Source organism: Kamptonema sp. PCC 6506, from assembly GCF_000180455.1.
In the GTDB taxonomy this organism is placed as follows: Bacteria; Cyanobacteriota; Cyanobacteriia; order Cyanobacteriales; family Microcoleaceae; genus Kamptonema; species Kamptonema formosum.
The window spans coordinates 1-43,601 of sequence record NZ_CACA01000128.1 but is presented as its reverse complement, the minus strand read 5'-3'; the positions used below and the strand labels follow the sequence as shown (position 1 = coordinate 43,601).

Here is a 43,601-nt window from a genome sequence, read left to right as displayed (position 1 = left end):
GGGGAGATGGATAGTTAGCTTGTAGGGTGGGCGATCGCTGAAACCATATTAGCGAATTGTGACAAGATTTTTGCGGCGATCGCCCACCTTACGTTTAGCCATTAGCGATTAGCAATTAGCCATTACCAATTACCAATTACCAATTCCCAATTGAATCGATATACTTATTGTAGTCCCAACTTCTCCAATAACATTTTTCTGGCTTCGATCGCAGGTTGAAAATCTGGCTTAATTTCAATTGCTTTATTATAGGCCGCGATCGCATCCTCAGAGCGTCCCCACTGTTCCAAGGCCCAAGCGCGATTGGCCCAAGCTAGGGGGTCATTTGAATTAATCGCGATCGCCTTATCAAAAGCTGCTAAGGCTTCATCATAACGCTGTAGCTTAGTCAAAGCAATCCCTCTACTACCCCAAGATGGATAGTCATTGGGATTGATTTTCAGCGCCTTGTCAAAAGCTGCGATCGCGTCTTCATATTTCTGCAACTGCATCAGCGCCTTACCTTGATCTCGCAAAGCAGGGAAAAAATTGGGGTTAAGATCGATCGCCTTTTGATAAGAAGCTAAAGCATTTTCATAACGCTGTAACCCATCCGACAATACGGAACCCCGATTATGCCAAGGTAAATAGTATTTCGGGCGAATTTCCACCGCCTTATCGTAAGCATTCAACGCATCTTGAAAGCGCTGCATGAAAAATAGGGTACTACCTTTACCAATCCACGCCGGATAAAAATCTGATTTAATTTGAATGGCATTATCATAGGCGGCTAACGCCTCTGTATGACGCTGCAATTTACCCAATACGCGGCCTTTATCTACCCATGCCTTGACATTCTCTGGCTTTTGTTTAAGCTGATTATCAAGTAAAGCGATCGCTTCTTTGTATGCGCCTCCTGCATCTTGAGTTCGCTGCAAATACTCCAATGCTAAGCCCTTATTTTCCCACGCTTGGGAGTCATCTGGGTTAGTCGCGATCGCCTTATCAAAAGCTACCAAAGCATCATCATACTTACCCAAACCAATCATCGCCACGCCTCTACCATTCAAACCCTTAGCATCTGTTGGCGCGATCGCGATCGCCTTTTCGTGGGCCTCCAGGGCCTCATTATAACGTTGTAATTTGTATAAAACTTGGCCCTTCGTGTTCCAAGCTTGATAAAAATCTGGCTTATATTGTAGCGCCTTATCATAAGTTACCAGCGCCGCCTCATAGCGTTCTAAACTAGATAGTGCGTCGCCTTGATCCTTCAAAGCTTCGGGATCGTTTGGTTTAATAGCTATGGCGCGATCGCACGCCTGTACTGCTTCTTCTCCTTGTTCCGCCTCAATCAACCCATTACATTGATTCAACAAATAAATAAATTGTACAGACGGCCAGATAAATATGCCGCCTACAGTCAGCAAAACGGCTAATATTGCCAGAGAAATAGGCAAAATTTTTCGATGCGATGTAGGGAGAGTAACGATCGCTGTCGTTAGAGGTAATTTAGTAGCAGTCGCTTCTTCCTCGATCGCGGGAGGAACTGCCACTAAATCCTCTGTTTTAGCTTGATTGCTATCAGCTACCCGCTGTTGCATTGCCCCATTTCTTGTCTCGGAATCCGAGTGAATTTCTGACTTGTCCCTAGCAGGTAGCAAGGCACTCTCCCTACTAGCTTCTAACTCAAAAAAATCGCCATCTTCTAACTCAAAATATGGATGAATTTCTAACTCGCCTGCCACCTTGGGAGTGCTGTGAACCTTCCGCAAATCATTAAGGACTTCATCTACAGATTCATAACGCGAGCGAAAATAGCTGAGCACCATCTTATCTAAAATTGCCCCTAAATTCTCACTAACTTGAGCTTGCGTTGGCGAAGCCTGCCGTAGGCTTCGCCAATTCACCTCCCCCGTATTTGGTTCTTGACCTAATTCTGCTGGAAATACCCCTGTTAAAGCATGAATCGCCGTCATCCCCAAAGCATAAATATCACTATTAGGGCGCGGATTTCCAGCTTGCTGTTCCTTCGGCATATATCCAGGTGTACCGATAACATTAGTAATGCTCAATTGCCCTTGATAATTCACTACTAAAGTGCTAATTTGCTTAACTGAACCGAAATCAGTTAACATCACCCTGCCATCCAAGGAACGCCGGATTAAATTATCAGGTTTAATATCGCAGTGAATAGTTTGTTCGTGAGCAAAAGCCAGAGTTAAAAGAACATCTTGTAAAAGGTCAACTACCTGCTCTTCATTAAATCGATTGTGGGCAATTTCTTTACTAACTTCTTCACCTTCTATAAATTCCCAAACTAAATAAAATTCTTGATTTTCTTCAAACTCCCCCAACAGTTCTGGAATCAATTCGTTTTTACCCAAACTGTACATAACTTGGGCTTCAGTTTCAAATATTCTTCTTGCTTCCCGTACAATCAAAGGATGATTTGCTTGCAGCTTAAGTTGCTTAATAACACAGCGAGCATTATCAGTTCGGCGCTGATCTAGAGCCAAATAAGTTTGTCCAAATCTCCCTTCTCCCAACAAACTAATAATTTTATAACGCTTATCTAATATTTGTCCTATTCTGTGCAGTCCCCGGATTTCATTAACTACAACCCGCAGATCGTCTAAAACTTCCGTTGCTGACTGATAGCGATCGCGAGATTGCGACCTGACCATTTTATCTAAAATATCTGCTAGCTGTTCGTTCACTTCTACCACATTCCGCCAGACCACTTCATCTGTTTGGGAATCTCGCGGCAATCTCAGAGGAACTACCCCAGTTATCGCTTGAATAGCAGTCATTCCCAAGGCATAAATATCGCTATTAAAACGCGGTCTTCCCCCCAAATGTTCAATCGGCATATACCCCGGCGTACCGATCACAGAACCACTCGTTTGCCCTGACGTATTAATTACTAAAGTTTCTATTTCTTTTACCGCGCCAAAGTCAATCAGCACAATTTTGTGGTCGGACTTACGCCTAATTAAATTAGATGGTTTAATATCGCGGTGAATCACATTTTGCTGATGGATGTACTCTAAAACTTCCAGAACATCCACCAACATCGTCACCACATCGCTTTCATTCCACCGCTTACCTTCAGTAATTTCTCGGCTCAAATCTTGACCGTCAACAAAATCCTGAACTAAATAAAATTCTTGATTTTCCTCAAAATGAGCTAAAAGTTTAGGGATTTGATCGTGATCGCCCAACTTTTCCAAAGTTGAAGCTTCTAGTTCAAATCTCCGTCGCGCTTCGTCTAAAATTGCCGGATTAGTTGTATTTGGCTGAAGTTGTTTGACAACGTACAAGCTTCCTTGAGAATCCTGCTCATCTTCGGCGCAGTAAGTTCTGCCAAAAGCTCCTCTCTTGAGGTCTTGAATGATTTTATAGCGTCCTTTTAGCGTTTGTCCTTCTTTCATGGGTTCTTTACGAGCAGGGTTAAGTGAACGATTTGTAAAATCTGAAATTTATAATAGCTAGCCTGAAAACCCGTTGCCTAATTCCCGGGGAATGTCAATTACAATACAAGTTGCATCCCTAAATCCTGATATCAGGTTTTTTTTGAGAAAAAACCTAACTCGATCTGGAACATATCTAACCTAACAGCGATCGCAAATTAGATCGTAGTCCTTAAGGAGATGCGATCGCCACACAAGCACATAATTTTTGCCAGTAAATAAATAGTGCTCATACCTAGTCTTAAGCCAAATGGCCCAGCCATAGAGAAAGCACCCAGTTGGAGAAAATATTTTGCTCTGCCTTACCCTGAGCCTGTTACACTTTGGAAATCCACAAGTTCTCAGGCTGTAAAAATATTACTTTAGAATCAACAAGGAATTAACATCAGTACAATGGCCTATTTAGAATTTGAGGATGCCGAAGGGTATCTGGCTTTCCTCAGAGCAAAAGAGATTGGTGAAACGCACGTAGATATACATTGGGTCATAGGCCCACGTGACGAAAGGGGAGCCGCCCTGATTACAGCTTACATTGTACTTAGCCAGCAGGTACTAGGTCACGTAGTTCACTTTAAGGAACTCGTCTCAGAGATTACCACTAGCTGCCCCCTAGAGGAAAGACAAGTGGCGATGGAGAACGTGCAGCATAATCTCAAGGACTCTAAGTATCGACTTCAAGAGATGGGGTTCAAAGTTCACGCTGGCATCTGGAAAGTATAGCAACCGCCAGGGCGGTTAGGGGCTAGGGGCTAGGGGCTAGGGGCTAGGGGCTAGGGAAAGAAGGGAAATAAGGGAAATAAGGGAAATAAGGGAAATAAGGGAAATAAGGGAAAGAGAGTCAATAGTTTGGGCCATGAGCGAGTGTCTTAACCATTGTGGCGATTGCTATATAGCAAATAAGTAGGTAGACAAAAATCAACAAGTATGTAAACACATATTAAGCAGCTAGAACCTTATTCCCTTCTAGATAACTGAATCTTTATGCCCTCTGCCTTCTACCCTCTAGTTTCTCCCCTAGTTTGGTTTATGTAAAGGAAAAATTTGTTGGTGCGGTTGCATTTTCCAGACTATAGGTTAAGTTAAGAGGCGTTCCCCTTCCAACTCTGGTTGCTAGGATAAAGCTTCTTTGCTGGCAAACTGCTGAGAAAATTTTTCATTTGAGAATCAGTTCTCAGGTTAGTCAAAAGTCCATTGCTTTCTAGCCGGATCTCTTAAAGCACAAGAATTTCAAACATTTTTAAGTTTGAATTTTGAATTAATTATTCCATGATGCCGCTAAAATATCTGATCGCCCAGATTATAAAAGTATCAGGAAAAGTGCCTCTTGGCACTGTCCTAGTAGTACCCTTCACACTCCAGACTTTTGCGGCCGTAGCACTGACAGGGTGGCTCTCGCTGCGGAATGGGCAAAAGGCTGTCAATAACGTGGCAACGCAACTTCGCAGCGAAGTAACTGCCCGCATCCAGCAACACCTTTACAGTTACGTAGAAACACCTCATACTATCAATCAAATTAACATCAATGCCTTCCGCCTTGGTCTTTTAGATTTACACGACTCCGAAGGCCTTAAGCGCTATCTCTTTAAACAAATTCAAAGTTTTGATACTATCGGCTACATTCAGTTCTCCTCAGAAGAAAAAGAGTTTATTGGCGTGGAACGCCTTGATAATGGTCAATTGCGAATTGGAGTTTGCGACCAATCCACTAACTACGACTTTCATAGCTATGGTCTCGATAACTTAGGTAATATTTCCAAGCTGTTAAAAGTCACCCCTAACTACGATCCCCGGCCTCGCCCCTGGTATACAGCCGCAGTTAAAGCTGGCAAAGCGAAATGGAGCAAAATTTACACATATATTGGCTTTCCCAAACTGGGTATTACTGCTGCTAGACCAGTTTATGGCAATCAAGGGGAACTCTTAGGTGTAATTGGTGCTGACCTGGTACTCTCCCAGATTAATCAATTCCTGCGAAGTCTGGAAATTGGTCGATCGGGAGAGACTTTTATCATCGAACGCTCTGGAGAACTGGTGGCAAATTCAACTCCTGAATCGCCTTTTTTTGGTCGTAATAATGACCCTAAACGAATGTCGGCAATAGGTAGTCCAAATCCACTGATTCGCTCGACGGCGCAGCATTTAGTTGAAAGCTTTGGGGATTTTAATAAAATTAAAAGCAGCCAACAATCGGATTTCATCCTCGATGGAAATCGCCAATTCGTTCAGGTGACACCGCTTTCTGATGGTAGAGGCCTTGATTGGTTGATTGTGGTTGTTGTGCCAGAAGCAGATTTCATGGATGAAATTAACGCCAATACTCGTACTACTATCTTGCTCTGTTTGGGTGCGCTGATAGTAGCGACGCTACTAGGAATTCTGACTTCTAAATGGATTGTGGGGCCGATTGAGCGTTTGAGCAAAGCTGCGGAGGCTTTTTCACGGGGAGAATGGGAAGGGGAACTACAAGTAAATCGCTCGCAGGAATTGGGGGTTTTGGCTCGGTCTTTTAACAGCATGGCTGGTCAGTTGCAAGAGTCTTTCGCTACTTTGGAAGAGCGAGTGGAAACTGCTACTGAGGAACTTCAGGAAGCTCTAGTTTATTTGAGTGCCATCGTCGATAATTTGGCTGATGGTTTGTTAGTAATTGACCAAAATGGAAAGATTGCCCGCTTTAATCCAGCTCTTTTAATTCTATTTGATTTGAGCGAAATTAACCTTGAGGGCAAAGAGTACCAAGAGGTGTTTGGGAGTGAGATAACTCAATTAATGGAACACAGTAAGAGCTGTCCCAGAGATGTTTTTACATTGGAAATCCCTTTGGCTGGGGGTCGCACGGGTAAGGCGGCTGTAACGGCTATTTTGAAAGACGATAATAATCTGCGTGGCTCCCTAATTCGAGATCAGCAAAGTCTGGATACTACCGCTAATGGTAAGTCACAATTTCCAATTACTCAGGAGAAATATTCAGTTGCTAACCATCGGTGTTCGATTCCCATTTCCCAATCTAGTAAAATAGCTTATTTAGGAACAGTGATTCTAATTCGAGATATTACTGCTGAGAAAGAGGCCGAAGCGGAAAAGATGGGGTTGATAGCTTCTCTGCAAAAATCTCAGAAAAAATTAGCTCTACATTTTCAGCAAACGCCGGTGGGCGTGATTGAATGGAAGGTGAATTTTGAGGTCTCTGAATGGAATCCAGGGGCGGAACAAATTTTTGGATATAGCCGCGAAGAAGCTTTAGGGCGCAATGGGATCGAGCTTTTAATTCCTAACACAGATTTAAGTTACATCCATCAGCTTTGGGCAGAGTTATCGACAAATCGGGGAGGGAGGCGCAGCACTAATGAGAATGTAAGGAAAGACGGTAAGATTATTTTATGTGAGTGGTACAACACGACTTTAATTGATGATGATGGTAATGTGGTAGGAGTAGCTTCTTTAGTTCAGGATGTAACGGAACTACAACGCATAGTCGGCGAGCTACGAGCTTCTGAGGAGCGTTTTCGCCAAATGGCAGAAAATATCCATGAGGTTTTTTGGATGATTGACCCCAATCAAAAGCAGATACTCTATGTAAGTCCTGCTTGCGAGCAAATTTGGGGTTGCAGTCGTCAAAGTTTATACGAAAATCCGCAATGTTTGGCAAGTGCAATTCATCCCGATGACCGCGAGCGGGTGATGTCTTTTATTGAGAAAAATACGCAAGCAGAGTACGATCGAGAATACCGGATTTTGCGTCCTGACGGTTCTATTTGCTGGATTCGCGATCGCGCTTTTCCGATATATAATGACGTGGGGGAAATTTACCGCATTGTGGGCATTGCGGAGGATATTACTCAACGTAAACTCGCAGAAGAATTTCAAAAAGTTGCCCAATCTGCGGTTGCAGCTAATCAAGCCAAAAGTGCTTTTTTAGCAAATATGAGTCACGAATTACGTACTCCTCTTAATGCAATTATTGGTTACAGCGATCTGTTGAAAGAAGATGCTGAAGATTTGGGAGCTGAAGAATTTATCTCGGATTTAGATAGGATTCAGAGGGCGGGAAAACATCTGTTAGGCTTGATTAGTGATATTCTTGATATTTCTAAGATTGAAGCGGGAAGGATGGAACTTTACCTGGAAAATTTCAATCCTGTAGATTTGATTGAGGAAGTAATTGCTACTGTAGAACCGCTAGTTATGAAAAATTCTAATAAGTTGGAGGTTTCTTTTGGAAGCAATCTGGATGAAATGTATGCCGATCCTACTAAGACTCGCCAAATATTACTTAATTTGCTGAGTAATGCAGCTAAGTTTACTAAGGATGGTACTATTACTATTACTCTTACTAAGGATGAAAAGGTAGGAAATGAAGAAATATTTAATGGTGATATAGAAAGTGAAGGAGATTATTTATGTTTCTTGTTGTTCCAAGTGGCTGATACTGGAATTGGGATGTCCGCCACGCAATTAGAGCATTTATTTCAACCTTTTATGCAAGGGGATACGTCTACTACGAGGCAATATGGTGGTACGGGGTTGGGATTGGCGATTAGCCGCCACTTTTGCTTAATGATGGGTGGTGATATTGAAGTTGAGAGTAAGTTGGGTTCTGGGTCTGTTTTTACTGTTAGGCTACCAGTTAAGTGTTAAGAAGAAGGGGCTAGGGGCTAGGGGCTAGGGGCTAGGGGAAAGAGGAGGAGATGGGGGAGATGGGGAGGATGGGGAGGAGGGGGGATTACCAATTACCAATTACCAATTACCAATTACCAATTATCCTTTTAATTTAGCCGAATAAAAGCACTCCCTCGCCGTACACCAGCTTCTTCACCAGTGCTAGTTAAAGTAAGCGATCGCAAATGGTCGAAAAACGGCCTCGCAGATAACTCAATCAACCTCAAAAGCGGTATTTGCCGCTCCCACACAGGCTTACTTGACGGCCAATCTAAGTATAGATAACCATAATTTAACTGGGGTAAAGGCGCAATGCTAGTTTGAAAGTCACTATTTCTAGCCAGACTTCCAGTTTGTGAAGCTTTCAGCGCTTCATCCATTGCCTCTACAGAAGTGGTAAAAACTTCGTATTCCCCAACAGTAGCATGAACGCCCTTAGCTTCAGCTTTAATAGCTGTATTTTTATTATCAAAATTAGAGCTAGTAGTCAAGCGCGTCCATGCCGAAATCTTTTGATTATCCAGGTTAAAACTGCCAATGCTATAATCTTGACTGAGCGCGATCGCATCCAAACGAGCGATGGCCTTTTCAGACTCCGGTGATTTTTCAGCCGCAAAAATCCAATCAGGGCCATTGCGATCTGGACGGGGTAACAAAGCTAAAACATACTCGCCGCGCACCCAACTAAATATATCCTCTGCTAAATCAATACCCCAAGTTACTTTCAGATCCGCTAGGGGTTGATTTACCAATTTTGAGAGTAGATCGTTACCAGTAACTCCAGCAGCAATTTCGTTCCAAAGATGGTTGAGATCGGTACTCGCTGCTACAAAAGGGCTCGCCTCCGGGACATAATCTAAAGCCTTAACTAGCCCAGATTTGGGGGTTGGAGATTGAAAATTTTTACCTTCAGGGGAGACTAAAACAGCTTCTGCAAGTAATCCTTGCCGATTTATTCCCATAGCGATCGCCAGTGTTGAGGGAGATGCCATCGGATTTGCCTTTTGTGCATCACCAATTGCCTTTTGAGTACCAATCCAATCATTTACTTCCGCTATATTTGCAAAGGCTACAGCAATTCTGCCACCTTTTAACTCTTCTAAAGTCTTTTGATATTCAGCATTATTATTCAGATTTAGATTGGCAGCTTGAACGTTATTAATGGCTTCTCGCAATACCTTGGGATGGTTAGCCAAGAGGACAAAACTATGATGATTTGTGGAACTGCTACCAACTACAGCAGTAGCTAAATTTGGCGATCCTGCTGAAGACAGAGATGAAAGAGTGTTACCCATACTCCCTGTCCTATAAATTAATTTCACGCCTTTATATTGTTCAGAAACTATATTTTCACCACTAACGGTAGGTTTCTGCCAGAAGCGTTCTAGAAATTCTCGACTCAGGTCAGGATCGTTGCTTGCCAGAGCTAATAATAGCCCAATTTGTTTGCCATTGCTGCGATCGCGATCGAAATCCGTCGCCGTTACCGCCAGAGTAATTTCATCCCCCAACCAGGGCTTAATATCTCGACTGTAATCCAAACCCGTATTTGCCAACAAGCTTTTTTTAATTTGGTTAACTTCAGAGTGCGTAGGCGTAGCCAGCCGAAGGCATCGCCCTTTCTCTTGGAAAGGAGAAAAAACCTGCTGCAAAGCTTCCAACCGATCGGGATTTACTAGCATTGATAACATAGCAGGCGCACTCTTCGGCACAAACATCGCAGCCACAGGGGCACCAGTCGGGCCGCCTTGCAGCAAATTCAGCGGGGTGTTAGCCTTTAGCCAGTAAAAACCACCTGCACTTAACGCGAATAAGGCAAGAATGCCAGGAATAAGGAAAGATAAAAAGGAGCGTAACTTCATAAGTTGGTGGAAAGCTAGTCAACTATTATAACTATTATTGAGCTCTGAGTTTATAGTAATTTTAACTGATTTGTAAAGCCAAGGTTTTTTTGCCTAAACGCAGAGAACGCACAGGAATACAAAAAAATGTTTGCGAGCGATTATAAGATGAGTATAGCGTAATTATAGGCTAAGATTTTGATGTTATTACAAAATCGTTCACAGTTTGATGTTTCTCCTAAGTCCTTTGAACAGTAAACTCTAGTCAGGATTCGCAACTACCATGCAAACTGCTTCAGTCCTATCTGCTTGGCAACAACTGAGAAATCGTGCCATTACCTGCGAGCAAGCGCTGCAAAGCTTAGTAGACGATCAGGGAATCGTAAATTTGCAGTTACTTGACCGAGAAGTTAGCTTTCGCTTTTTTCGGGAATTTCCCGATAGAAATATATTACCACCTCTAATTCCTCTATTGTTGTGGCGAAACTGCTATTATTTGGGTTCTCCCGTAGAGGTATCTGTAGAATCGCTCAAAATAATGAGCGATCGCACTTTCAGCGATATCAAAATTATTCCTATTGATGACAAGAGTTACCGCGCCTGGTTTCACAGCCAAAATCTCGACCCCAACCGCATTAGTTCTGCGCCTTTAATTAATCCGATTACTGGAGAATTAGAACCAGAAGATGTTAGTGAAACTACAGAACTTTACCTCACAAAAGCAGCCGATCAAATTGGTAGAATTAAAACTTTGATTTCGGGGGCGCTGCGAAACCGCGCCAGCGATATTCACCTTGAACCTGGGACAGATGGTTTAAGAGTTCGCTACCGGATTGATGGAATTTTACGGAAAATTACTACTTTTCCTACGGAGATTGGTCGTAAAGTAGTTGTGGCTTTAAAAGTTATGTCTAACATGGACATTGCTGAAAGCCGCCGTCCCCAAGATGGACGCATTGGGGAGAATTATGCCGCCGGTCAAGGTTCAGAAATGGGGTTAGATATGCGGGTGAGTATTTTGCCTTGCGTAGGTGGAGAAAAAGCCGTAATTAGGTTATTACCACAAGAAAATCCTTTTAGCGATTTAGATAGTTTGGGGTTTGCTCCCCAGGCACTGAATATATATAAAAATTGGTTGCAACAACCCCAAGGGATGATTATTTTTACCGGGCCTACTGGTTCGGGAAAAACTAGCACGCTGTACACGAGTTTACTGTCAGTAGCGACGGAACACATGAACGTTGTAACGGTGGAAGATCCGGTGGAATACGTTTTACCGGGGATTACGCAAACGCAGGTACATGAAAGGGCGGGGATGACTTTGGCTGCGGGTTTGCGGGCGATCTTGCGTCAAGATCCTGATATTATTATGGTGGGGGAAATTCGCGATCGCGACACCGCAGATACAGCAGTTAGGGCAGCATTAACTGGTCATTTAGTCTTGACAACTTTGCACACTAATGATGCCATTGGTGCTATTCCCAGATTAAAAGATATCGGGCCAGATCCAGGTTTAATTAGTGATGCTCTCTTAGGAATTGTTGCTCAGCGTTTAGTGAGGCGAGTTTGCCCTCATTGTGCAGAACCTTATAAACCAACTCAGGAGGATATGGAGGTATTAGCTTTAGATTGGGAAGATGCCAATCCTTTTGGCTGGCGCAAGGGTAGAGGTTGCGCTAATTGTTTTAATTCTGGTTATTTAGGAAGAGAAGCAATTGTTGAGTTGCTAGATTTAGATAATAATATTCGCCATTTAATTTATGAGGGGACAATGCCTCAGTTGCACCGCTATTTAGTTGAAAAAGGTTTTATTTCTTTTCGGTTAGCAGCAATTGAAAAGGTGGCAAGCGGTATAACTACAGTAGAAGAAGTGCAGCGAGTTTTGCCTCATAGCGCTTTACACCGTAAAGTTTAATTTGGTTGGGAATAAAGATCCAGGGTCAGGCCGCGATCGCACTCCTTAGTATTGCGGCGAACGCAGCAATATCTCTATTGTCCCCAAACCTGCCGTTGATAAGTCTTTTTACATATATTTAGTAACCGCCGATCGTTCTCACTGATATTCGATAGGCGATGATACTGTGGGAGATTGACAGAATAGGGAGACGTACTCCCGTCGAAACTATCTACAACCTTTACATCTAGCTGAGTTGATTGTAGAGAGCCATAAAAACAGTAAAAAGCAGACCGAGGAAGGTAAAAAGCTCCTATTACCTTCCCCTTGCGAAGTTCAAACACGAAATACTCCTTTTCAACTTGGTCGCGTTGAGGAGACTGACCATAGAAATAAATGCCATCAGTTATTAAACCATTTGTTGGCTCCGGCTCGGAGTCAATGGTAAATGGTTTTGGACAGAATTTGACTGGCGGACGCAAAAGTGCAGTGACTTTCGGAGACGCAACAGCCAACAACCCTAATCCGCTTACAGATGTGGTTGTCAAGTAAGTAGCGATCGCTCCTAACCCCAAAGTTAAGAATAATCCTGCTAGTACGCCACGTAATCGATTTAGTTTGAATAAACCGGGTTTCTGAGAGAAAAGGCTTGCCATAATCAACCAGTTGCTTGCAACCAACCCGGTTTTTGTACCCCTTGTTAAAGGCTAAGACTGCTATAAATACAAAAAAAGATTTTAGCTTTAATCTAAAATCTTTTCTCTCCAATATCTAGCTAGCTAGGTATTCTCGTACTTGAGCCTGCCGACGGCGCAAATGAGCGAGGGCTTGATGTTCTAGCTGGCGCACCCGTTCGCGGCTGAGTTTCAGCCTTTCTCCGACTTTGGCCAAAGACATTTCATGACCATCCTCCAAACCGAACCGCAAACTCAAGACATCTCGCTGTTGAGGAGTCAGTTCCGCCATCAGGTTGTTGAGGTCTTGTCGGAGCAACTCCCCTGTGATGTAATCATCAGGAGACGCGCTTTCATCCTCTAAAAGCTCTTGTAGCTCTGTATCCTGGTTATCTCCCACCCGCAGATCCAAAGAAACTGGATGGCGTGCCATCAGCAAGTATTCCCGAATTTGGGAGGGGTGTAATTCTAGTGCAGAGCCGATTTCCGCTGGCGTGGGACTGCGCCCTAACTGCTGGGCTAGTTCCCTCTGGACTTTTTTGATTTTATTGAGTTTTTCAGTGATGTGAATCGGCAAGCGGATGGTACGAGCGTGTTGGGCGATCGCGCGCGTGATCGCTTGGCGAATCCACCAATAGGCGTAGGTGGAAAATTTGTATCCCCGCATCGGGTCAAATTTCTCTACACCGCGCTCCAAGCCGAGAGTACCTTCTTGAATTAAATCCAAGAATTCCATATTGCGTTTCTGGTACTTTTTCGCGATCGCCACGACTAAACGCAAATTCGCTTCAATCATCTTCTGCTTGGCCCGCCGACCTTGGTGCATCAAGCGCTTGAGTTCAGCTTCACTTAGCTGCACTTGCAAAGCCCATTCTACCTCCGTTGGTTCGCGCCGCAGTTCTTTAGCTAGTTCTTCTTTTGCTTCTAGCAATTGCATCATTTGCTGCACCTGCTTGCCGTAAATAATCTCTTGCTCGCGGGTGAGCAGCGCCACACGGCCGATCTCGTGCAGATAGGTACGAACCGTATCTGTTGAGGAGTCTGGCCTTGTGCCCATATAGGGGGCTTTACCAGTTTTGTTTTTAGGGGTGGCGTTAGACATGGGTGAATATTACACTCCTTAAACAGATAGAAAGTTGACCATAGCCTGCCCCAGTTTTCGGAGCGGGAGAGAAACTTATATTAGAGATAGGTTTCCCTATCCCTTCAAGCATGAGTGACGATTGGTAGAAGCTTTTTGTTTGGTGCGTACTTTTAGGTCGTTATCTCTGGCAATCCAATTAACTTGATTAAAAGCTGACTGGCTTTGACGGTTCCTACAAGTAGAAGTTATTTTCAGTTTACTTTTCTCAATACTATTACAATTTTTGAGGGCCGTAAAGGGTAAAAGCATCTATCTTAAGGTGAAAATTCTACATTTTTCCTTAAGGTTGCCGGCACTCTTCTAGGTTTAAGCACAACTGACTCTCACTGACTGTGAAACTATGGGTTTTGCTTGCTTCTTATTCCATAATGACCTGAATTTTTTTTAGTGCCCATACGTAGTGAATAGGAGATAACCGAACTCGATCCTGGTACGGGCCGGATATCTCTATGGAGGCAGGAGGCAGGAGGTAGGAGGAAGAAGGTAGAGGCGAGCTCGTAGGTGGTAGTGATGGTAGAACTAGCGGGACTGCACCGCAGCTAAATTGATGGTATTGAGCAGGGTGAGAGAAATACAGCACTTTCCAGGTAAGTTAAGTACAGAGAAACCGGGTTTCTTGAATAAAACCGATTTCTGGCGAGAAATCCAGAAGAAACCCGGTTTCTAGGCTGTACTTTATAAACCTGGAATCCGCTGTATAGCCCTCTTAAACATTGAAGAGTTAAGAAAAATACAAGCTGTACTAGAGGAATAAGGATATGGAAACCGCACCCAAGCTGACGTTTAAATATGGCTGGGATGAAAGAGACGAGGTAGAAACGCCAATGAAAGGATGTAGAAGTGATGGAATTGTCAGCTTATCGAATGGTGAAGCCTATTCTATCTATTTTATCGATCCTATCCGCTTACAACAAGATCTAGACGCAGAGGTGGAATGTGGTTCTCCTTTTTTGGCTCCACCAGGGTTAATAGTTTTACCGGAGTTAACGCGAAGTGCGATGGAAAATGCGATCGCGCAATTGTGGAAACAGGGATATTTTGATTCGTTTAAGCCGATAGGTGAAGTGAAAAAGTCAGTTTAAACAGCAGAGTTTATTTCTCATAAAATGTCGCCAGTGATTTGATTTTCTGTAGAGTTGATAATACTAAAAATAGTTAACCGTTAACCGTTAACATAAAAAACAAAACCCGCACTAGGCGGGTTTCATTAAAATCATTGCAATCTAACTCACGCCTACAGCGGAATCGCACTAATTAAAGTCTGCATATTATCAGCAACAGCAGCCGTAAAATGATGAGTAGCTGGCAAACTATCAACCACAATTCCCGCACACAGCAACATCATGTAAAAGATGGAATACTTAAAGAGCGATCGCGCTACTCCTCGATCCTCTGGAGACTGCAACAGTAGCCAAGCTTTCTGCATAAAAATCGCCCCCAGTAAAGTCGCTACCACTCCATAAACTGCACCGGCTGCATTCAGTGGATAAACTAGCAGCAAAGTTGCAGGAATCAAAATCAGAGTATAAATCCAAATCTGCACCGCAGTTGCTTTATCTCCTTCAATTACTGGTAACATCGGCACGCCTACCTCAGCGTATTCGTCGCGAATCATCATTGCCAAAGCCCAAAAATGCGGCGGTGTCCATAAAAACACAATCGCAAATAATAGCCACGCCGCCCAACTTAAATCTCCTGTAACAGCGGCCCAACCTACTAGGGGTGGAATTGCACCGGCTGCACCGCCAATGACGATATTTTGCACGCTATGACGCTTCAACCAATGGGTGTAAATTAAGACGTAGAAGACAATGCCCGACATTGCTAATAAAGCAGCCAGCAAATTGGCAACAACGGTGAGCAAGGTGAAGGATAAACTAGCAAGGATGACTGCGAAAATTAAAGCATCTCGACGCTTTACCCGCCCAGAAGGAATTGGTCGCCAGCGGGTGCGCTCCATGATATAGTCAATATCGCTGTCGTAGATGCAATTAATAGTATTAGCAGCACCAGAAGCTAAAGTACCTCCAGTCATAGTTGCTAATAGCAATAGGGGATCGACTTCTCCTTTGGCTGCCATCCACATTCCCGCCGCTGTGGTAATTAGCAGCAACAGGATAATTCTTGGCTTTGTTAGTTGGTAGTAACTTTGAACTACCTGTAAAGCGTTTTGATGGATTCGGGATTGGTTGTTAGTAAGAATTTCCTGCATTATTTCCTTTCCTAAATTGCATAGCCCGTAGCAGGCTTTTTGGGTAACGCGATCGTTTTTAACTGGGCGGTTAACACCGCTACTACAGTCACTTCGCTCTTTCTATACCTCTTAACTGGGCGGTTAAAACCGCTACTACACAGACTAAACCCGCCTGCGCGGGTTTCAAAACCGTCGCCTTTCTCTTTCTATAGTTCCCGTAGGCGGACTTTGTTTGTTTAGCCGCGAGTTATAGCAACCACCAAGGCGTTTAAGACATTCTGAATTGCTAAACCTCACTGATTCTATTCCCCTATTCCCTTATTCTCTTATTTCCTTATTTCCCTAGCCCCTAACCCCTAGCCCCTAACCCCTAGCCCCTAACCCCTTCTTCCCCTAGCCCCTAGCTAGGCAGACATAGCCCGATCTCGCCATGCTAAAACGCTGAATGCTACAAGCGTCGCTAGTAAGGCTGCACCGACTGCTTGGTGGGCTACTGTTAAGGGTTCTACTTGCAGGTGCAACCGGAAAGTTGCGACTCCCAAAAGTAACTGTGCAATTAGGCATAAGCCAGCCCAGTTTGCTAATTTTCGTAATGTGGCATTTAGTGCTGGTGTTCGCCAGGCGATCGCGATTACTGCTAAAGTGCCGACGGTGGCGGGTACGATCCCCATAATGTGGCTATTCATCACACCGCAGAGCTCAGATGCGCCAAAGCATTGATGTAGCGCCCATTGAGAGCCGACTAATGCTCCTAATAGGCTTTGGAGGTAAATTAGCAAGGCGGCGATTGACGCTAACCAGGGTAATTTGCCGACTGTTCCGGTTGCTTGATAGGGTGTCAGCATTAAGCCGATCGCTACTAGGGTGATGAAAAATATTAAAGCCATGCCTAAGTGAGCGGTGACTATATCAAACCGTAGGAGTTGCGTTACCGTCAGTGCTCCTAAAATGCCTTGGGAAACGATCAAAAATAAGGTGAGTGGGGAGGCGATCGCCAGCCAACCGGGAAGACGATTCCTGTACCACCAAGATAGTGCGGTGAGTGCGATCGCGCTTAATCCAATCAAGGCTGCATCCAGCCGATGAAACCATTCTAGAAATACTTGTAGGTTCATCTGGGCGGCGGGTACTAACTCACCGTAACATAGCGGCCAGTCAGGGCAAGCCAGACCAGCATTCATTACCCGCGTCGCGCTACCTACGGCCATCAATAGCCAAGTGGCGATCGCCATCTTCCAGACGAGGCTACGAATGATATCCCTTGGCTGCCACTCCGCTTGCGGCTGCGCGGCAGGCTGATTCAAAACAGAGTTAGCCATGAGTTTTACATTAACCTTAATCGCCAATCAAACTTAATTAAATAATGAGCCTTTGCTCAGGTGAGCTTAACAGTCTATTTTTATCGCAAACAGTCGTATTTACTACATTAGCGGGCGGAAAATCGGATTAACCGCTCTTTACAAAGATTTCAGCTTTGCTGCTGTGATATAGCAACCGCCAGGGCGGTTAGGGGCTAGGGGCTAGGGGCTAGGGACTAGGGGAAGAAGGGGAAGAAGGGAAAAGCAGGGGAAGGAGACAGGCGGAAAATGCAATAGGATTATATTGCGCTGATTTTTATAACTTTAAACAAATCTTGATTTATTTGACTGATTTTCTGTGCTTAGCCGATTCAGCCATCAAAATTGAGCGATAATTTATAAAGAAAACCTTAAGTTTCAATATTTTTTTGACTTTTTCCTGTACCTAAAAATATAAAGTTTTATTACGAAATGTTAAAAGCATAAAAAAATCCTAAAAATTAGCACCAGTTACAAACTCTAAATGGATACCTGCTCTAACCTAATAAGTATGTATGACTGCCTGTCAGATGGCAGCCGACAAAAAAGCAAGCTTCAAGTAAGCGACTCCTCAACCAAGGTGTCGCACCCCTGAGCAAGGAGTCAAGGCATGGCAGAAGAAAAAGAAAAACAAACAGTACCAAGTTCAATATTGGCTCTGGTTGCTGGCATCGTCATCACAGTGGTGAGCGTGTGGTACGGTCAAAACAACCACCTACTCCCAGAGCAGGCATCAGCCCAGGCCCCACTGGTGGATGATTTTTTTAACGTGATGATCACGATCGGCACAGCCCTGTTTATCGTAGTAGAGGGAGCGATCGTACTGTTTGCGATCCAATTCCGCCACCGCCCTGGAGACGACGGCGACGGAGTGCCAATTAGCGAAAACTTTGGCTTAGAAGTCTTCTGGACAGCAATTCCTGCGATCTTGGTAATCGGCTTGGGAGTCTACAGCGTCGAAGTTTATAGAGATATGGGAGGCTTTGACCCTGGAGCTTCTCAGGTAATGGCTCACGTCCATTCACCATCCCACATGGCACATAAAATGCCCAGAGGAAGCGCGATCGCAGCTCCTCTAATCGCGCAATCAGAAGAAGTGGCAGCCGATGAAATGCCACCAGCCCCCGATGCAAAATATGGTTTCGGAGGAACACCGGCCGAGGAAGGAAAACAACCAGACGTGACAGTAAACGTCACTGGTATGCAATACGCCTGGATATTTAACTATCCCGAAAGCAATGTCACCTCTGGCGAATTGCACGTACCTATTGGCAAAGATGTACAGCTTAACCTCTCCGCCGTCGATGTAATCCACTCATTTTGGATGCCACAGTTCCGCCTCAAACAAGATGCCATTCCCGGTATCCCCACTGAACTCCGGTTCGTAGCTATCAAGACGGGAGATTACCCCGTATTTTGCGCCGAACTCTGCGGCAGCTATCATGGCGCGATGCGGACAAGAGTAATCGTACACACTCAGGAAGAGTACGATAGCTGGCTACAAGAAAACCAAGTTGCTCAGCAGCAAGATTTGAATCAAGCTGTTGCAATTAAACCCGCTGATTTGTCAGCATCGGAGTTTCTGGCTCCCTACGCAAGCGAAATGGGAATTAAAGCCGAAACCTTAAGTCAACTGCACAAATAAGTCAGTTAACAGTTAACAGTTAACGGTTAACAAATTCGCTATTTTTCCCCAACATACTTTATGGCACAAGCACAAATTCCAGTAAACGCACCGCCGGAAAATAAGGGCGATCCTCATGGTGGACATCAACATCCAGAAGCCTGGAAATGGTACGACTACTTTACGTTTAACGTTGACCACAAGCTAATTGGTATCCAATATCTGGTCACGGCGTTTATTTTCTACCTGATTGGCGGTTTGATGGCGATGGCGATGCGGGCAGAACTTTTTACTCCCGATTCCGACTTTTTGCCTCCCGAACTGTATAACGCCTTCTTGACTAATCACGGGACGATTATGATTTTCCTGTGGATTGTGCCGGCTGCGATCGGGGGATTTGGTAACTTTCTGGTGCCCCTGATGATCGGTGCTAGAGATATGGCCTTTCCCAAACTGAATGCGATCGCCTTTTGGGTAAACCCACCCGCTGGATTGCTGATTTTAGGCAGTTTCTTCTTCGGAGGAGCTCAATCAGGCTGGACATCTTATCCGCCTTTAAGCGTGATTACGGCAAATACGGCTCAATCCATGTGGATTTTGGCGATCGTCTTGGTCGGAACTTCTTCAATTTTGGGCTCGTTGAATTTTATCGTCACCATCCTGAAGATGAAAATTCCTAGCATGAGGTGGGATCAAGTTCCCCTGTTTTGCTGGGCAATTATGGCGACTTCAATTTTGGCACTTGTGTCAACTCCAGTGCTAGCTGCGGGATTAGTTCTGCTATTGTTTGACATCAATTTTGGTACGTCATTCTTCAAGCCTGATGCAGGCGGTAATGTCGTCATTTACCAGCATTTATTCTGGTTCTATTCTCACCCGGCAGTTTATCTAATGATTCTGCCAATTTTCGGGATCATGTCGGAAGTGATTCCAGTTCATGCTCGGAAACCGATTTTTGGGTATAAAGCGATCGCCTACTCTAGCATCGCTATCTGCTTTGTGGGATTGTTCGTCTGGGTACACCATATGTTTACCAGCGGTACACCTCCCTGGATGCGGATGTTCTTCACCATCTCCACCCTGATTGTTGCGGTTCCTACTGGGGTGAAAATATTCGGCTGGGTAGCGACTCTTTGGGGCGGTAAAATCCGCTTTACCAGTGCCATGCTATTCGCGATGGGTTTACTGGCGATGTTCGTTTTCGGCGGACTTTCCGGTGTAACACTGGGAACTGCACCTTTTGACGTTCACGTTCACGATAGTTACTATGTCGTGGGGCATTTCCACTACGTCTTATTTGGCGGTTCAGTCTTCGGCCTTTATGCCGGAATTTATCACTGGTTCCCCAAAATGACTGGCCGGATGCTGAATGAAACTTGGGGTAGAGTTCACTTTGTTCTCACCTTCATCGGCACTAATCTTACCTTCCTACCGATGCACTCCTTGGGATTGCAAGGAATGCCTCGCCGGATTGCCATGTACGACCCTCAATTTACTCAGCTTAACCAGCTTTGTACCTACGGATCGATTTTGCTAGGGTTCTCTGTACTTCCATTCTTTATCAATATTATTTGGAGTTGGATGTACGGGCCCAAAGCATCTGGTAATCCTTGGAATGCTCTAACTTTGGAATGGACGACTGCATCGCCACCCGCGATCGAAAACTGGGAAGTGTTGCCAGTGTTGACCTATGGCCCCTACGACTATGGAGTAGATGGTCATGGTAAGCCAAGTGTTCCTATATCTGTTAAGAGTTAGTGGTTAGTTGTTAGTAGTTAATGGTTAGTTGTTAGTGGTAGTTTGGGTTAGCTTGTTGTCTTTTTTTGGCAATAAAGTAATAACCAGATGACTTACGCAGTATTGGCTAATAACATAAGGGTTGCGATTACTTCGCTTCGCTCGTAATGACAGAAATATGTTGTTTTTGCGTAAGTTCTAAACTAATAACTAACAATTAACCATTAACTACTAACAACCAACAACTAACAATTAACAATTAACAACTAGCAACTAACCAAAAACATTGGAGAATTATGCAAGGTTCAACAATTGATGTTCAAGATAATATTGACAACTCATCTCTCCCGCCAGAGGCGACAGCCGATGCAGCTCAAAATCACGAAGAACATAAGGATTTGCGTGTTTTCGGACTGCTAACTTTCTTGGCTTCTGAATCCCTAATGTTTGGTGGATTTTTTGCAGCTTATTTGTTATTGCGGGGCGCTACAGAGGTTTGGCCTCCTGAAGGGACAGAAGTAGAACTTTTGCTACCTACGATTAACACAATCATTCTGGTTTCAAGTAGTTTTGTCATCCACCTGGGGGATACAGCAGTTAAAAAGAATGATGTCAAAGGGATGAGACTTTGGTACGCTGTAACTGCTCTAATGGGAATTATTTTCTTAGGGGGTCAAGCTTACGAGTATCTGACTCTGGGGTATGGTTTGACTGAGAATGTGTTTGCTAATTGTTTTTACCTGATGACAGGTTTTCACGGTTTGCACGTTTTGATCGGCGTGTGTTTAATTTTGGGTGTAATCTGGCGGAGTCGCCGCGAAGGGCACTATTCAAATGTTAAGCATACTGGTATCGAAATGGCAGAGATTTACTGGCACTTCGTAGATATCATCTGGATTATCCTGTTTACGTTGCTCTATATTCTTACACTGTTTTAATTCAGTAGTGAGTTGAGAATAAAACCCCTCTGTTCCTCTCTGGTACATAGAGGGGTTATGTTTGGGAATTACACATTATCGCTCTTCTGTCACTCTAGGCAGAAGAAAATAAAAACTCACTCTCATTCATCAAGTAAGAAAAGGGATTTGGGTAAAAGTTCATTAAGGCCCTTAATCGAGCTAAGCCTGTAGATAATTTTGGAATCGGAAAAACTTTTAGCCACTGTTGCATCAAGTTAAAGCTAATTACCAATACCAATTACCCATTACCAATTACCCATTACCCATTACCCATTACCTTTTTTGTGCAGTCGGAAGCCAAAATTCTGCTTTGGGAATTTGAGCATCTGACTTGACCAAAACTCCAATTTCTCGTTGGATGGGGACTGTATCTACAATATCGAGTTGAGAGCAATATTTCAAATCTTCGTAGACTCCCAGACCAAGAAGTCGTTTGCCATGACTAGCGAGATTCATCAATTCGTAAAGTTGATCTTTCCACTGCAAATAAAGCGCGATCGCGGCATATACTTCATCATTACCAACAAATTCGTCTCGCGGAGTACCGCTTTCTGCAAGTAGCATTTCTGCGATCGCACCTGCACAGACGGTATCTTCCAGGGAAAAACTGCCTTCCCAACCAGAACCGAGTATCCAAATAGTGCTGGGTCGTTTGACTAGGAGATACTGGACTACGGCGCGGCGGTTGATTAATGCTGCTGCTAAAACTGTTTTGGCAGCTTGCACTCGCTCAAGGGCGCGAGTACCATTGGTGGTACTAATAAATAGTCGCTTACCTTGAACGCGATCGGGCGTACAGTCAAGAGGTGAGTTACCCATGTCACAGCCTTCAACTTTTGCACCACCACGCTCGCCGGCACGGATACGCTTCGGTGCGGGCCATTTTTCGCTCTCCTGCATCAGTTTGTCAATGTCGCTGAAGACTTGGACTGCTTCGGCTCTATTGTTAAGGGCGGTTGCCATTGTTGTAGTGGCGCGGAGTACATCAACTGCGATCGCGCAGTCGGGTACTTTGTCCGTTGGGGTGAGTTCGGGGGTGTGGTAAATATAAAGCTGCACTGGTGGGGATGCCTGTTATTGATACTTCTGAAAACTATTTTATAGGGCGGCGTTACAAAGAGCGATCGCTACATATATCAACTGCTTTCGTCGCTTAGAGCCACTCCAACTCTTACCTCTGGTTCATAATCCCTTACTTTTTCAAGCTTTTCCCTCTTCCCTCTTCCCTAGCCCCTAGCCCCTAGCCCCTCTTCCCTAGCTATAGTGCAAGCTGTAAGTCTAGAACTAAAAAACGACAGATTCTCAGCCGCCATACCTTTACCCATACCGTAACAGGCACGTTTACGCCATGCGATCGCGGGTAGGTGTCCTTGGGGAGCATTCAAATTGAATCTGAGTTCATCGTAATAGGCCCAGCTATCTTTTAACCGCCATCCTACGCGATCGCAAAATTCTGTATAATTCCTGCCTTCACTCTCCCAAATTTCCTGTTGTACTCTCAACCCAAATAACCCGCTACTATAATATTCCCAAAGTTGGTCAATAGTGCGAAGGTCTGTACAGGGGAATTTCTCAATATCTGCCGCACTCAGCCAGCCTTCTTCTTCTCGAAAAGCTACTTGAAGTATAATTTCCCAAGTATGTTCGTCCGCTTTACGCCATTTCCCCGCAGCTAAAAGCTGTATTAATTGTCTGTAATCCATCCCCACTTCCGACATCGGCGGCGTTTGTTCGGGGATCGCACTAATTTTCTCTTCTAACCGCGATAGGGAATCAGCAATTAAATCTGGATTCATCTGTTCTAGGCGATACAAAACCCATTCTAATTGAGACTGGAGGTTGGCTCTTTCAACTGCGGCTGATTGTAGTTGGATTTGCAACTGATTTAACTGAGTTTCCCATCCCTGAACTTGTGAATTTGCCCACATTCGCCTTGCCCAATCCAATCTAAGTTGTTCCTTTTTCCAATAAGCTTTGGACTGTTTGCGACCCAGGGGAAAAGGTGTCAAATCCCAGCCACAGAGCGAGCAGAAATCAACTTTACCTGGTAAATATTCACGATCGCAAACAGGACACTTAGCCATATAGAATATTATAAATTGTTGTGCCGTTATTGGGACGGTTACGGTGTAAATTCCGTGAGCAATTGAACAGAGCGCAAGATTTCTGGCGAATCAGGTTGACTGCTGAATAACTGTTTCCATTCTGAATTTTGGTTCTCGAATGCAGTGCGTGCGCCGTAAGCCGCCATATCTGCATATTCAATCACGAGAATTAGAGAATCCGTATCTGGGCCGGGAACGGTATTACGGAAAAGACGCACTGACTGAGGCATAATCTCGCTATTGAACTTGGGGCTGGCTGCTTCGCCAAGTTTAGCCATAAAGTCATTCAATCTGCCTGGTTTTACTTCGTAAGTAAAGATCGCAAAAACTGCCATTGAAGATTTCCTTCTTTATATCAAATCTGGTTGCCTCGCAATTAATTATATATCATCGCGTGCGATCCATTTCATCGACATTATATTTACCTTCCATAGGATAGAGATGTCTTAAAATTTTATTGGACAGTCAGGAATCAAAGTTCATAGGGAGGGGGCGCGAAATTCCGTAACCCTGAGCATAATCCACTCCAATCTCGCGCAATTTTTCTAAGATAGCTTCGTCTTCGACAAACTCAGCCACAGTTTCAATATTCATCGCATGGGCAATGCGATTAAAGCCTTCCACGATCGCTTGAGAAATCAAATTATGAGTAATATTCTTAACAAAGACACCATCAATTTTTAGATAGTCAACAGGCAAATTCATCAGATAAGCAAAGGAACTCAAGCCACTGCCAAAATCATCTAAAGCAAAGCGACAACCAAGCTTTTTTATTTCGTTAATAAAATTTCTAGCTTGGTCAAAGTTAGCGATCGCTGCGGTTTCAGTAATTTCAAAACAAATGGTTTGTGGTAGAATTTGGTAGCGAGGAAATTGTTCGATTAAAAACCTCATAAACTGATTGTTACAAATACTAGCACCAGAAAGATTAATCGTATATAAGCCGTTAGCAAGAAGTGCTGGTCTAGATAACTTTTGATGATTCGAGAAAAAAGTTTCAATTACCCAGTAATCGATATCAGCGATCAAGCCATAACGCTCGGCGGCTGGAATAAACGCATTTGGCGATACTAATTCTCCATTTTCATCCAACATTCTGAGCAAAATCTCATAATGCTCTACTAATGGTTGAGAGGTAATAGAGATAATCTTTTGGGAGTAGAGACAAAAACGATTGGTTTCTAGCGCTTGGCTGATTTTTGCAATCAACTGCCTCTCCCCACGTTGTCTAATTAGTTCGCTATCATCTAGACGATAAACATGAATGCAGTTGCGCCCTTTGGCTTTAGCAGCATAACAAGCTGCATCAGCCGCTCCCAAAATCTCCATCAAATTTTGGTTGTTTTGGTCAATGGCAACAACCCCAATACTGACCCCAATGATAAAGGTTTTGTTATCCCAAATAAACCGAAATTGATGCACTAATTCTTTGAGATTTTCAGCAATCTGAGTTGCTTGAGAAAGGGGACAGTGAGTGAGTAAAAGACCAAATTCATCACCTCCTAAGCGAGCCAATATATCATTAGCGCGAATTCCCTGTTGTAAAAGTGTAGTGATTTGGCGCAGTAGCTCATCGCCAGCAATATGACCGACAGTATCGTTAACGACTTTGAACTGATCTAAATCTAAATAACAGAGAACGTGATGCTGATTGCTATCTTGAATAGAAGCGATCGCATCAACTAGGTAATGCTCAAATCCTCGACGGTTGGTTAAACCAGTCAGAGCATCGTGACTGGCTTCCCAAGAGAGTTGACGGGTGAGATAGCGGGCTTGAGTAACATCATGAAAGACGATAATTGCCCCAATAATTTGACCTTGGCGGTCTCGAATCGGTGCTGCTGAGTCCTCAATGGCATATTCCTTCCCATCGCGGGCAATGAGAATAGTATGGTTTGCCAAACCCACAACTTCCCCCTCTAACAAAGCTTTGTGGATCGGATTATCTGCGGGCTTTCTCGTTACTTCATTAATAATTAGGAAAACTTCAGATAGAGGCAGTCCTTCAGTTTCCTCTGCTTTCCAGCCTGTTAGTTTCTCAGCAACGGGATTAAAATATTTAATATTACCTCGATCGTCGGTAGTAATGACGGCATCACCAATTGATTGTAATGTCACCTGAGCCAATTCTTTTTCGGCAAAGAAGATATCTTTGAGACGTTGATTTTCTTCTATCTCTGCGATCAGGCGTAAATTTTGTTCTTGGAGGCTTTTTTGGAGCCGTCGGACGGTTAGATGAGTGGCGACACGCGCTAATACCTCTTCGACTTGAAATGGCTTTGCAATATAATCTACCCCACCAACGGCGAACCCTTGAACTTTATTGAAAGTTTCATTGAGCGCACTCAAAAAAATTACGGGAATATTTGCAGTGCGAGGGTCAGATTTTAATTGTTGGCAAACTTCATAGCCATCGAGATCCGGCAATTTAATATCTAGTAAGATTAATTCCGTCAATGGAGATTGGGCAGCTCGAAGTGCCATTGCCCCTGTCGTGGCACTGCGAATCTTATAACCTTCTTCGCTCAATGTATCCCTAAGCAAACGCAGATTGTCGGGTAAATCGTCAACTATTAAGATATTACCTCGATAGCTGGTGACTGGATTGCTGATCATAATTATTATTAAGCTACCTAATACACGAGCGGTATAAGTGAATCAATACAGCAGAAACTGCTGTAATATAGTTAAATCATATACTTTAAACTCTTTGAATATCCTAAAAATCCCTTTAATCTTAACCAAAATAACAATTCTCAGACCCAACCAAGCGATTTATGAACATTTATGAACAAGCGTATTTCTCAAATCACTGCATTGCTGGTCATCTCAATCGCGATAAGCGTACTGATCGGCTGGCAATTTGACCTATCGATACTCAAAAGTGGATTTATAGGTATATCGGCAAGCATGAAAGCAAATACAGCGATTTGCTTTTTATTTGCTGGAGTATCTTTGATTTTGTTGCAGCGTCAACGACTAACCCGACTCCAATATCGAGTTTCTCAAGGATTAGCGGGGGCGATCGCCATCATCGGTCTGCTGACACTGAGTGAGTATTTATTTGGTTGGGATCTGAAGATCGATCGGTTGCTTTTTCGAGATGTTGTCTCTACCACAACTCCTTACCCAGGACGCATGGGGCTAAATACCGCCTTAAATTTTGTGCTGATGGGAGTAGCACTGTTACTGCTAGGGCGAAATTCCCAACGCAATACTTGGTGGGCGCAAATTTGCAGTAGTGTTGCAGCTTTAAGTTCTCTATTAGCTTTATTCGGACACATATTCAATGTCGATGTTTTTGCACGATTGGTTATACCTACCACGACTCAAGCACTAAACACAATCCCAACCTTTTTCATTCTCTATATAGGAATTTTGTGGCTGCGACCTAATGAAGGGTTAATGGAAGTATTAACCAGTCCCTTAGTTGGCGGAGAGATGGCTCGGAGGTTGCTACCTTGGGCGATCGTCTTTCCAGTAGCATTAGAATGGTTTACTTTTCAGGGGCGAAAATTAGGCTGGTATAACTCTGAATTGGGGTATACATTTCGGTTAACATTAATAGTTTTCACCTTCTCAATTCTCATCTGGGGAACTGCTCGATTTCTGAATCAGATAGATAGCAAGCGCCAACAAGCCGAAGCAGAACTTAAAAAACTTAATGAAACCTTAGAAATTCTTGTGGCTGAACGAACAAAAGCTTTACGAGCTAGTGAAGAGCAGTTTCGTCATTCGTTTGAAGATGCGTCGATCGGGATGGCGATTGTTTCCCTTGATGGGCATTGGATTAATGTCAATTCTGCATTATGTCAGATTATTGGCTACTCCCCAGAAGAGTTGTCAGCATTAACTTTTCAAGACATTACCTATCCTGACGATTTAGAGGTAGAGCTCAGTTATGCCCAGCAGCTATTAGCAGGAACGATTTCAACTTACCAACTGGAGAAACGATATTTCCATAAGCAAGGACATATTGTGTGGATTCTGTTAAATGGATCGCTAGTACAAGATGAGCAAGGAAATCCACTGCATTTTATTGCTCAAATTCAAGACATTACAGCTCGAAAAGCAGCTCAAAAAACGTTGGAACTTCAAAGTATAATCATGAATAACATGGCAGGTGGCGTATGTTTAGTCAAAGCCGCAGATCTGACCATCGTCTATACTAATCGTAAATATGATGCGATGTTTGGCTACCTAGAGGGCGAACTTGCAGGTCAACCCGTTGGTATCTTGAATTATGTCGATACACAGGTTACACCCGATGTAAGCGTTCTAGATATCGCCACTCAACTCGATCGAGATGGGGAAGCAAAATATGAAGTCCATAATAGAAAAAAAGATGGTACACTCTTTTGGTGCAGAGTTCATACTTCTAGGTTCGAGCATCCTGAATACGGAACTGTATATGTTGCCGTTCAGCAGGATGTAACAGAGTTACAACTGGCTGAAAAAGCCTTACAAGCTACCACAAATCGCCTCAACTTTCTCCTGAACTACAGCCCAGTTGTTATTTTTAGCTGTAAACCTGATGGAGACTATGGCGCAACCTTCATCAGCGAAAATATTAAAGATGTATTGGGCTACGAAACTAGGGAGTTTTTAGAAGATTCTAAATTTTGGGTGAATCATTTGCATCCAGATGATGTAGACCAAGTATTTCATGGTTTAGCAAATCTATATGTCAATAATTATTATTTCCATGAATACCGTCTTCGTCGCTCCGATGGGGTTTATCGCTGGATACTCAATCAACTTAGATTAATTCGAGATTGTGCAGGTAAACCAGTGGAAATAGTGGGATATTTAATTGATATTAGCGATCGCAAACAAGCTGAGTTGGAACTTCGGCAGGCGAAGGAAGCAGCAGAAGCGGCCAACCAAGCTAAGAGTGTCTTTCTTGCTAATATGAGCCACGAACTTCGCACCCCTCTCAACTCAATTTTAGGATTCACGCAATTAATGAGCTATGAGAATAATCTAACTTCTTCTCTTCAAGAGCGATTGCAGATAATCAATCGTAGTGGTAGACATTTGTTGGACTTAATTAACGATATTTTAGATTTATCCAAAATTGAGAGCGGACGGATGACGCTCAATCCTTCTGACTTTGACTTGATCAATTTACTAACTTCCATTGAAGAAATGTTGCAAGTTAAAGTCCAATCTAAATCATTGCAGCTAATTGTTGAGCGAGAATCCGAGCTTCCCAACTTTGTGCATACTGATGAGAAAAAACTATATCAAGTTTTGGTTAATCTACTCAGTAATGCGCTTAAGTTTACTCAGCAAGGCAGCATTACTTTACGGGTAAGAGCAGAACAAAAAGAAAAACACTCTTGTCGCTTATGTTTTGAAGTTGAAGATACAGGCGTGGGAATTGCGCCAACAGAAATTGATAAATTATTTAAGGTTTTCGTACAAGCCCAAGCGGGGAATAATTTGAGTCAAGGTACTGGGCTTGGTTTAGCAATCAGTCAAAAACTCGTCCAACTCATGGGCGGCCAGATTCAGGTTCAAAGCACTTTGAACCGAGGCAGCACTTTTTCCTTTGAGATTAAAGTGCAGTTATCTCAAATAGCTTCTCTTCCCTCAGAACAGATTAATCAAAGAGTAATTAGTTTAGCTCCTGAACAACCGAATTATCGCCTTCTCGTCGTTGAAGATATAGAAGAAAATCGTCGTTTGTTAGTCGAAATTCTTACCTCGATTGGCTTTGACGTGAGAGAAGCTAAACAGGGAATTGAGGCACTCTCATTGTGGGAGAGTTGGTTGCCACATTTGATTTTTATGGATCTGCGAATGCCGAGCTTAGATGGATATACTGCTACAAAGCGCATTAGAGAAAACCCTAAGAGCCGAGAAACTGTTATTATTGCTTTAACTGCCAGTGTTTTTGAAGAAGATAGAGAGAATGTCCTGACGAATGGGTTTAATGATTTTATCAGCAAACCATTTCAGCAGAGAGATATATTTGATAAGATCGCTCAATATTTGGGAGTGCAGTATATTTACGAAACCGTAGGACAAGCCCCCCAAGAATTATTGGTGGAAACGCTTTCTGTAGAAGATCTATCCGTGATGTCTCCTCAGTGGTTAGAACAAATGTATCAAGCTGCTTACTATCTTGATACGGAAGCTATGAATGAATTAGTCACGCAAATCCCTGAATCTAAAGCAAGTTTGTCTAAGGCGCTAACTGATTCTATTGATAACTTTAATTCTGACCGAATTATGGAGTTAATTAGACCTTTGTTACCGCTGGGGGGGTGACAAAGAGTGCCAAGAGTTAGAGCGCATCAGGGTTGCAGCTCGTATGCCCTGCTGATAGAATCGACGTTTATTTCTAGTTAACTTGCGTTTACTCGCTTAACCTCTAATTTGTAGCGATCGAGATAATTCACCCATTCTTCTCCATCCTGACCGCTACCAAATATACTCCTTCTACGGTATTTTCGGCGCTGGTCTTTCTGGCGAGATACATATTTTTGCAGATGCTTTTTCTGATGAACAAAATTCACGATCGCCCAAAACAATCACTTTATATTCTTTAAGTAATGGTAATACTTGCTGTAGAGCAAGAGTTTGTCCTGAGCTAGTTAGGTTTTAAGTTGACAATTTGTGATTTTTATGCTATGCGTCTGGGGAAACTCAGGCGCTTTTTGCGTATGCGATCGAAGACTTGGCAGATATCGGAGAAAGGCTATAATCTACGATATTAAGTAAAGAGAGGTCTAATTATCATGGCGAGAAAATCAAAGGAATTCGATGAATTATTAAGGGTAAATAGGACGGAAAAGCTCAGAGAGAAAGGTATAGCGGAACTTAAAAAGAAGGTCAAAAAAGCTTACCTGGGAGAAATGCCAGAAAAGATACTTATCGACCCCAAGGACAAAATAAAAATGTCCGAAGTTTTGTATGCTTTTATTGAACCATACTCTGATGGTATTGAGAGTAAAACAGAGCGGTATCAATTGTTGAGTTTGGCTGTGGTAGCATGGAATCTTTCTTTGCTTTCTGAGGATAAACAGCAGGAAGGCATTGAAATGTTGATTAAGGAAGGAACGAAAGGCTCTAACGCCTACGTTCAAGAACAAACAAGAATGGTGATTGATGAATTAATTCAGAGAAAAACTCTTTATTTTGCTGATTATACACAGTTGATAGTTGATTTTAGTCTTCAAGAAACTGACGATGAATATAATATCTCAGTGGCTTCGATTCAATCTGACTCCAACCAAACCTCCTGATTTTTTTCTCATCTGGTGACTAAAATTATAAATAATTGAATCAACGCTTCCAGATTTTCACCTGGAAGCAATCACTAACTGCAACCACAACTATTTCCGCTTAGTAGAAGTCTTCTTCTTCGCCTCTTTCTCAACCTTCTTCGCAGCCTTTTGACCCTGAATCTTAGCTAACCTTGCTTCCTCCTTTTCTTCAGCAATCTTATCGAGATAATAGTGATAATCTCCCAAATAAGTGCGAAACTCACCGTCGCGAATCTCAACAATCTTGTTAGCTACCTGAGAAATAAAATAACGGTCGTGAGATACAATCATTACCGTCCCATCATAATTCTGAATCGCTTCTTCCAGCATTTCCTTAGCCGGAATATCTAGGTGATTTGTCGGTTCATCCAAAATTAGTAAACTAGCTGGACGTAACAGCATCTTAGCTAAAGCTAAACGCGCTTTTTCACCCCCACTCAAAGCCCCAACTTGTTTAAATGCTGTATCACCACTGAACAGAAAACGACCTAATAAAGTGCGGACTTCCTCATTTTTCCAGTCTGGCACTTCATCATGAATAGTTTCTATCACTGTTTTATACAAATCTAAAGCTTCGGCTTGATTTTGTTCAAAGTAACCAGGGATGACATTATGATTGCCTAATTTAACAGTACCGCTTGCGGGTTTTTCCATACCCATAATCATCCGTAGCAGGGTAGATTTCCCCGAACCATTAGGGCCGAGAAAAGCAATGCGATCGCCCCGTTCAATTAACAAATCTGCGCCTAAAAACAGAATCTTGTCATCATAATTATGAACTAAATCTTCAATAATTACTACTTCGCGACCGCTGCGAGGGGATGGAGGAAAACGGAAGTGCAACGTTCTTAAAGCGGCTGTAGGTGCTTCAATCCGCTCAATTTTATCTAATTGTTTCTCGCGGCTTTTTGCTTGAGTGCTCCGAGTCGCACTCGCCCGGAATTTCTCAACAAATGCTTGTTGTTTTTCTAGTTCTTTTTGCTGCCGTTCGTAAGCATTAAGTTGAGCATCTGCGGCTTCCTCTTTTTGTACCAAATATGAGGAATAATTACCCAAATATGTACTAGATACACCCCGTTCAGTTTCAACTATTTGGGTGCAAAGTCGATCCAAAAATTCACGGTCATGGGATACGATTACCATCGGGGTAATCAAAGCTTTGAGGTAGATTTCTAGCCATTCAATGGTTTCGAGGTCAAGATGGTTTGTTGGTTCATCTAAGAGTAAGAGATCCGGTTTTTGCAGCAGAATTTTACCCAAACTCATTCGCATCTGCCAGCCACCGCTGAAGGCACTAACGAGGCGATCGCCATCTTCGGCTTCAAACCCCATTTCGGGCAAGATTTTCTCAATTTGTGCTTCTAAACCGTAGCCATCCAAAGCTTCATAGAGTCGCTGAAGGCGGTCTAATTTATTAATCAGGCGATCTAGTTCTTCTGGAGTAGCCGTTTCCATTTCTCGCTGCACTTCCAGTAGAGATTCGTGAGTTTGGTTGGCTTCTTTGAAGACAGTCCAAAATTCTTCTCTGACAGTGCGAGTGGGGTCTACTTCAAATTCTTGGCTGAGGTAGGCAATATGCAAACTCGCGGGGCGAATTACTTCCCCTGTGGTAGGTTCCACCTCGCCTGCAATAATTTTAAGTTGCGTGGACTTACCGGCACCATTGACACCGACTAAGCCGATGCGATCGCCTGGTTTGACTTCCCAGTTGACATCTTTGAGAACAACGCCATTGGGGTAAATTTTACTGATATGTTCGAGTCGCAGCATTATTTATGAAGGCAAAGGAGGAGGAAAGTTTAGCAGGGGTTGGGATGACAACACTGAGGTCGAGTCAATCTTAACAAATTTTAAAGAACTTTAACGGTTAACTGTTAACCGTTAACCGTTAACCGTTAACCGTTAACAATTAGCTACTTTGCCTTTTTAGCCTTCTCGTTGTTGAAGTAGGTTTTAAATATTTCCTTAGCAATCGGTGCAGCCGCAACCGCCCCGAATCCACCATTCTCCACAACAACCGCGATCGCAATTTCTGGTTTCTCCGCCGGCCCAAAAGCCACATACCAGGAGTGAGAAGGCTCTCCCATCACTTCCGACGTACCCGTTTTGCCCCCAGTCAAAGGGATAGAACCATCATTTAACCCTTGTCCCGTCCCTTGTTGCACCACAGCCACTAACCCATCACGAATCACATTCACCGTCTCCGGTTTCATACCAGTTGGTTCTGGTTTAGTCAGCGCAGTATTAGTTTCAGAGGTCAATAGATGAGGCTTGACTCGGTAGCCACCATTGGCGATCGCACTCACCATCACCGCCGCCTCCAGAGGAGTCACCAATACCAAACCCTGACCGATCGCCATCGTCACAGTATCCCCCGCATACCAGGGCTCCCCATACAGCTTCTCTTTCTGTTCGGGAGTCGGAATCGTGCCATTAGAGCCGCCCCCCAATCCCAAAATATTTAAATTAGTCGCTTCCCCAACTCCCAGCAAGTGACCCCACTTAGAAATCTGTTCCGGCCCTGCCGCCATCCCCACTTGGTAATAAAAAGTATTGCTACTGTAGGCCAAAGCATCGCGAAAACCGATATACCCGTAACCACCACTGTGCTCGTTAAATTGAATACCACCCACAGTAATGTAAGCCGAAGTACCAACAATCGAATCCGCAGAAAACTTACCCGACTCAATCGCAGCCGCAGAAGTCACAATCTTGAAAGTGCTACCCGGTGGATAACCTTGTAAAGCCCGGTTCAGAAAAGGCTTATCGTCCCCTTGAAGGCGATCCCATTCCGTTTTAGTCACTTTCCGCGTAAAAATATTCGGGTCAAAATCAGGATGGCTAGCCAATACCAACACGCCCCCCGTTTTCACATTCAGCGCCACCACACCACCCCGGCGATTGCCCAGAGCCTTTTCCGCACTTTTCTGCATCTCCAGGTCTATAGTTAGCTGCACATTCGCACCTCCCTTCGCCGGCTTCTCTCTCAAGGCTCGGCCTTCCTGCTTCTCGCTTACCTGATTGAGAGCATTGACCTCGATCAAGCGTTCGCCCCAGACTCCCGCAATTTTAGGGTTGGCACTCGCTTCAATTCCCATTTGACCTACAACCATTCCCATTGGATATTCGGGGTGATGTTTGAGATCCTCTTCCGTAGCTTCCCCGATATATCCAATCACATGAGCAGCTATATCGCCATTAGGATAATAGCGACTCGACTCAGGTCGCATTTCAACTCCCGGAAATTCTCGTTCGAGCTCGCCCAGCAATACAAACACCGGAGGTGTAACAGATTGAGTCAGCCGCACTGGCCTGTAAGATTGATAACCCGCTTGTTCTAATTTGTAGAGAATATCGCTGACAGGTATATTCAGTAAAGGACTCAGCTTACTTGCCGTCACTTTCCACTGTTCGGGGGACTGTTCCTTTGGCCACAAATACACTGAGCGAGTGAGCCGATTAGCCGCTAAGGGTTTACCGTTGCGATCTAGAATATGACCGCGATTCGATGGCACCGGCACTAGGCGAATGCGATTATTGTCTGCTCGTTCCCGGTGTTGCTTACCTTCACGCAGTTGCAGTTGCACCAAACGGACAACGTGCATACTCATCAAAAAAGTAGCAAGTAGCATCAGTATCACCGCCCGGTATAATCGGCGCGGCGGTTGCTTTGCGCCGTCCTCCTGCACGGTTTTGTCAACTAAGCGGAATCCAGAGCCAAAAGAAAATTCGCGTTCCATTATGACGATAGGTAGATTGCAGATTCTAGATTATTGCTAATCTCCCAAGCACCAGCTCATAGCCAGAAAAATTAGGGTCAAGCTCAGCCAGTTAGGGAAAGGTTGCCATTTTAGCCAACCTATAGGCAACAATACCAAAACTTCAGTCAAGAAGAAACTCAATTGTAAAGCGATCGCCAGAATAATTAGGGGCATCAAATTTTTTAGCTGTTCTCTTAGTAGCAACCGTCAAGCTGACGCAAGACTTTGTTAATTGTTAAAACCATTGCTGAACAAGGATTTTGAGGATGACACTGATTTAACTGATGTTTGTGGTGTTGGCTATTGAAAATCACTGAAATCATCAACAGGGCGCTCAATCCATATTCAAGATTGCTTTTTCTTTTTGCCTCCACCATAACCTTTCTCGCTCTGCCAGAAAAGGGTGTGGCAGAACAACGAGTGTCACTCTGACTTAATCACAGCTAGCAGTCTTCACCTAAATTATAAATTTTAATGGAGGGATCTTGCCATGCTGTTTAATTTTGGAGTCTGGTTAAAAACTGGTGGAATTTTGAGTGCGGCGATCGCGGCTGTAATGGTTGTACCTGTCTTTGCAGAAGAGACAGCCAATTTTGGTACTTTGACCCTATCGCGCGGTTTTCAACCCCCAACAGCAGTTTTGAGAGGTTCTACAGGTGGCTCTTACTCTTTATCTGCCATTGCCAATTCCGATCTCCACAAGAACAAATGTTTGGGATTTGCTGCCCCGACTCCCGATCATATCTTGATTTTGCAGCAGGATTTTTCGCGACTGAGGATTGCGATCGACACTGGAGGAAAAGACACCACTTTACTCATTTCTGGGCCAAACAGCACTATTCACTGCGGAGATGATACAGGCCAGAGTAAAGATGCTAGCATTGCCGATTCTGGCTGGAAAGCTGGTACTTACCGCATCTGGGTGGGTACGATTGAATCTGGATCTAAATACAAATACACCCTTTCAGTACAGGAGTAGAAAATGCTGCTCTCCTCAGACAGGATTTATGCACGCTCGGTCAAAAACCCGGTTTCTGCGTCAATATTTCTCGAAAAAACCGACGATCTTGGTCAGAAACCGAGTTTTTTGCGTAAGTCCGATCGGAGTTGAAGCAAAAGTAATCTTGAAGTCGCTTAAAATCAACATTCCTTCACATCCATTAAGTTTGAAGTCACAGGACGTGAGATCGTTTTTTTGGTAAAATTTAAAGTGGCGTGTTTAACCAAATTTGGTAACTCCTCGTGCTAAAGACCCTTCGAGCCGACTTCAGCATTATCTTCGAGCGCGACCCAGCCGCTCGTAACTGGCTGGAAGTTTTATTTTGCTACCCCGGTCTTCAGGCGTTAGTATTTCACCGTTTTGCCCACTGGCTGTTTATTTTAGGATTTCCCTTCATTCCCCGCTTTATTTCTCATCTAGCTAGGTTTTTGACAGGGATTGAAATCCACCCAGGGGCGACGATCGGTTGCGGTGTATTTATCGATCACGGGATGGGGGTTGTGATTGGTGAAACTGCGATCGTGGGAGACTATGCTCTGATCTACCAAGGCGTTACCCTGGGGGGAACTGGCAAGGAAAGTGGCAAGCGTCACCCTACCCTGGGCGAAAATGTGGTTGTCGGTGCCGGTGCTAAGGTTCTAGGCAATATCCACATTGGCAACAGCGTCCGCATTGGTGCGGGTTCAGTGGTGCTGCGCGATGTCCCTTCTGACTGCACTGTGGTAGGCGTTCCTGGTCGCATTCTCTATCGTTCAGGTGTCCGGGTTGCTCCTCTGGAACACGGAAGCCTCCCTGACTCTGAAGCAGCGGTGATTCGTTCTTTGGTCGATCGCCTTGAAAGCCTGGAACAGCAGGTGCAAAGTCTAAGCAGCGAACTGTCTGCTTGTAAAGAGCCTGCATTGGAATCTGAGTTTGCGCGACAGGCTTTAACTCATGCAAGTGCGGTGGCTTGTCTTGAGAAAGCTCAACTAGCGGTTGCGGCTTCTAGTTGTCGGTTGAAAGATAAAGCGATTCAAGAGTTTTTTGATGGTGCTGGAATTTAATAAATTTCAGGACTTACGTACAATTGAGAAAATAAAACGGGTTTTTGGTTTGAGAGTAGTCGCTAAAGGCAAGAATCTTCTTTCAAAAACCCGATTTTTATGCTAACTGTAAGACTAGCTATACAAATTTACCGCTATCTCGATTTTAAAATTATTTTTAAAATTGATTTTCTGGAATAGGGTTAACTATGTAAACAACTGAAACCCTTGATTTTACGTCAAAGGTTAAAAGGCTAAGGGCTGTGAAGGCAAAGTGAGATAACGCTGATGGGCTGGAGCGACTTGGTATATTTAGCAGTAGGATTCGGACTAGGTTTGGGTAGTAATCGGCTATTTCGTCAGAAACAGCCATCCACCCAGGTAGAAGCACTGCCAGACTTAGAACCTCAACAAACAAACCCCGAACAGTTACAAACTCTCTCGAACCAACTGAAGCAAACACAACTTGCCTACCAGATGGCCGTCGAGATGAGCCAATTTAAGGCAGGCTTTTTGGCGCGGACTTCCCACGAGTTGCGATCGCCACTGAATAGTATGATCGGCACCCTTCAGTTAATTCTGTCGGATTTGTGCGACGATCCCGAAGAAGAGCGAGAATTTGTGCAGCAAGCCCACACCTCAGCCCTGAAAATGGTCGGGCTGATGGATGAAATCATCGCTGTTGCTAAGACTGAGCATGGCACCGAAAAAATGGATATTCAGCCGCTTCAGTTAGCCAAAATTTTCGATGAAGTTGATGACTTAACTTACCTGCAAGCAACTCATCGCGGCATCCGTCTAGAGATATCCCCTCCCGACGCTGAAATTTACGTCCTAGCAGACTTGCGACGCTTAAGACAAGTCCTAGTCAACCTCGTAGACACGGCCATCATTCAGATGGAAGAGGGCAGCATTAACGTTTCTGCCCATGCGTCCCCAGAATCAGGCCTAGTTCATATTTGGGTAGACGATCAGCGCCCCATTAGTGCCTGGAGCGAGTCATGGGATTTGCTCAAGCGTGATTTAGACACAAATGCTCAGACGGCAGAGCATCCTCAATTATCATCAGGACTACGCTTATTGATGAATCAGACTCTTTTAGCTTTAATGAAAGGTCGTTTAGAAGTTCTCGCCTTCCCTTCAGAGTCAGAAGAATCAAATTTTACGCGGACTCAATGCTCTATTCCAATAGCCAATTCCTTAGAAAGCTAATTGCTAATTGCTAATTGCTAATTGCTAATTGCAAACAGTTAACAAATAACAGTTAACAGTTAACAAATAACAAATCTTACTTGCTGAATATAGAGCGGTTCATTTCCAGAATAGGAATAAACAAACTTGCTTCTTCGGCTGTAAGATATTGTTTAATCGCATCTTGCATGATTTGAAAAGTCAGTTCAGAAGTCTTTTTAGCTTGAAAAGAACCCAAAATAGTTTGAAACCAAAGTAAAAGACGATCGCGCAGACGGTTGCGATCGTCAATCAGCAATGCTGCCGCCGAATGCCGTAGTACGCGCACCGTGTCTAACCTCCATTTTGAAGTGAGATCTTGAGAACCCCGGCGCAATAAATCAGGACTCGCAGACAAAATTTTTGTTTCTACATCGCGAATAATTTCTTTTTCCGCAGCTTGAATTTTCTGATAAGCACTCAAGCGTAGATTCAACGATTGGAAGTAATCTTTCAAAAACTGAAGTTCTGATTGAGCAGCATAGCGCCCGTCCGCTTCCACACTCAAATTAGCTAATTGACTTAACATAAAATTAGAATTGTTGATGAGAAATTATTGAACCCAAATAGGAATTATGCACTTCTTCCCTCAAATGCCAAGACGGTAGTGTTACACACAATTATAAGTAAGTCCAATGGCAGAGGAATACTTTTTAGCAGTAAATTTTGTGCCAATTTCTCAGTAAAGACGACAAGCCGGGACATATTTTGTCCCAAACTTATCCACTAAACTCAACCCTACAAAATTAAAATCTAGGCTCCTCTTGTACGAGCAAGATAATCTCCTACCTGCAAGCGTGTTTCATTAAGCTGATTAATAATAGAACGAGTAATCAACTTTCCTTCTTCCACAACAACTTTACCAGTAATTGGGTGCAGCAAGTTTTGTTCAGCGCGGCGACCTATCAAAGCTTCCACGTTGTCAATAGCGTTGATGTACATACCTGTCGGTAATTCCACCACCACTCCATCACCTAAAATCTGAGCCTGACAAGCAAGGCGAGAAGTAGTTTTAGCTGTAGTAATAACCTCTAACGTCCTCTGCTCCCGGCGGCTCATCCCTGATAAAGCATCCATGCCCTCTTTAATATAAACGTGGCAAGTAGCACACATACCCCTACCACCACATTCCTTCAGAACATTAAGTTCTTTCGACAGCAAGGCAGACAGAATATTTGAGTTAGTCAGGACTGCCATTTCCTCAGCAATTGGCTCTAGCTTAATAATTTTGACCATTTTTAATTCTCGATCCTGTCAGGCTAATTCCTTGATAAAGTTAATTTCGATTTCCCCTGAATAATAATCTTAGCTGTTCCCAAAAAAAAGTTAAGATAGCAGAGCAGAATAACCTTCAGGCTCTCTCACCCAGATGACATAGCCTTTTGGAGTTTTTGTAATTACGGTCTTGTCGCCACTCTTGTGCATCTTGGTCGCGATATCGATCGCTTTTTGTGTATCTTTCACAGCCTTAAAAAAGCTGTAAAACTCGCCTTCGACGAAAAGTGCCGCTACAGGGTGTTCCAAATCCGGCACGGTGATATGGCAATGTCGATACTGACTACGAAATTCTATGATTTTGGTAGCGATCGCGCTCCCAGGGTGAAAGGCAGTTTCATACTCAAGCTGATATAACATAAGTTGTACGGTGTGGTTAATTCAACAATCCTAAGTTTTGTCAGAATTCTTCACATAGCATATTTCCATACTATCTTAAAGGCTTTCCTGAAATTGGAGCCATGCAAAATTCTAAGTACCGGATTTTAGGGCTAGTAGGACAAGGCCAGTTTGGTCGAGTTTTTTGTGCCAGCATTCGCCAATCTGGAGGAAAAAATTCGCGCCCAGTTGGTCAACTGGTGGCTCTTAAGGAACTGAGTCACCAACAAGCCCCCACAAGTGAATTCTTGCGAGAACTTTGGTTCCTGATTACGTTACAGCATCCTAATATCGTTGCTTGTATCGCTTTGGAACATACGGCGACAGGGCGGTACCTAGTTATGGACTATTGCGAAGGGGGAACCCTCCGCAGCCTCCTGAAGCAGGATAGAACGCTAAGATTGCTTGAAGGCCTACAGCTAGTAATAGGCGTTTTGGCGGGTTTAGACTACGCTCACCGCCGAGGCGTGGTTCACTGCGACATCAAGCCAGAAAATATTCTGCTGAGTTTGGGGCCAAAAGGCTGGTTGCCCAGGCTATCTGATTTCGGCATTGCCCGCCGTTTACCGGAGATTGGCACTACTCGCCTGCATCAAGAGATTTCGCCAGACGCTACGGTTGGCTCTCCCGCTTACATGGCTCCAGAAAGGTTTTACGGCCTTTATTCGCCCATGTCTGACATTTATGCAGTGGGGATTTTATTATTTGAATTGCTGATGGGCTATCGCCCTTTTAGCGGCACGCCGGGGGATTTGATGTGGGCGCATTTAAATCAGCGCTTGCAATTGCCCGATGTCATACCAGAGCCGTTGCAGGAAGTACTGAAAAAAGCTTTGGAGAAATTGCCAGCTCGCCGCTTTGCTAGTGCTTCTCAAATGGCTCAAGCTTTGCGGCTGGCAATGTACGATCGCGCTGTCAGACAATTGGGCGATCGCTCCATTCCTTGGGAAGGGGATATCGACAATGAGGAAGATGACGAGAGGCGCAAAATCATTAACTTTGAGTTGTCAATTACTGCTTCCCAATTACCAATTTCTCTTCCTGTAAGCATCTTAGTTGCCAATGAAGACTATCTCTACGCTGCTACGGGTTCCCAGGTAATAGTTTTGCCTCAGCCAACTCACAGCCAAGTTGCAGCCAAAATTCAAACCTCTGTATCTTTTCCCGAACCTGTGCTTGGCATTCTGCCGGCCCTCGGCGGCGGCTGTATTCTTACTCAAGAACGACTCTACTGGCTAGGCGATCGCGCCGAGCACCCTGAGTGCATCCTAGATCTCGGCTCAGAACCAATACCTACAGTTTATAAAGCTGCTGTTGATTTTCACAGTCACTATTTAGCAGTAGCTATTCCCGGCGAGTTGCGTTTTTATTCCCTAGCCATAGAAAGCGGCTTGGCAGCTTTAACCCTAAAGCGAACTATTGCGCTAACAGAGCCCAACTTGCCAGAACTAATGTTTTTGGATCGCCGACATTTACTAGCAATTTGGCCTGACACTGAACAAAAACAGCCTCAAACTACTTTTAAAGTTTATAGTCGTCGCGGGACAACGATTGGTTCTGTGCGTTTATTAACCAGTGTTGGGCAAGTTGTCACGCTAGGAAGCCAGTTATTGCCTACTGCCGAGCCTTATACTTTACTAGGAATGCCTCTAGGTTCCAAATCAGCTATTTTGCTAATTAAGTTGTTACCTCTAAAAGTGACACGAATTCCTTTGGAAAATTTACCAACTTGTGCTTGTGTTACCAGTTGGGGATATGTGGTAGCAGATACTCAGGGACAGCTTATAGTTTGCGATCGCGAAGGGAGTCAATTAGGTAATTTTAGTATTCCTGTAGTACCGAAGGCGATCGCACCTTGGGGAAAGACTGGTTTAGCCATTGTTGCTGATAGTGGGTGCATCCATTTTTTAGATGTAAACTTCGAGACAGATCCATGATCGAACCTCAACCACCGATCGCTGCTGTACCAATTGAAAAAAATTCAGAGTCTGCCGAAACAAGTACAGCTTTATCCTTTGCTGAATTTGACTTTGAAACTATCAGCCAAACAATCGTAAAACTGACAGATTTAGAATTTAAGGCAGATAGTGAACTTAATTTCGGCGGACAAGACCTTTCAATTGTGCCTAATTTCTATCTGCATTCTGAGGCTTCACCCATTTTATTTGCAGCTTGGGAAAGCCTTGTAAAGATAGTAGCACACTTGCTTTCTCCTGCCAGTGGATGGTCATCTGATTTACTGCGAACTCCAGACAATATAGCTACTTACGTTACTGAGGAAGCCTGCGAAGTCCTTGATGCTATTGAGTCTCAAATTTTGAGCGAAAATTTAGAAGTAAGGAGTAAGACTCAGTTAAATACTAAGGCTCCAAGCTACGTTTTAATTAAAGAGTTGATTCCCAGATTGCTGTGGTATATTGCCCGAACTTCTGACGATTTGATTCGACTGCTTACGGGTGTAGAAGCTAGAGTTTTCCAACTAGAAAAAGGCTGGATTAAGGGAATGTTAAGATTGACGGCAATTTTGACATTAGATAATATTGCCGCACCTTGGAGTATTGATTTGGCGACAAATCAACCACCGCGATCGCGCCTCAATTCTGAGAGCCTGATTCAATGGAATGATTGCTATTACGCTCAATCTCCTATCGAAAGCGAAAAATTACTTCAACAATTCTTAAAAAGAATTGTTGAAGTAAACCCAGAAATTATAACTTTTACCGAGGCAAGCAACATTGATTTTCTTGAACCTGGAAAAGATTGGCAGTCTGGTAAAATTCAGTTATGTTTGGATTTGGAATTTATTCCTGACACTGAAACAAATATAATTACTCCGACTGGCAAACCCAATGAAATTCCCAACAATTCTCGCATCAATATTTTAGAATTTGCTGCTGGTTTTGAAACTGATTTAGATTCAGATAATTATTCCCAGTATCGACCTGTTTCAGGACTTCAATTTAAGATAACTAATCCAGAAAATATTGAGCTTTATTATCTGACAACAGTGCAGGAACAGTTAGCTAATTTTATAGACGAGTTGCTAAATGTCGATCTGACTAATATTCAGGATGGACAATCAAACGAACTCGAAGTATTAATTTTCGATTTTCCAGATCCAAACTTAGATGATGATTTAGAAGAATTAGAGGATGAAAATGAGACTAATAATCTAGCCGATAAAACCTCTGATTTAAAAAATGAAAACCTGGTTCTCAGCGTAGTAACTTCAGCCTGTGAAGTGGCCAAGCGTTTTCAACAAAGTATGGAGTTATCAGAGGTCAATGCGCGATCGCCTCAGATGTTGATGGCTGACTTGGCTCTTAAACTGTTGTGGGACATCATCCGCAGTTCTTACGAAGTTATGAAGATTCTAGGCGGTGTGCAGGCTCAGGTACTCCAACCTGGAGGCGATTGGCAAACTGGAACGCTTTGCCTGGTGGCAATTCTACAAGTTAATGCTGGTCATAGCCGGTGCAATATAGATGTGGTAACAGGTCAATTGCGGAATTCCAATACAAAACTGCTGGTGTCAAAAGCGATCGCGACATCCCAGGAGAGCGATTTATGCAAATACCCAGTTGAGATCGGTAGCTTGGCAAAGCGGATTATCCGTAAGTTGCGAGAAAGTTCGCCAGAGATCGCGCTTTGGATGGATGGGATGGAGGTTGAGTTGCGATCGGCTACAGCAAGCTCAGCAGATTTACTGCAAACAAACTGGCAATCTGGAGTCATCAAACTCAGTATCGGCTTTGAGTTACTGGAGAAAGACTCAATTTATATATAGATAGACTTGAACTCTGGATCGCCTAAAGCTAGTTGTCGCTGTCTGGCGTTAACCCTAACAGGACTTACGCAAGATTACGTAATACCGCCTCTGTTGGCGGCGTTACTGAATAGTTTTGGGTAAGTCCTGCCTAAAACAGCCTACGAACCAATATGGGACTAAGCCCTAAATAAAGGAGGAGAGGGATAAAAAGGGAAAAGAGAGAAAATGTAGAGAATGGTTGCGATAATTCCCAGCCAGCTCAGCGGGTAGAAGTCTTA

Annotated in this window: 32 protein-coding genes; 14 read left to right on the top strand and 18 right to left on the bottom strand. The window is 43.7% G+C overall.

What is annotated here, in order from left to right:
- Positions 1-164: 164 nt before the first annotated feature.
- Positions 165-3,410, bottom strand: a complete 3,246-nt coding sequence (locus OSCI_RS07315) for a protein kinase domain-containing protein (RefSeq protein ID WP_007354247.1) — start codon at positions 3,408-3,410, stop codon at positions 165-167.
- 432 nt (positions 3,411-3,842) lie between these two features.
- Between OSCI_RS07315 and OSCI_RS07310 the strand changes: the two genes are divergently transcribed.
- Together OSCI_RS07310 and OSCI_RS07305 are read left to right on the top strand one after the other, a co-directional pair.
- On the top strand, positions 3,843-4,169 hold the full coding sequence (locus OSCI_RS07310; RefSeq protein WP_007354246.1) for a hypothetical protein: 327 nt from the start codon (positions 3,843-3,845) through the stop codon (positions 4,167-4,169).
- A gap of 546 nt (positions 4,170-4,715) precedes the next feature.
- A complete protein-coding gene (locus OSCI_RS07305) occupies positions 4,716-8,084 on the top strand; it encodes a PAS domain S-box protein (protein ID WP_007354245.1) in 3,369 nt (1,122 codons plus the stop codon).
- Positions 8,085-8,212: 128 nt separating this feature from the next.
- Here OSCI_RS07305 and OSCI_RS07300 read toward each other — a convergent pair whose 3' ends face one another.
- Positions 8,213-9,967, bottom strand: a complete 1,755-nt coding sequence (locus tag OSCI_RS07300) for a DUF3352 domain-containing protein (protein WP_007354244.1) — start codon at positions 9,965-9,967, stop codon at positions 8,213-8,215.
- A gap of 262 nt (positions 9,968-10,229) precedes the next feature.
- Here OSCI_RS07300 and OSCI_RS07295 point away from each other — a divergent pair, with 262 nt between their 5' ends.
- Positions 10,230-11,861 (top strand): GspE/PulE family protein, encoded by a 1,632-nt coding sequence (locus OSCI_RS07295; protein ID WP_007354243.1) that lies wholly within the window; start codon positions 10,230-10,232, stop codon positions 11,859-11,861.
- Between the two features lie 74 nt (positions 11,862-11,935).
- On the opposite strand, the gene OSCI_RS07290 is transcribed toward OSCI_RS07295, so the two are convergent.
- The gene (locus OSCI_RS07290) at positions 11,936-12,496 is read right to left on the bottom strand and encodes a hypothetical protein (protein ID WP_007354242.1); all 561 of its coding nucleotides are present in this window, start codon (positions 12,494-12,496) and stop codon (positions 11,936-11,938) included.
- A 115-nt stretch (positions 12,497-12,611) separates the two neighbouring features.
- Positions 12,612-13,616: an RNA polymerase sigma factor, RpoD/SigA family gene (locus OSCI_RS07285; RefSeq protein WP_007354241.1), complete on the bottom strand. Its 1,005-nt coding sequence runs from the start codon at positions 13,614-13,616 to the stop codon at positions 12,612-12,614.
- 800 nt (positions 13,617-14,416) lie between these two features.
- On the opposite strand from OSCI_RS07285, the gene OSCI_RS07280 reads away from it, so the two are divergent.
- Positions 14,417-14,740: a hypothetical protein gene (locus OSCI_RS07280; RefSeq protein WP_007354240.1), complete on the top strand. Its 324-nt coding sequence runs from the start codon at positions 14,417-14,419 to the stop codon at positions 14,738-14,740.
- Between the two features lie 152 nt (positions 14,741-14,892).
- On the opposite strand, the gene OSCI_RS07275 is transcribed toward OSCI_RS07280, so the two are convergent.
- Both OSCI_RS07275 and OSCI_RS07270 read right to left on the bottom strand, forming a co-directional pair.
- On the bottom strand, positions 14,893-15,870 hold the full coding sequence (locus OSCI_RS07275) for a heme o synthase (RefSeq protein WP_007354239.1): 978 nt from the start codon (positions 15,868-15,870) through the stop codon (positions 14,893-14,895).
- A 386-nt stretch (positions 15,871-16,256) separates the two neighbouring features.
- The gene (locus tag OSCI_RS07270) at positions 16,257-17,171 is read right to left on the bottom strand and encodes a COX15/CtaA family protein (protein ID WP_007354238.1); all 915 of its coding nucleotides are present in this window, start codon (positions 17,169-17,171) and stop codon (positions 16,257-16,259) included.
- Between the two features lie 628 nt (positions 17,172-17,799).
- On the opposite strand from OSCI_RS07270, the gene OSCI_RS07265 reads away from it, so the two are divergent.
- The 3 genes from OSCI_RS07265 (at position 17,800) to OSCI_RS07255 (ending at position 21,488) form a co-directional block, all read left to right on the top strand.
- Positions 17,800-18,834, top strand: coding sequence for a cytochrome c oxidase subunit II (locus OSCI_RS07265; RefSeq protein WP_007354237.1), 1,035 nt, complete (start codon positions 17,800-17,802; stop codon positions 18,832-18,834).
- 60 nt (positions 18,835-18,894) lie between these two features.
- Positions 18,895-20,571, top strand: coding sequence for a cytochrome c oxidase subunit I (ctaD, locus tag OSCI_RS07260; protein ID WP_007354236.1), 1,677 nt, complete (start codon positions 18,895-18,897; stop codon positions 20,569-20,571).
- Positions 20,572-20,846: 275 nt separating this feature from the next.
- Complete coding sequence (locus tag OSCI_RS07255) at positions 20,847-21,488, top strand: cytochrome c oxidase subunit 3 (protein WP_007354235.1); 642 nt, start codon at positions 20,847-20,849, stop codon at positions 21,486-21,488.
- Between the two features lie 294 nt (positions 21,489-21,782).
- Here the strand turns inward: OSCI_RS07255 and OSCI_RS07250 are convergent, their stop codons facing one another.
- The 4 genes from OSCI_RS07250 to OSCI_RS07235 all read right to left on the bottom strand — a co-directional run bounded on the left by OSCI_RS07250 (position 21,783) and on the right by OSCI_RS07235 (position 26,230).
- Positions 21,783-22,568: a 2-phosphosulfolactate phosphatase family protein gene (locus OSCI_RS07250; RefSeq protein WP_007354234.1), complete on the bottom strand. Its 786-nt coding sequence runs from the start codon at positions 22,566-22,568 to the stop codon at positions 21,783-21,785.
- A 167-nt stretch (positions 22,569-22,735) separates the two neighbouring features.
- Complete coding sequence (locus OSCI_RS07245) at positions 22,736-23,593, bottom strand: GUN4 domain-containing protein (RefSeq protein ID WP_007354233.1); 858 nt, start codon at positions 23,591-23,593, stop codon at positions 22,736-22,738.
- A 38-nt stretch (positions 23,594-23,631) separates the two neighbouring features.
- Complete coding sequence (locus OSCI_RS07240; RefSeq protein ID WP_007354232.1) at positions 23,632-23,949, bottom strand: NIPSNAP family protein; 318 nt, start codon at positions 23,947-23,949, stop codon at positions 23,632-23,634.
- Between the two features lie 130 nt (positions 23,950-24,079).
- The gene (locus tag OSCI_RS07235; protein WP_007354231.1) at positions 24,080-26,230 is read right to left on the bottom strand and encodes an EAL domain-containing protein; all 2,151 of its coding nucleotides are present in this window, start codon (positions 26,228-26,230) and stop codon (positions 24,080-24,082) included.
- Positions 26,231-26,401: 171 nt separating this feature from the next.
- Here OSCI_RS07235 and OSCI_RS07230 point away from each other — a divergent pair, with 171 nt between their 5' ends.
- Positions 26,402-29,890, top strand: a complete 3,489-nt coding sequence (locus tag OSCI_RS07230) for a PAS domain S-box protein (protein ID WP_007354230.1) — start codon at positions 26,402-26,404, stop codon at positions 29,888-29,890.
- A gap of 77 nt (positions 29,891-29,967) precedes the next feature.
- Here OSCI_RS07230 and OSCI_RS31330 read toward each other — a convergent pair whose 3' ends face one another.
- Positions 29,968-30,138 carry a hypothetical protein gene (locus OSCI_RS31330; protein ID WP_234708718.1) on the bottom strand — a complete coding sequence of 57 codons (171 nt, stop codon included), beginning with the start codon at positions 30,136-30,138 and terminating at the stop codon, positions 29,968-29,970.
- A 222-nt stretch (positions 30,139-30,360) separates the two neighbouring features.
- On the opposite strand from OSCI_RS31330, the gene OSCI_RS07225 reads away from it, so the two are divergent.
- The gene (locus OSCI_RS07225; RefSeq protein ID WP_007354228.1) at positions 30,361-30,867 is read left to right on the top strand and encodes a hypothetical protein; all 507 of its coding nucleotides are present in this window, start codon (positions 30,361-30,363) and stop codon (positions 30,865-30,867) included.
- A gap of 90 nt (positions 30,868-30,957) precedes the next feature.
- On the opposite strand, the gene OSCI_RS07220 is transcribed toward OSCI_RS07225, so the two are convergent.
- From OSCI_RS07220 to OSCI_RS07210, 4 genes are all read right to left on the bottom strand, one after another.
- Complete coding sequence (locus OSCI_RS07220) at positions 30,958-32,658, bottom strand: ABC-F family ATP-binding cassette domain-containing protein (protein ID WP_007354227.1); 1,701 nt, start codon at positions 32,656-32,658, stop codon at positions 30,958-30,960.
- Positions 32,659-32,801: 143 nt separating this feature from the next.
- Complete coding sequence (gene mrdA, locus OSCI_RS07215; RefSeq protein WP_007354226.1) at positions 32,802-34,628, bottom strand: penicillin-binding protein 2; 1,827 nt, start codon at positions 34,626-34,628, stop codon at positions 32,802-32,804.
- A gap of 36 nt (positions 34,629-34,664) precedes the next feature.
- Positions 34,665-34,823, bottom strand: coding sequence for a hypothetical protein (locus tag OSCI_RS29710; protein ID WP_019486999.1), 159 nt, complete (start codon positions 34,821-34,823; stop codon positions 34,665-34,667).
- A 20-nt stretch (positions 34,824-34,843) separates the two neighbouring features.
- Positions 34,844-35,026: a hypothetical protein gene (locus OSCI_RS07210; protein WP_019486998.1), complete on the bottom strand. Its 183-nt coding sequence runs from the start codon at positions 35,024-35,026 to the stop codon at positions 34,844-34,846.
- 113 nt (positions 35,027-35,139) lie between these two features.
- On the opposite strand from OSCI_RS07210, the gene OSCI_RS07205 reads away from it, so the two are divergent.
- The 3 genes from OSCI_RS07205 (at position 35,140) to OSCI_RS07195 (ending at position 37,883) form a co-directional block, all read left to right on the top strand.
- On the top strand, positions 35,140-35,628 hold the full coding sequence (locus tag OSCI_RS07205) for a hypothetical protein (protein ID WP_007354224.1): 489 nt from the start codon (positions 35,140-35,142) through the stop codon (positions 35,626-35,628).
- A gap of 263 nt (positions 35,629-35,891) precedes the next feature.
- Entirely contained in the window at positions 35,892-36,692 is an 801-nt protein-coding gene (gene cysE / locus OSCI_RS07200) for a serine O-acetyltransferase (RefSeq protein WP_007354223.1), read from the top strand.
- Positions 36,693-36,959: 267 nt separating this feature from the next.
- Positions 36,960-37,883 carry a sensor histidine kinase gene (locus OSCI_RS07195; protein WP_007354222.1) on the top strand — a complete coding sequence of 308 codons (924 nt, stop codon included), beginning with the start codon at positions 36,960-36,962 and terminating at the stop codon, positions 37,881-37,883.
- A 76-nt stretch (positions 37,884-37,959) separates the two neighbouring features.
- Here the strand turns inward: OSCI_RS07195 and OSCI_RS07190 are convergent, their stop codons facing one another.
- From OSCI_RS07190 to OSCI_RS07180, 3 genes are all read right to left on the bottom strand, one after another.
- Positions 37,960-38,430, bottom strand: coding sequence for a hypothetical protein (locus OSCI_RS07190; protein WP_007354221.1), 471 nt, complete (start codon positions 38,428-38,430; stop codon positions 37,960-37,962).
- A 224-nt stretch (positions 38,431-38,654) separates the two neighbouring features.
- Positions 38,655-39,137, bottom strand: coding sequence for a 2Fe-2S iron-sulfur cluster-binding protein (locus OSCI_RS07185; protein ID WP_007354220.1), 483 nt, complete (start codon positions 39,135-39,137; stop codon positions 38,655-38,657).
- Between the two features lie 90 nt (positions 39,138-39,227).
- Positions 39,228-39,536 (bottom strand): hypothetical protein, encoded by a 309-nt coding sequence (locus tag OSCI_RS07180; RefSeq protein ID WP_007354219.1) that lies wholly within the window; start codon positions 39,534-39,536, stop codon positions 39,228-39,230.
- A gap of 101 nt (positions 39,537-39,637) precedes the next feature.
- On the opposite strand from OSCI_RS07180, the gene OSCI_RS07175 reads away from it, so the two are divergent.
- Positions 39,638-41,491, top strand: coding sequence for a serine/threonine-protein kinase (locus OSCI_RS07175; RefSeq protein ID WP_007354218.1), 1,854 nt, complete (start codon positions 39,638-39,640; stop codon positions 41,489-41,491).
- Positions 41,488-43,341, top strand: a complete 1,854-nt coding sequence (locus OSCI_RS07170) for a hypothetical protein (RefSeq protein WP_007354217.1) — start codon at positions 41,488-41,490, stop codon at positions 43,339-43,341. Before OSCI_RS07175 ends, OSCI_RS07170 begins: the two co-directional genes overlap by 4 nt.
- The last annotated feature ends 260 nt before the right edge of the window (positions 43,342-43,601 follow it).

Bases quoted from the DNA above. Each gene is read 5' to 3' on its own strand.
- OSCI_RS07270 (WP_007354238.1), bottom strand. From the start codon at position 17,171: ATGGCTAACTCTGTTTTGAATCAGCCTGCCGCGCAGCCGCAAGCGGAG.
- OSCI_RS07180 (WP_007354219.1), bottom strand. From the start codon at position 39,536: ATGTTATATCAGCTTGAGTATGAAACTGCCTTTCACCCTGGGAGCGCG.
- OSCI_RS07290 (WP_007354242.1), bottom strand. From the start codon at position 12,496: ATGGCAAGCCTTTTCTCTCAGAAACCCGGTTTATTCAAACTAAATCGA.
- OSCI_RS07280 (WP_007354240.1), top strand. From the start codon at position 14,417: ATGGAAACCGCACCCAAGCTGACGTTTAAATATGGCTGGGATGAAAGA.
- OSCI_RS07235 (WP_007354231.1), bottom strand. From the start codon at position 26,230: ATGATCAGCAATCCAGTCACCAGCTATCGAGGTAATATCTTAATAGTT.
- mrdA (WP_007354226.1), bottom strand. From the start codon at position 34,628: ATGGAACGCGAATTTTCTTTTGGCTCTGGATTCCGCTTAGTTGACAAA.
- OSCI_RS07225 (WP_007354228.1), top strand. From the start codon at position 30,361: ATGGCGAGAAAATCAAAGGAATTCGATGAATTATTAAGGGTAAATAGG.
- OSCI_RS07230 (WP_007354230.1), top strand. From the start codon at position 26,402: ATGAACAAGCGTATTTCTCAAATCACTGCATTGCTGGTCATCTCAATC.
- OSCI_RS07255 (WP_007354235.1), top strand. From the start codon at position 20,847: ATGCAAGGTTCAACAATTGATGTTCAAGATAATATTGACAACTCATCT.
- OSCI_RS07205 (WP_007354224.1), top strand. From the start codon at position 35,140: ATGCTGTTTAATTTTGGAGTCTGGTTAAAAACTGGTGGAATTTTGAGT.
- OSCI_RS07195 (WP_007354222.1), top strand. From the start codon at position 36,960: ATGGGCTGGAGCGACTTGGTATATTTAGCAGTAGGATTCGGACTAGGT.
- OSCI_RS07300 (WP_007354244.1), bottom strand. From the start codon at position 9,967: ATGAAGTTACGCTCCTTTTTATCTTTCCTTATTCCTGGCATTCTTGCC.
- OSCI_RS07285 (WP_007354241.1), bottom strand. From the start codon at position 13,616: ATGTCTAACGCCACCCCTAAAAACAAAACTGGTAAAGCCCCCTATATG.
- OSCI_RS07275 (WP_007354239.1), bottom strand. From the start codon at position 15,870: ATGCAGGAAATTCTTACTAACAACCAATCCCGAATCCATCAAAACGCT.
- ctaD (WP_007354236.1), top strand. From the start codon at position 18,895: ATGGCACAAGCACAAATTCCAGTAAACGCACCGCCGGAAAATAAGGGC.
- OSCI_RS07245 (WP_007354233.1), bottom strand. From the start codon at position 23,593: ATGGCTAAGTGTCCTGTTTGCGATCGTGAATATTTACCAGGTAAAGTT.
- OSCI_RS07175 (WP_007354218.1), top strand. From the start codon at position 39,638: ATGCAAAATTCTAAGTACCGGATTTTAGGGCTAGTAGGACAAGGCCAG.
- OSCI_RS29710 (WP_019486999.1), bottom strand. From the start codon at position 34,823: ATGCCCCTAATTATTCTGGCGATCGCTTTACAATTGAGTTTCTTCTTG.
- OSCI_RS07310 (WP_007354246.1), top strand. From the start codon at position 3,843: ATGGCCTATTTAGAATTTGAGGATGCCGAAGGGTATCTGGCTTTCCTC.
- OSCI_RS07265 (WP_007354237.1), top strand. From the start codon at position 17,800: ATGGCAGAAGAAAAAGAAAAACAAACAGTACCAAGTTCAATATTGGCT.
- OSCI_RS07305 (WP_007354245.1), top strand. From the start codon at position 4,716: ATGATGCCGCTAAAATATCTGATCGCCCAGATTATAAAAGTATCAGGA.
- OSCI_RS07185 (WP_007354220.1), bottom strand. From the start codon at position 39,137: ATGGTCAAAATTATTAAGCTAGAGCCAATTGCTGAGGAAATGGCAGTC.
- OSCI_RS07240 (WP_007354232.1), bottom strand. From the start codon at position 23,949: ATGGCAGTTTTTGCGATCTTTACTTACGAAGTAAAACCAGGCAGATTG.
- OSCI_RS07220 (WP_007354227.1), bottom strand. From the start codon at position 32,658: ATGCTGCGACTCGAACATATCAGTAAAATTTACCCCAATGGCGTTGTT.
- OSCI_RS07295 (WP_007354243.1), top strand. From the start codon at position 10,230: ATGCAAACTGCTTCAGTCCTATCTGCTTGGCAACAACTGAGAAATCGT.
- OSCI_RS07170 (WP_007354217.1), top strand. From the start codon at position 41,488: ATGATCGAACCTCAACCACCGATCGCTGCTGTACCAATTGAAAAAAAT.
- OSCI_RS07315 (WP_007354247.1), bottom strand. From the start codon at position 3,410: ATGAAAGAAGGACAAACGCTAAAAGGACGCTATAAAATCATTCAAGAC.
- OSCI_RS07190 (WP_007354221.1), bottom strand. From the start codon at position 38,430: ATGTTAAGTCAATTAGCTAATTTGAGTGTGGAAGCGGACGGGCGCTAT.
- OSCI_RS07210 (WP_019486998.1), bottom strand. From the start codon at position 35,026: ATGGTGGAGGCAAAAAGAAAAAGCAATCTTGAATATGGATTGAGCGCC.